Raw genomic sequence first — 40383 nt, forward strand, 5'->3', positions numbered from 1 at the left:
GGTCTGCTCGGCGTGGATGGGTCGCGGTGGAGTCGCCACGGGTGGGCTGTCGGCCCCACCAGATCGGCTTTGCAGGTTTTCTTCGCCTGCCTCCAAAAAATCCCAAGCACTAAGCCCTTCCCCACCTAAAATCCAGAGTACAGGACCTTCGGACAGGGCCAAATGCGAGATCGCGCACAAGGCGTCGCTCCCCGCGACCCGAGGACAGGACCTTCGGGCAGGTCCAAATGGGTCAGGTCCTTCGGGCAGGCGACAGCTAGCTGGCGACAGCTCAAATGCGCGGGCAGCAGTCTGGCGACAGGTCCTTCGGGCAGGTCCAAATGCGGGCAGGCGACAGCTGGCGACAGCTCAAATGCGCGGGCAGCAGTCTGGCGACAGGTCCAAATGTGCGGGCAGGTCCAAATGTGCGGGCAGGTCCAAATGCGCGGGCAGCAGTCTGGCGACAGGACCTTCGGGCAGGTCCAAATGTGGGCACGGGCAGGTCCAAATGTGGGCAGAGGACAGGACCTTCGGGCAGGTCCAAAAAGCCGCAGGGTGGGCTCAGTCGCGATTTGAAGGCCCCGCGCGATCCGCAAGCACCCCCGGCGCCATCCGCTCATGAACCCCCACCGCCACCCCGCGCCCATCCCGCACACCCCCCAACACCTCCTCATAACACGCAAGCTCCCGAGCCCCGCACGCCTCAATCTCATACCGCTCAACCCACCCCCGCCCCTTCCGCCCGAGCTCCACCATCCCGCCCCACCGCCCCAAATCAACCACCGCCTCCGCAACCCGGCCCACCTCCCCCACCGCAAACCCTCGACCGCAACCGCCCCCCCTCACCAACTCCAACACCCCGTCCCCCACCCCAACCACCGCCGCCCCACTCGCCATCGCCTCCACACACCCGCCCCACCCACCGTCTCGACCCGGCAGCACAACCGCGACATCACAAGCAGCCAACCACCGCGCCCGCAGTTCCACATCCGCGAAACCACACACCTGCACCAAAGGATGCAAACCCCCGAAGCGATCCACCGCCTCACTCCCCGCAGCATGCACAACCACCACCGGATCGCGAGCGAGCCCCCGGCAAAGCGCAGCATACAATCGCGGCAACAGCTCCACATCCGCGCGCGCGGGTGCGTCGATGCAGATCACCATTCGCCCCCCAGCCCGCAGCGCCTCGGCCGACTCCGGCGCCGCCCGATCCGGCGAGAAGCGCTCGAGATCCACCCCTCGCGGCGCAACATAGATCCGATCCACCCCCCGCCCCCACAGGTCCAGCGCCGCGCTTCGGCTTCCAACCACGACCGCGTCCAGGCTCCTCAACCCCTGCTTGGTCCACCACCCCAGCGCCCGCCCGCCAACCGCCGCGAGTCGCTCATCCACGCGCCCGAGCTCCCGCCGCACCGCCCCGCCCAGTGCATCCGCCTGCCAAGCCCCGATCAACGCCGGCCGCGGATCCAAGCGAAGCCCCGACAGCTGCACCAACGCCGGCATCGAGGCTGGCGATCCACACACGATCACCGAAGGCCGGTGCAGCTGCACGAGCGCCCGCAACCGTGCCGGCCGCACCAGCACCGGTTGATCCAAGCCCGCGATGCGCTGGCCCTCGACGTGCTCAATCAAGAACTCACGCCCACGCGCTTGCGTCCACGTCCCCGCCCCTGGCCTGACGCTCACCCAGCGGACCCGCCCTGCACCCGCGCGCTGTCGTTCGTCGTCCACGCGCGGATCGACGAAGTTGCTGACCTCGAGGATCGTGAGCACCCCCCGACCCTGCCACGCCAAGGCCGAACCATCGAGCGCTCCGCCAAACCCCACGCCGCGGGCTCGACCGGCGGCGGCAGCGGGCTCAGCCAGCGTGAGGCGTTGGCGAAACGCTCACGTCGAGCCGTTCGATCTTCGCGCGACGCCCGAACACCCACTCGTGTTCAGTTCACCGCGGAACCGTGCCCGCGAGCCGGATCAGCGCTCCCGATCGACCCAAACAAACGCTCACGGCGAAGTACCAACATCAAACACCGCCAGCGCCTGCTCCCGCTGCTCGCCGCCCGGCTCCACCTCCCACCACAAGCCCAAGACCAACCTGCCCTCCCCAGCCAAGCTCAGCTCCCCGATGCTCCAACCCCGCAGCTCGTACAATTCCTGCCTGCAATCAAACTCCCCACCCAACGAGTGACTGACAACGTGCACCCGTCGATCTCGCCTACCACCTGGCAAGTAAAGAGTTACGTCAACCACTGACACCGCGCCGACCAAGCGCCCGCCCACGGTCATGATCTCCGAAGCCTGCAGCTCCGACCAGCCCGCCCACTCGGCTGGCGTGCTCCACAGCAAGCTGTGGCCGCTCACGTAGGCGTTGATGATGCTGCGCGCCGGATCGTCGGCGTAGCTCGAGCGCCGCTCACCAACATAGACCCGCTGATCCCGATCGCTGCTCAGCGCAATCCGGTCCCAAGCCGAGACATCGCTGCCGAGCAGCGCGACCCCGGTTGGCTCACCGTCTTGTTCATTCACGGTAAACAACGAAACGGTCGCCGAGTCCAGCCAAGACTTGTGGCCCATGAACGAGAGCCCCGCCTCGCTCCACACCAAGCCAAACAACCCATTTTGGGCCGCGCCACCGGTGTCGGGGCTGACGCCCGCGTAGCCGACCTGCGTCCACGCCACCTGATCCTCATCGCGGCTCTGCAGCACCAGCTGCGAACCAAGCGGGTCGATCTCCTTACCGTCCTGATCGTAGTAGACCAAGCGCCCACCCAAGAACTGCTGCCCCGCATGCGTCGTCAATGCGTACGTCCGGATCAGCCCCCCCTCGTACTCCAGCGCCGCGCTCCATGAGAGCGTCCCGTCGAGATCCACGCGGTGAAGCCGATCGGGCTCAACGCCAAACCACCCGCTCGAGACCACCCAGATCACCGGCTCGCCTGGTTGATGCGAGACCAGCCCGCACAGCCCACCCAAGCTGGGCAGCCGGGTCAGCTCGTCGAGGCTGTCATCGTCACCCAGCCGACTCAACACCAGAGCCCCGCTGCCACGCTCTGCGAGCAACACCAAGCCCGTCGGCGTGACGTCGCACAGCTGCGCGCCCTCGAGCATGATCACCCGCGGCTCCCCAACGCAGGCAGCCGGCGGCTCGATTCTATCCTCGTTGCAAGCAACCACCAGCCCCAACGTCAGCAACAGATGCCAGGGATTCGGCCGCATCCCCACAGCATATACCAACCCGAGCGCACCCGGCCCGCAGTCTCAGCGCCCGAGCGCGTCGATCTCCCACGCGTACACGCTCTTGCCCGCGCGGGTGAGCCCCGGCAACAGGTCACCAAACGCGTTGGCCTCGATGATCCGGTGCCGCGAGAACCCCGGCTCGAGCAACAGGTCCACTCCAACGTGCAAGCAACCATGGGCCGCAAACACCTGCTCGCAGCTGCGCATCGCGGCGGCCCAGGCGGCTTCGGGCACTTGCCGCTTCAGCGCCTCGAGGTCGCCCCGCTGCCCGCCAAGGTGCAAGTTGGTGATCGGATGCCGGCTCTGTCGCACCACACAAAACGCGGGCTCGCCCGCGATCACCACGACCCGCAGGTCAAACACGCGATCATCCAGGCGGGCCTTGGCCACGGCGCGCTCGATCTGCACCCCCTCGCGCAACAACCATTGCAGCAGCCCGTCCACTTCGTCGCGCTCGCGCAGCCGCTGCAAGCGCAGCGAATTGAAGCGGCCGTGCTCAGTCGTCGCCACGGTCGTCAGCAGATCATCGCGCTGCCCATCCGGCCGCCGCGGCGCGTGGCGGTACAGCGCCAGACACGAGGCCGACGAGGCACACGAGAGCTTCACGAACACGGCCGGCCAGCGCGCACAGACCATCGCCTCACGCAGCTGCGCGGGTGTCTGAACATGAACCAGATCCGGCAGCACCTCGGGCACCGGGACCCCCAGCGCGGCGTAGCGACGCGAGGTCTCGCGCTTGTCGAACAGCACCCGCAGATCCGCGACGGGGTTGAGCACGCGCCACCGCGGCCGCGCACGAAACACCTGTTCGAGGGTCTCGAGGTACGCCATGAACCCAGCGTGATGCTGACGCGGCGCGACGATCTGGCCAAACCGCGGCGGCGTCATGGCCAACTGAGCCCGCGAGCGTCGCTCGCAAGCGGCCGCGTCGGGCAACGCGTCCGCGCCAAGCTCTAGCAGCGCGCGCTCGACCTCCGGGTCCTCGCCGCACGCGTCGATCCGCACGCTCAAGGGCTGGTCGGGCACCCTGGCCAGCACCGAGGGATCCGCGATCAGCTCGCGGTGAGACAGCAACAACGGGGCCGGGTGCCCGCCACGGGCGAGCGCCTCGACAAATCCGGTGACGCGGCGATTGTCGAGGTTGCCAATGATCAAATACTGCATCGCAAGCGGGGCATCAGAATCACTCACCGACCGAGGTGTAGTAGTACGCCTCGTCATCCCCGTAGTCATCGGCCTCGCGCTGCTCGCCGAGCATCACGATCCGACCCAGGGCCCCGCGCAGCTTGTCGCACAGCTCATCGGAGATGTAGTTCTCGCTCAGATCCAAGCTGCGAAGCTTGGAGAACTTGCTGGCGTTGTCCACAATCGCGTTCGCCCCTCGTTCGCGCATCGTGCCCATCGACAGATCCACGCTGGTCAACCGTTTGATTACCTTGGACTTGGCCAGCGCGACCGCGATGTCGTCCTGGAATTCGCTGTTCTGCAGGCCCAGGTGCTCGAGCTTGGGCACCCCAGATCCCTCGAACAACCCCGCCAGCTGCTTGCATCGGCCGTCGCCGCCGTAGTCGCTGGTTCCAAGCCAGACCTCCATGCGCTGCAGCTGCGGGAGCTTGCACTTGCCGATGCTGGCGACCGCGCTCGCCGGCAGACCGCCGGTCTCGATCGTCAGCGACTCGAGGGTGGGATGCTCGAGCGCGCCCAGCTTGATCTCGCCGCCGCGCAGTCGAAGCGAGCGCAGCTGCGGGACCACCGGCAAGACCTTGGCGACGTTGCCAACGGCGACCCAGCTGATCTCGTTCTCGTCCGGATACTCGAAGTCACCAAGAAACAGCTCGCGCAGGTTCTCGAGCTTGCCGACCTTGATGATCGCCTCGATGCCCTTGGCGAGCGACACCGGATAGTCGTGGTCGAGCATCCCGATGTTGAGCGCGCGCAGCAGCCGAGCGGCGGGCGACTTGACCAGGGCCCCGAGCACGGTGTTGGGCGCGGTGCCTTTCCAATCGTACTCTGGGCTCTTGACGGTCGCCGACATGAACAGGCCGTAGGGTGCCTCGACGCTGGCGACCTGCGCGAAGTCCTTCTTCATCATCGCAACCAAGGTCTTGCCGTAGAGCGCCTCGGCGTGCTCGCTCTCGTAGGCCGTGATGGTATCGCTCAGCTTGGCCTTGGTCGCCGCTTTGGCGGCATCGCGCTGCAGGCCAAGGCTGATCCGCTCGCCCCACGGATCGCCCTGCGCTTGCAGCCAGTCGGCGTAGACCTGCCAGGCGCCCACGTCGGCGGGCGCGTCGGCGATCGCGGCCTCGAGCTCCAGGTTGCGAGCGCCGGCCGGCGCGGACTTGGCCGCGGCGCTGGCCTTGGTCTTGGCGTCGACCACAACCTCGGCGTAGCCCTTCTTCGTCTTCGACTTGATGACCTTCTCCGCCTCGGCCTCGGCCTTGACGCTGGACGCGAAGGTCTTGGTCTGGACCTGTCCGTCGGTGCCGAGCTTGCCGTAGCGAACCGTGAAGGCGTCGCCCTCGAGCTCGATCTCCCAAAACTTGTGCGACTTGGCGTCTTTGTACTCGAACCGGCGCATGTCTCCATGAGGCCACAAGCGCGGGCGCCAAGCCAGGCAAATGCGTCAGGGCGCCGCGACCCGGCCCAGAAATTTGGCGAGGGTGGCCGCCTTGAAGTCCTCGCTCCACTGGGTCGTCGCCGACTCGAGCACCCCCTCGCCGTACTCGTCATAGTTGTCGAACTCGACCAGCGTGACGGTGACCTTCGAGGCCAGCTGTCCGTAGGCCTCGCCGTCGAGCGCGGCGATCAAGACGGCGGCGGCGATCCGCTCGAGCTCGGCCTCGCTGCGACCGAGCTTGGGGAACCCGGCCAGATCGACGAACACCTGGACATGGCCCGCGTCGTAGGTCTGCTGCAGATAGGTGGGAACGACGGCGGGCAAGGCGTCCAGCTCGAGGTCGAGCCCTTCGAACGCGTCGGCCAATCGCTTGCCGCGCTTGGTCCCGCGCTCGAGGGGTCGACGCCGGGCCGGCTCGCGGCCGGCGAGGAACCGACTGATCCGCGGGTAGCTGAGCGCCGCCAGCACCTCGGCGGTGCGGTCGATCGCGTAGGGCGCTCCGTGGTGCTCGGAGTGCCCCCACGGCTGGGTCCCCCACGGCGACTCCACCAGCAGATCACGCAGCATCCGATCCGAGGGCTCGAGCACCAAGAACCCGAGCATCCGCCCGGCTTCCAGCAGCTCGTGGGTGGTGGCTGCGCTGGCTCGCAGGCCGTCGCGGCCGTCGGCGTCGAGCGCGGTGTTGTCGAACAAGATCACCAGCGCGCCCGACTTGCTGGCCAAGCGCTCGAGCCGAGACAGCTGCGCGAGCCAGTCTTTGCGCTTGGGGGTGTCCCGCAAGAACCGTCCGCCGTGATCGTTGATCTCGACGAAGATCACGTCAAAGCCAAGCCCGGCCGATACCAGCTTGTCGACCATGCCGACCTCGCTCTTCAGCGAGGCCGAGGGCGCGGTCCGCTGAAACAGGTCGAAGCGCAGGTTGTCACGGTAGCCAAGCTCGCGCTGCAGCTCGAGCTCGAGCCGGCGACCCAGTGAGTAGTTGCCGATCCGATCGACGAGGGTCGTGAGCGACGAACCAACCATGACGCCCAAGTAGGGGCCGCCGCGGGCGAAGGACTCCGTGCGATCGTCAAAGTAGCGATCAGGTCGAAATGCGGCGAGCGCCGCGTCGGGGGCCACGTTGGCGATCGTGTCGTAGAGCTCGACCTTCGCCCACAGGCCGTTGCGATTGCCAAACTTGATGAGCCCGAGCAGCCCGTCGGACAGCCGGAACAGCCGCGAACGATCGCGCTCGACCCAGATCAGCGAGGCATTCTTCTGCGCGACGACGTAGCTGCCACGATGAAAATAAGACACGACCGCGTTGGCCCTGGCGTTCCACAGCGCGTAGGCCTCGCCGTGCGGGATCGGCTTGACCCACGGGTAGATCTGCTCGGCCTCGAGATCGAAGAAGCGCAGGTGCACGCGCTCGCTCAGCTCCCGGTGGATCCGGGGATCGGCCTTCTTGGGCGCGAGCGGATGTTCGTCGGCGATCAGCAGGCCGCCGTAGCGCTCGACCCAGCGCAGATCCGTGATCGCCGCGAGCCCCAGCTGATCAAAGTCGAAGGGAAAGGTCTCGCGATCCTCCCACGGCAACAGCGACGCGCTGGTGTTGGAGAACGCGAGCTGCGGCTCGCCAGCCAGCGCGCCGCCGTCCTCGGTCAGCTTGGCCGCCCAGATCCGCTGGTGCTGATCCGAGAAGAACAGCCGGCCGCCGGGCGCGACGTCGAAGCGATGCGCCCGCGCGAGCTGTCGTGCTGGTGCGGTCGGGCGCGTCACCTCGCTCGGCGTCGGGCCCGTCACTTCATCCGCCGTCGCCCCATTGGGCGCCACTTCGGCGGGCGCCACCTCCACGGTCCCCCCCCGCACCCACGCCGGGGCCAAGAACGGCGTCAGCAGTTCGCGAGCCTCACCGGTGATCGTCGCGTCCGCGCCCGGCTGAACATCCAGCCCAACGCTGAGCAGCCGCCCGTCGTCACACAACATGTACAGCACGCCATCGCGGGCCCGCAGCCGCCGATAGGCGGTGCAGCGCGGCCCGGCCCAGGTCAGGGTGCGCACCCGGCCGTGGTCGGCCCGCTTGGCGTGGTCGACGATCCGCACCCGCTCGCGCCGAAGCCCGTCGATGAACACCACCGCGTCCGCGAGGATCGTTGGATGCCGCGGCCGATAGAGCCGCGCCGCCCGGGTGCTCGAGCCATCCACACCGCCGCGCTTTCCGGCCTTCCCCGCGAGCGGCTCGACCACCCGCATGTGCCCACGCAGCTGCCGAAGCATATGGTTTTGGGTGTCGGCGACGACGATCCAGCTGCCGTCGTCGTTGGTGTCGATCCCATCGGGGGCGTCAAACAGCGCCTGCCAGGCGGCCCCCTCGGCGTAGCCTTGGTCCACCCGCGAGACCAGGGTCTGGTCGACGTCCTCGGCGACGACCATCGCGGCTTCGGGCGGCCGGCTGCGCATCGGGGCCGACAGCTCATGAAGCAGGTTGAGCGCCAACAAGCGGTTGCCGCTGGGCCACAGGTGGCAGTGATCGATGAACAGATCCTCGACGAACAGCGGGTGATCCAGATCGACGAAGCGCAGGCGCGGATCAGCGAAATCGTGGACCAGCGCGCCGAGCTGGCTGTGCAGCGCGCCGAGCTTGGGTCCGGGGGTCGCCTGCTCGGCGAACCCGTCGGCCAGCGGGGTCACGAAGATCAACGAGCGACGCCCACGATCGTGCAGGCGCGACAGCGTGCGGCGCAGCGCGGCGACCTGGGCGTTGGCCGGCCCGGTGCCAGCGACCGTGGCCGAGCGGTAGTGCTCGAGCACCCGGCCGGCCGCCTGGGCCTGCGCGTGGACCAGGCCGGCGTCGACCTCACCTGCGTCGGCGGGATCGGACGCGCGGGGCACCGCCAGCCCGTAGACGGTGTCGAGCCGCGGCCGCTCGCCCAGCGCGACGCGACGCCGGTGGACGGGCGCGCCGTCGAGCAGGACATCGTCGAGCCAGCCGGCCCCCTCGGCCAGACCGCGCCAGGCGTAGTCCAAGGTGCCCTGCGAGCCGGGCGCGAGCATCGGCGCGAGCTCGCACAGGACCTCGCGCGAGCACGCTTGCTGCTCCGCGTAGGCGGCGGAGAAGTAGCGCAGGTTGAGCTCGAGCACGACCTCGACCCGGCCTTCGGGGTCCACCCGGTCGAGCTCGGCGACGACGTGCTCGATGTCGATCGGCAACATCCCATCGAGGGCGATCTGGTGCAGGCCCAGCGCGGCCTCGGGGGCCAGCTCGGCGGCCATGTGGTCGATCACCCGCTGCTGCTCCCAGCCCTGCACGCGACCGGCCATGACGTCGCCCGCCATCACCGAGTCGCCGATCAGCAGGACCGAGCGACCGGGATCATCGGCGGCCCGACGCAGCACCCTTCGCAGCCCCCGGCGATCCTCGGGCGTCGGCGTGTTGTCGGCCGGGGTCATGCCGTGGCCAAGCACCAGATCAAACAGCCACACGAGCGCGAGCACGGCGAGGATCCGCGTCCACGGTGAGCTCGACCCGCCGCCGCCGTCGCTCGCGTCGATGATCTCGCCGCTTCGCCAGTGCACGGCGGCGGCGGTCTGCTTGCGCTTGCGTGGGGCTTCGCTCATGGCCAGGTGCTCGCCCTAAAACTGGAAGTAGATGAACGCAGGACCCTCGGACAGGCCCAGCAGCAAGGTCGCGACGATCAGCGCGCTGGCGAACACCGAGGCCGCGGTCGGCGAGCTCCAGACCCGCTCGATCAGCGCGTGCTTGCGATCGAAGTACGAGGCCAGCACGAACCCAAAGGTGAACAGGATGAACAGCGCCTGCTCGGCGCTGGGACCGTGGCCGAACCCGACCACGGCCAGCGCGAGGTCCTTGCCGATCCCCAGGGTGATCTCGCCAAACTGCCGCATGTCGGCGGCGCGAAACAAGATCCACCCGATCACGACCAGGTGAAAATTGACGAACCAGGCGATGAGTGTGCCCACCCACGCGGCGCGCCCGGTCGGCAGCAGCTTGGCGAAGCGGTCACCAAGCTGGGCGTTGATCAGCAGCAGCACGCCATGAAACAGCCCCCAGACCACGAAGGTCCAGGCCGCCCCGTGCCACAGCCCAGACAGGAACATCGTGACCGTCAGGTTGACGAGGGTGCGCCGCTTGCCCAGCTTGTTGCCACCCAGCGGAATGTAGACGTAGTCGCGAAACCAGTTTGACAGCGAGATGTGCCAGCGCCGCCAGAACGCGCCAATGTTGGTCGTCAGGTAGGGCTGGTCGAAGTTGACCATCAAGTCGACGCCAAAGATCCGCGCCGAGCCCCTGGCGATCTCGCTGTAGGCCGAGAAGTCGCAGTAGATCTGCAAGGTGAACGCGTAGGTGGCGATCAGCGCGCTCCAGCCGTCGTAGGCCCCGGGGTTCTGGTAGATCTGGTCACACAGCAGCCCGCAGTGATCGGCGATCACGGCCTTCTTGAACACACCCCAGACGATCATCTGGCCGCCGCTCACCAGGTTCTGGACCCGAAACGGGCGGGTCGCGGCTTGATCGAACTGAACCAGCAGGTGCCCGGCGCGCTCGATCGGCCCGGCGATCAGCTGCGGGAAGAAGCTGACGTACAAGAAGAAGCGCAGGAACGAGGTCGTTGGCCGGAGTTTCCGGCGGTAGACGTCGATCGTGTAGGACATGGTCTGGAACGTGTAGAAGCTGATCCCCGGGGGCAGCACCACGTCGAGCCAGGTCCCCTCGTCGCCAAGCCCAAACAGCTCGTGGAGGTTCTCGAGGAAGAAGTTGGCGTACTTGAAGTAGCCGAGCAGCCCAAGGTTGACCGCCAGGCTGACCGCCAAGATCAGCTTGCGGCGGCGCGACCGATCTTCGCCGTCGCCGCCGTCGTCGCGCCCGAGCAGGCGCCCAGCCGTGTAGTCGATGACCGCGGAGATCACGATCAGGCTGACCAGCGGCACGTTCCAGGCCGCATAGAAGACCAGGCTGGCGGCGATCAAGATGATCAGGCGCGCCCGGTAGCCAGCCCCAAAGAACAGCAAGCTCGCAACGAGCAGCAACAGCAGGTACTCGAGCGAGTTGAACTCCACGGCTTGCCTTGGGTCGCGTCCAGGACCAGGTGCTGCGACCCACGAAGGTCCGCGCGGCGGACCTTATCAGGCGATCGTCGGCGCTTCCAGACCGCCTGCGGGCCCGCGGCTCGGCCACGTGCGAGCCGCGGCGTCGCGGCCGGCCAGCACCAAAACGCGCGAGCGTCGCGGCCCTCGGAGCCCGGCAACGCAGCCCCAGCGACGGCTCGGTGCGACCCCAACGGCGCGCCCGAGCGTCGCGCTGGCGAAACTCGCAGCCGCGCCCGTGCCTCGCTGAGCTCCGCGCTCGGGCACGGGGGCCCATTGATCGCGAAGCGCAGCGCAGCCGGGCGCGGCAATTCTGTTCAGATCAAGCGCAAGATCAAACTACGTCGAAAGTCCAAAAGCCCCGGTCGAGGTATTGCCCAACGTCATGCCAGTCAGCCTGGAAGAGCACGGTGTTGCCCTGATAAGTGGTCTTCTCGATGCTCACGGGAACCGGCATCGAGACCTTCAAGTTCGCGGTCGCGAGCGGCGCGACCTGCTGGCCTGGAAAGCTGGGCGCGCTGGGGTTGGCGAAGCGCCGATCACGGGCGCCCACGGCCTCACCAACGCTGGTCACGAAGTTCGCAGGACCGACGAAGGCGTAGCCATACAGCCAGGTCGCCGCGGTGCTGTCGGGGTTGTGCACGCCGAAGGTGTAGCTGATCGTCCCGCCCGGCGAGATCGAGCCGGTCCATGCCTGAAAGATGAGCATGGGCGAGTTGACCCGGGCGAATTTGCGGACCAGCGCGTCTTCGTCGACCGCGGTGAAGTTCAGCTGCCTGCGCGCAGCGTCGGCGCGGACCACCTCGATCTCGGCGAGGACCTTGGCAATGTGCTTCAGTGGCGCTTTGGGTGTCGACATGATTCGGCTTTCTGTCTACAGAGCAGGAGTTAGACAGTTGGAGTTCACACACTGACCCCATTCGCACAGCCGGCAAGCGGCAAGCGGTGCGTGGGTGGGGCCTACGCGGGCTGGCGGCGGTCGCGAGATTCCCTGCAGATGGCCTGGCCCCGTCCACAGCACCCAACTGGCCGGGAGTTTGCCGGGAGTCCCCCCTGCGCGCGCACGGGTCTTCGCGTGATTTATGCGCACACTTCGGCAAATATACCCATTACCTGTTGGCAAGCCGGACGCGTCGCGGCACTCGGACGCGCGCGGGCGTGCGGACTTGGCAGTGGACTGCGAGGCTCGCATCCGCCCAGGTCAAGACCGGCGCGTTCCGACGGGTTCGGCCGTGGTACGCGACTTGCTTTCGGGGACGGATGCCAGGCGGACTGCGCGAGCCGAGGCGGTTCGCTGCCCACGGTGAACCAGTCTACGAAGGCGTCCGCAAGCGGGCGAGAAGCCTCCGCCCGAGCTGAAAGCAACTGAGATAAGATGGCACCACCGTTGTTCGAGACCACGACCCCGCGGCGTGCCCGGCCCTCTCAGCGAGTTCGCGTGGGCTTCTTGGTCGTCGGACTGACCCTCGCGGTGGTCCTGATCAGCGTGACGCTGTCCGCGTTCTTCGGGGCCCGCGCGCTGTCCGGGGCGGTGACCCGGGGACAGGCTGCCGTGATCCGCAGCGGGCTCGCCGACATCCAACACGGCTGGAAGAGTGGACCCACCCAGGCCGAGCTCGAGGCCGCCGTCGCCAAGCTCGAGCAGCTCGAGCAGCTCGAGCTGGGGATCCGCTACGTCGCGGTCCGCTACCCCGACGGCTCCGGGCCCCAGATCGGCGAACCCAGCCACGCGATCAGCGACGCGCAGCTGCGGGGCCTCGCCCACGACGAGATCGTCGAGATGCGCGAGGTCGTGGTCGTGGTCGTGCCGCTCGCGCCGGGTCGCCCGGATCACCCCGGCCCAAATGGTCGCCCGGATCGCATCGGCCCAAACGGTCCCCCACCCGGACACCCACGCCCGCCCGGTCACGCCGGTCCGCGGCCAGGTCACGCCGGCCCGCCGCCAGGCCACGGTCCCCCAATAGGTCCGCCCGGTCACCTGATCCTCGAGTTCGAGCCGATCATGCGGACCCAGCTGCTGACCCGGGCCCGGCGCGAGCTGGGCGTGGCGATCACCGGCGCCGCGTTGATGCTGCTGGCCTCGCTGGTGTTCTGGCGGCTGTCCCACCAGGCCGAACAGACCGAGCAGCGGCTCGCGGCGCAGCGGCAGCTCGCGGCGCTCGGCGAGATGTCGGCCGTGCTCGCCCACGAGCTGCGCAACCCGCTGGCCTCGCTCAAGGGTCACGCGCAGCTGCTGGTCGAGCAGCTAGAAGCCTCCTCCGGGCACGCCCGGGCCAAGCTCAAGGCCGATCGGGTGGTGACCGAGGCGCGGCGGCTCGAGGATCTGACCCACGGTCTGCTCGCGTTCGTGCGCGTGGGCGAGATCGTGCGCGAGATGACCTCCCCCGTTGCGATCGTCGAGTCCGCGGCGCTCGATCTCGACCGCGAGCGCGTCCAGATCGTGACCTCGTCGGCCCCGCGCGCCTGGTCGCTCGACGGGCCGCGCATGCAGCAGGTGCTGGCCAACTTGATCGACAACGCGCTGCAGGCCGCGCCCGATCAAACGGTCGAGGTCGAGGTCACCCAGCGCGATCGCACCCTCGAATTCCAGGTTCGGGATCGCGGCCCCGGCGTCCCGCCAGCCGAGCGCGAGCAGATCTTCGCGCCCTTCCACACCACCCGCACGCGCGGGACCGGGCTTGGGCTCGCGGTCGCCCGCCGGATCGTCGAGCTTCACGCCGGCGAGATCACGGTCACCGACAACCCCGGTGGCGGAGCAGTGTTCACCGTGTCGATCAGTCAGGAGTCAACATGAGCAGGATCTTGGTCGTCGATGACGAGGATGGGGTGCGCGAGTTCATGGCCGAGGTCCTCGAGGATCAGGGCTACGAGGTCGACCAGGCCAGCGACGGGGCGGCGGCGCTGACCATGCTCGAGGCCGCCGCCTACCAGCTGCTGCTGACAGATCTCAAGATGCCGCGGCTCGGCGGCATGGAGTTGGTTCGGCGGATCCGCGCCGAGCAGCCCGAGCTTGGCGTGATCGTGCTGTCGGCCCACGGCTCGGTCGCGGACGCGGTCGAGGCCATGAAGCTCGGGATCTTCGACTTCCTGCAAAAGCCGCTCGACAGCCCGACGCAGCTGCGGCTGCTGGTCGCCCGCGCGCTCGAGCGCCAGCAACTCGAGAGCCTGCGCGAGGCCACCCGCGAGCGGCCCAACGCCGACCCGCTCGGCTATGGGGCGCCGATCATGGAGCCGGTCGTCGCGGCCCTGCGCAAGGTCGCGGTGACCGACGCCACCGTGCTGCTCAACGGCGAGAGCGGGACCGGCAAGGAGGTCGCGGCCCGAGCCGTGCACGCGTGGAGCCGCCGCGCCGACGGGCCCTTCATCGCGGTCAACTGCGCGGCGCTGTCGGCCAACCTGCTCGAGAGCGAGCTGTTTGGCCACGAGAAGGGCGCGTTCACGGGCGCCAGCGCGCGTCGACGCGGCCGCATCGAGCTCGCGGCGGGCGGCAGCTTCTTCCTCGACGAGGTCGGCGAGCTCGATCTGGACCTCCAAGCCAAGCTGCTGCGCGTGCTGCAAGAGCGAGAGTTCGAGCGGGTCGGCGGCAACCAAACCATCCGCGCCGAGGTCCGCTGGATCGCCGCGACCAACTGCGATCTCGAGGCCATGATCGCAGCCGGTCGGTTCCGGGCCGACCTCTATCATCGGCTCGCGCTGTTTCCCGTGCACATGCCCGCGCTCCGGGACCGTCGGCAGGACATCGTGCCCCTCGCCAACCGGCTGCTGCAGCGGATCGGGGTCGAGCTGGGTCGCCCCCACCTGCGCCTGGCCGACGATGCCCGCGAGGCGCTCGAGGCCGCGAGCTGGCCGGGCAACGTGCGCGAGCTGGCCAACACGCTCGAGCGCGCGGCGATCCTGGCCGACGGTGATGCGCTTGGCGGCGACGTCCTGTTCGCGCTGCCGGGCCGGCCCAAGTCCGCCTACACCAGCGCGCCCACGCCCACGCCCACGGGTCACGCCAACGGCCACCTGCAGACCCTCGCGGAGCTCGAGCAGCAGGCGATCCTCGCCGCCCTCGAGCACCACGACGGCAACCGCCGCAAGGCCGCCGACGCCCTCGGCATCGGCCTGCGCACGCTCTACGACAAGCTCAAGCGCTACGAGTCTGGGGCTTGACCCGGCTCCGGCGCGCCCTTCAAAATACCGCCGTGCGCCGGTTCGAGTTCAAAGATAGTCGGTCCTACAAGTTCTGGGAGATCGAGGTTGACGGCGCCACCTTCACGGCCCGCTACGGAAAAGTGGGGACCGACGGTCAGACCCAGACCAAGAGCTTCGCCAGCCCCGACAAGGCCGCAGCCGCAGCCGAGAAGAAGATCCAAGAGAAGGTCCGCAAGGGCTACGCCGAGGTCGGCTCGGCGCCCGCGCCCGCGCCCAAGCAAGACGCCGCCGACGAGAGCCAAGAGTTCGCAGTGCTGGCCGACAAGCTGCTGGCCGCCGGCGATCCCTGGGGTCAGCGAATCGCCCTGGCCATCGCCCACGCCGCGACCGCGGCCAAGTCACCCGAGCGCCGCAAGCTGGCCAAAGAGATCAAGCAGCTCGAGCGCGACCACGCAGCCCACTTCTTCGGCGATCAGCTGCACGCGCTCATGCAAGAGGACGGGTTTGAAAAGATCGCCCGTCTGACCTGGGAGCACGGCTACATCAAGCGCGCCGTCGTGGGCGTGCCCGAGTACGGGTTCGACGGTCCCAACGCGGCAGAAGTGCTCGCTGCGGTGATGGCCTCCCCCGCCAGCGAGCACCTCGAACAACTCACCGTCGGGCTCACCGACTTCGACGGCGGCGGCCTCAGGGACGCGCACCAGGCGATCGCGGCCGGCATCGTTCACCCGCACCTCGACACCGTGTTCATTGGTGACTTCAGCGCGGACGAACAAGAAGTCTCATGGGTGGATCACGGCGACGTGAGCGGCCTGTATGCCAAGGCCCCCAAGCTCCGCACGCTGCGGCTGCGCGGCGCGGGGATCGAGCTTGGCAAGCTCGAGCACCCCACCCTCGCGCGGCTCGAGATCGAGTCGGGCGGGCTGCCCGAGGCGTCGGTCGTGAGCCTGGCCAACGCCAAGCTGCCCGAGCTCGTCCACATCGAGGTGTGGTTTGGCCGGACCGACTACGGCGGCACCACCAACATCGCGGCCCTGCGCCCGCTGTTCTCGACCAAGACCTTGCCCAAGCTCAAGCACCTCGGTCTGCAAAACTCCGAGATGCAAGATGAGATCGCGGTCGAGCTGGCCAAGTCAAAGCTGCTGGCGCAGGTCGACAGCGTCGACCTATCAATGGGCACCATGCGCGGCGCGGGGGCCCAGGCGATCATCGATCACGCCCAGGCGTTCAAGCACCTCAAGTCGCTCAATCTATCCAACAACTACATTCCGGGGCCACAGCGTGCCCAGCTCCACGCGGCGTTGGATGGGATCGTCAAGTTGGGTCGTCAGGACACGCCCGAGAGCTATGACGGCACCGACTACTACTACACGAGCGTCGGCGAGTGACGGCGCTCAGCCGTGGAACGACATCGCGTCCGAGCCGTTGATCAGCTGCCCGTTGCGAAAGTAGCGAGGTTGCTTGAGCAGCAGCTCGACCCGGTGCGAGAGCGGCAGCTCGCAAAACTCGCGGAACGAGAAGCGCTGCGTGGACTCGCCGTGGCCACATACAACCTCGTCGAAGGTTGGCGAGCTGAGGAACCTCGGCTTGGCTGTCTTGCGTCCGATCACCATGGCTGTCCCAAACTCGAAACAGATTGCGTCGATTCTCGCTAGCGTGCAACCCCGATCACCTGCGCCCTGATCAGACGATCGGCGCGTGCACCGAAGATCAACACGGCGGGCAAACTTGGCTTAGCATTGCGGCATGGCCCCGCCGTCCTCGCCCTCCTCGCCATGGCGAAATTGCAGCCGCTGCAAGAAGCCGATCGCCTACGGCTCGACCTACCTGGTCTGTAGCGTCTCGACCTGCAACCGCGCGCGCACGGGCATGGTGTTCTGCAGCATGGAGTGCTGGGACGCCCACTTGCCGATCGCGCGACACCGAGAGGCGAGCGCAGAAGAGCTGACCGCTCCGGCCCGCGACGGTGATCCGATCGCCAAGCCCGGCCCCCAAGTCGAGCGAAAGCAAGGCAAACGGCGGATTGCACCCGTTCAGCGGCGGGACCCAAGCTTGCCCCGTGACGCGCTGGTGATCAGCAAGGCGTTCAAGGAGTACGTTCGCGCAGCGGGCGGCTGCAACACCTCCGATGCGGTGATCGAGGTGCTCTCGGACAAGCTGCGCGACTGGGCCGATCGGGCGATCGATCGGGCCAAGGCCGACGGTCGAAAGACCATCCTCGACCGCGACTTCATGCCGAAGTAGATGTTTGCCGCTCAGGGGCGCAGCGTGACCAAGCCCTCAATCCGCTGGCTGATCAGGCCCAGGCGACTGTCTTCGTCCTCACAGCCAATCTCGAGCTGGCGGCCGCGCGCGGTCGGGCTCAGCCACGGCAAGAAGTACACGCCACACTCAACCTCATCGTGAAAGCGAGCGAGGTCGCCCTCTCCGTGGAACAACATCATGAGCGACCAGCGGCGCGGGAGCACCCGCAGGAGCTTGGCGAGGCCGCGCGCGAGGGTCGTGACCGTGAGCTCATCCATGTTTTGAAGGGGATCGTCGAGCACCAGCAGCCCGATCGGATTGTCGACACGCGGTGCACACAACAAGAACAGCGCGAGCGTGAAGGCATTGAGCTGGGCGGTGTTCAGGCGCAGATCCGCGCGTGCCCGCGCCTCGGGATCCCGGCCGCCGCGCAGCTCACCCGTCTCGAACTGCAGGCGCGAGACGTCCCCGGTCTCGGCGTAGCGGAGCGTGACGTCCTCGTAGGCCCAGCGCGCGGGCGTGAACAACGCGAGCAGCTCGTTGAGCGCGTCGATCAGGCTGAGCGCGCGCTGATCTTTGGCCGAGAGCCGCGCGACGAAGCTGTCCTGGACCTCGATGCCAACCGTGTGCGCGCGCGTGCTGATCTCGTGGACTTGGCGCAGCCGCTCGATCAGGGTCAGCAGCCCGAGCTGGACCTCTCGCGGCGCGGCGCTGGGTGACGGCCCCGCAGACGGCTGTCGCGACAGCTCTGGTGACAGCTCTGGTGACGGCTGTCGCGACAGCTCTGGTGACGGCTGTCGCAACGGCTCGGGCCGGGCGGGCTCCGGGGCCGCCTGGGACGGGGCAGCACTCGGTGGGGACGGGGCAGCACTCGGTGCAGGACCGCGCGCCACTGGCTGACGCCGGGCCGCGGGCGGACTCGCTGGGGGGATCACGGCGTTCGATTGCGCGCTCCCTCGGGTCCGGACATCGGGACGCAGCTCCTCCTCCTCATCATCATCATCGAGATCACCGAGGCCCAAGAACAGATCTTCGGCGTCGTCGACGACCCGCGCCTCGCTCTGGACCTGTTTTTGGATCGGCGCGCGATCCCAAGCTTCGTCCGCGGCCTCCTCCTCGACGCCCGATGCCACATCCTGGTCCTCGTCGGGACCGAACTCGTGCGGCTCGGCGCCGCGTCGCTGCTCGAGCTGTTGCTGACGACGCAGGGAGGACCACGCGTCCCGCAGCTCTCGCAGCGGCTCGAGCATGTTGGACGCGGCGGCTTGGATCGGCGTGACCCATGACTGCGCGCCGATCATCGCGGTCGCAAACGAGTGGGTCTCGCCGCGCTCGATCGCCCCACGGATCCGCGCCCCGAGCCCCGGTCCGCGCTCGGCCGGATCCCACCAGGCCCCGAAGCGATCGAGCTCCGCGACCTCCTCGTCGTCGAGCCGGACCCGCGCGGCGGCGAGCGGCGTCTCATTCTCGTCCGGCTTGCCCTGGTCCGCGCTGCGTCGCAGCGCCCGGCCGATCTGCTCGCGCCGCTTGGCCCAGTGTCCGCGCGCGTCGTCGAGGTCGCGCAGGACCATCGGCTCGACGTTGGCGAGCTCGCGCAGCAGCCCCGCTGCGGTCCCGGCCTCGTCGAGCCGACTCGGGCTCCAGCCCTGCGCGCGGGCCTGCTGCAGCGTGACGACGATCCGCCGCTGCTGCTCGGCGATGTCGATCAGGGCTGCGAGCTCCAGCCACTCGTCGAGCGCCTCCGCGTAGGCGGCCTCGCTGTCGAAGCCCGCGTCCTCGCCCGCCTGCCACCACCTTCCAACCCGCGCGAGCGTCCGCAGCACCGACTCGACCCCGCGGACGCGCTGGGGCAGCTCGGCTGCGAGCTGCGCGAACGCCAGCTCGAGCGCGTCCCACAGCGGCGCGTTGGCGGCGACGTAGCCCTGGTCCGCGAGCGCGGCGTCGAGCTGCCCAAGCGCGTCGAGCTGGCCGAGCAGCGGCCGCAGCTGCGCGCGCGGGATCGGCAACACAGCGTCGACCAGCTCCGCGTCGAGGCGGTCCTCGGCCAGCGCCCCAAGCCGCTCGACGACGACCTCGTGCAGGTCCTGCCGCTCACGACGGTGACGCTCGAGCCAGGTCCGCACCCGCGTGGGCAAGCGGGCGAGCGCCGCCTCGGCCTCGTCCATCGCGTGCCGCCAACGCTCGCGCACCGCGACCTCGTCGGCGAAGAACGCAGCGAGCAGCTCGGCGGCTCGATCGACGTCGCTGGCCCGCGCGAGCCGGTCCATGACGGTCTGATCGAGTCGAAACGAGGCCGCCCGGCTCCCGGGCGCGAGCGGGTGCGCCGGCCGACCGCGGCCGCGCAGCTCGAGGGTCAGCGGCGCGGCTTCGCTGCCGTGCAGCACGATCCGTGCGGGCGTGGCCGCCCAGCGGTTGCGGACCACCTGATCGTAATTTTCAACCCCCGACAGCCGCTCGATCGAGCCGGTGATCATCAGCTCGAGCGCCTCGACCAGCGACGACTTGCCCGAGCCGTTGTGCCCGTGCAGAAGGTGCAGGCGCGCGCCTTGGTTGAGCGCCAGGGTCCTGCGTCCCGGCAGCCGATATTCGTCGAGCTCGATCGAGCGCAGCCGCCCAAACCCAGCGACGTCGGAGCTGGGCGTGGACGCGCCCTCGTCCTCGCGCTGCTGCTCGAGCCCGGTGAACCAGTTCCTGGAGTCGCGCAGCAGCCAAGAGAACGCGCGGCGCAGCTGCTGCGGTGAAAACTGGGCCTCGTGAGCCGCGAGCACGTTGATGCCGATCGCGTGCAGGCAGTCGGTCTGCAGGGCCAGGTCACGCAGGATCTCGCTGATCTCGAACAACAGGTCGACCTGCCCGTCGCCGTCCCAATCGACCTCCGCATAGACCAACACCAGCTCGACGCTGATGATGTGCTGATCCCGATCGGGGTGCTGCTCGCGGGCGGTCAGCAACAGGTGGCGCAGGTAGGTCGCGCGGTCGACGTGACGGCTGACCTGGGCCCGGATCGCGGCCGGCTCGGCGGCGTCGACCAGCTGCACCATCGCCAGGGTGCACAAGCTGGCGTCGTAGATCAGTAGATCGACCTCGGGCTCGAAGTGACCACAAAAGCGCAGCTTGGGGTGGCGCAGGTAGGTCACCGGGTCGGCGGTCGAGCCCAGGCCAAGCGACGCCCACCAGCCTGGGTGACCCGCGAGCTCGAGCGAGTCGGCGCCCACGAACACGTCGGCGGCCAGCCGGGCCAGCGCGCGCTCGGGGTCGCGCTCGCGCTTGTGCCAGGCGTCGATCATCGCGGCGATCTGCACGGTCTCGCGCTCGCGCTCGCGGGCCTGCTCGAGCGCGTCGAGCAGCGTCCCGTGATCGGCGTCCCGGACCACGCTGCGGGCGTTCGCGGCGGCGAGGACCTCGGCGCGGGCGGCCTCGAGGGTCGCGGGATCCAACAGCACCCGGGCCCGCTCGAGCGCCGAACACAGCCCAAATTGCTCGACCAGGACCTGCTCGAGGCCGTCGAGGAGCTCGGAGCCGGGTCGCCGTTCGGGTGGTCGCAGGTTCGTCGTGGTCATGATCGAGCTTCTCAGGCCACCCGCAGCGGACGTGACTGGCCCGACTCCACCGGGCTGTCGATCCCCAACAGCCCCGGAAGTTGGTCGAGCATGGCTGGGCTGGGTTCGTCGGCCACAGCCCACCGCCACAACAACACGGCCCCCGGGGTACCCGCGAGCGGGCGTTGGTCGCTGGCCCACCACGGGATCGTTTGGGCGCGCAGCCGCCAGTGGTGAACCCGCCCCGCGAACGCCCCGCGCACCCGCGGCCGGGTCGAGCGGCGGTCAAACCCAGTCAGCACGATCGCCAGCGCGCGCGGGGTCGAGGGCAACGCCTCGGTGCCGCTCGAGAAGCTCACGGCCGGACGCTTGGACTGCCCCGGGGTCACGCACGGGCTCGACTTGGCCCAGTCGCCCAGCTCGCCGCGCCAGCTCGCGATCATGCGCCGCAGCGCGATCTCGACGACGACCCCCCACCCGGTCCACTGCGGGTGCTCGGACGGCGGAAAGAACCACTGGCGGCGGTTGACCACGCGGACCGAGTTGCCGGGCCCGTCGCGCCGCAGCACCGCCTCACCGATCGCCAGCTCGCGCAGCAACGCGGGATGAAAGCGATCCGTCCACCCGACCACCCGATCAAACTGGCTGTCGCTCGGGCCTTCGCGCTCCCAGGTCCGCGCGCGCTCGAACTCTTCGTTGGTGAGCTCGTGCAGCCGGTCCAGCACGCGCGAGCGCTCGCGCTCGGGGCAGCCCTGGCCCAGCAAGTTGGTGGCGACCCGGCGCAGATCCACCTCCACGCACTGCTCTTGGCGGATCCGCACGGTCCGGTGCCAAAGCCAGCGCATGGTCTGATCGAGCCGGGGAAACCCCGACATGCCCTCGAAGTAGGACTGCAGGTAGTTGGGGTGGTGGGTCTGCGACGGGTGGCCAATACCTTCGGCGCGGCTGGCCGCGCGCAGGACCTCGAGCGCGTCAAACTCGAACCCACCCGGTCCGCCCAAGAAGAACGCCCGCGCGCGCTGGGCCCTGCTGTCGGTCGTCTCGGCCTCGATCTGCGCCAGCGCTGCCTCGGCGGCCGCGCCCGCGCCCGCAGCGGTGTCGTCGGGCCCCCGCCCCCGCTCGGGCCCTTGGCTGGTGGCCGTCCGCCGACTTCGTTGGGGCAGGCCATGGACCGCGTGCAATTGCTGCTCGTCCTGCTCGGTCGAGCCAAACCCACCGACGCGGGCGTTGACCGTGGCGATCTCCTCGAACGCGGTCCGAAACGCGTCGTGGAGCACCCGGTCGCGGATGCTGTAGCCACAAAACACGATCGATCGGGTCCGCAGCAGGTTGGCCAACAGATCGCGGGACCACGCGTCCTCGCGCCAGTTTTGGATCTCGCGGAACGTGAACACGATCGAGGGCAGATAGCTCGCGAAGGCCTGGCGGGCCGCGGCCAGCTCGACGTCGTCCCCGGCCTCGATCGCCTCGACGACCCGGGTCCGCGCCCACCGGTAGCACTCGGCGCAGCCGTGGATCTTGGCGACCAGGGCCGAGCGGTGGGTGTGCCCAAACCGAAAGAAGTCCGCGGCCTGCCCGATCCGAGCGAAGTGCGACAGCTCCGTCAGCAGCGGCGGCGGCTCGGGATCTTCGCCCGGCACGTCGCACAGCCGACACGCAAACCCCGACAGGCGATAGGCGCCCTCGAGCAGCATGTCGTAGTTGGTGGTCAGCAGCGTGCGGCACAGGCCCTCCCGGGCCCAGCGAGCGATGATGTGATGCCGCGGGCGCAGGCGATCGGCGTAGCTTTGCTCGACCGCCTCGATCTCGCGCGCGTGGGGGCGGCCCGCCATGACCTGGGGATCCGCGAACCCCAGCGTGTCCAGGAACAGCGCCTTGCCGCGCTCGCTCGGGCCCCACGCCGCGCCAACGAGCAGGCCGGGCTCGATCGGCGAGACCCGCTCGACCCGGCCCCAGATCGGGTTGCACTCGAGCAGCTCGGTCTCGCGCTCGTGGACCGCGACCCAGAACTCTTGGCCCAAGCCAACGTCGGAGCAGGCGTCGACCAAGGTCCCGAACGCCTCGCACATCCACTCGTTGGGCCGGTAGTAGTCCTGCTCGAGGATCTTCGCGTGGGCGACCGTGGTCAGCGGGTCCCTGCCCTCTTGGCCCAGCCAGAAGGTCTCGCGCAGGACCTCGCGCAGGCGCTTGGCCTTGGCGACCACGGCCGGGGCCAGCTGCTCGCGGCGCTCGATCATCGAGGAGCTGATCGCGTCGAAGCGCGCGAGCAGGCGCAGCAGCAAGCGCTGGCCGCTGAGCCCTTCGCTGTCGAGCGAGAACCCGGCGCCCACGAAGAACACGACCTGGCCGTGGTAGATGCGCTCGGCCAGGTTCTCGAGCTTGGAGAGATCGAAGCTGGTCGGGCGGGTCATTTGCGGCGTCCGTGCTTCTTTTGGGGCACGACCTCCTGGACCGACTGGGATGGCGCATCCACAGGCGCAGGCTGGGGCAGCGCCCGCCAGACCTTGCTGTTGGCGCGGGCCAGCCACCGCTCGTGCGCGTCGACCCGCGCCCCGAGCCGATCGATCGCCGCGGCGTCGCGCTGGGCCGACCACTGGGCCCACAGCGGGTTGGGTCGGCGGCCCCCGTCGCCGTCATGGGCGAGCACCAGGCGCTCGGGCGCGAGCGTGTCAGCGCTGGTCCAGTCACCCAGCAGCGGCGGCACCGAGTCGATGTTGCGACGCTCGACGGCGGTGCGGACCAAGCTAGCGAGCACGTCGAGCTTGGGCCGCCGATCGACCAACAGCTCCACGAGCTCGGCGAGGTCGTCGAGCGCCCCCTCGCTGACGGCCCGATACGGCAGGGCCTCGAGCAGCCGCGCGGGCACCTCGTCGAGCGTGGCGAGGGCGTCAACGACCACCAGGGTCCGCTCGCTGAGCCAACGCATGCCGCGATCGAGGTCCCAGACCAGAGTTGACGCCGCCGTCGCATCGGCCGCGCCGACGACAAGCGCCCCCAGGCGATCCCCGAGCCGATCGCGGTAGTGCTCGACGGTCTCGCGCAGCTCGGCCACCGACTCGACCGCGACGCTCACGGTCTCGAACGACCCTCGCAGCCGCGCCGCGACGCTGGCCGCGACCGCGTCGCTCGGCTTGCCCACCACCAGCACCAGCGCGGATCCGCTGTCGTCCTTCGCGTGCACGTTGCGGCCATCCTACCGAATCGCGGCGCCGCCCGGGCGTTCGATGTTTCGGGGCGTGAACATGAGAGTCTGGATCGAGCGTGAGGGCAGACAGATCGGCCTGTTCGATCTTCGGGTTGGCCACACCGTCCGAGCTGCCGTCGTCGCCTCCCCAACTGTCAGGCTGTGCCCACTGGACCCGCTGGACCCGCTGGACCCTCTGGATTCTGGCGCGGCCGTGAAAGCGCTGCACGGCGCGTCCATTCACGGTACACCGAGGCGATGCATCGTTGCTCCAGACCTCCCGCGGCCCTCGTAGCGCTCGCTGGCCTCAGCGCGAGCGCCTGTGGTTTGCTGGAGATCGATCCGGCCTACACCATCACCCGAACCGAGCCGATCGCCGTGCTCGTCGAGGTCGTCGAGCTCGGGCCGCTCGATCCCGCGCGCGTGTACCTCCCAAGCCCGGGCCGGATCGTGGAGGCGCTGCCCGGCGATCGCGTGCGCATGGAGATCGTCGTCGTCGACGTCGACGGCGTGCCGCTGCCCGAAGACACGCTCGACAGCCTCTGGATCCAGTGCGGCGACTCGCCGTGCACCGGGGCCGCGTTCGCGTCCGACGAGCCCGGCTTCGACCTCGACTGCGCCGAGCTCGAAGCGTGGACGACCGACTCGGTCTGCCGCCTCGGCGAGGGCCAGGGCAGCTTCGAATTCACGGTCCCGGAGCTCGGCGAGAGCATGTTCGCCCACCGCCATATCAAGGAGGTGTCCGCCGTCGTGGCCTGGGACGGTGAGCGAGCCGAGCGGTGCTGGACGGGGCGGCGCGAGGGCGGCGCGGTCTCACCAAACTGCGGCTTTGTTCGGTTCGCTATCGACCTCGGTCCAGTCTGGTTTCTGACGCTCTACGCCGAGTCGCTCGGGTTCGCGACTGCGATCCCGCCCTCACTGTTTCCCGCGCCGGTGTTCGAGCAGCAGGCCAACCGCGAGCCAATGCTCACGCAGCTCGAGATCCAGCTGAACGACGAGCCCCAGGCGCCCCTTCCGATCTCCGCCAGCGGGCAGCTCGGGCCGATCGAGGTCCAGCCTGGCGACAGCATCGAGCTGCAGATCATCCCCGATGAGATCGCGCAGTTCGGGCAGGCCAGCTTCTTGCCGTTCGACTACGTGGGCAACGCGTTCGCGCTCCGCCCGGAAAAGCTGCGGGTGCGGATCTCGACCACCGGCGTGCTCGAGTACCCTGGCGGCGAGGACGAGAGCAGGCCGCGACCGCTCGAGGCCCCGTTCCTGCTGCGGATCCCATCGGCGGCCGAGCCCGGGACCGTGCGGGCGATCCTCGTCGTCGTCGACGATCGCGGCGCGGAGCGGCTCGTGTCGGTGGAGTTCGAGATCCAATGACCGCTCGCGCGCGCCGCTTGTTTGGCCTGGGCCTCGCCGGTCTGACTTGGGTGACGGCGCCGCTCCCCCTGGCCCAGGCGGCCCCTCCGCCCCACGCAACGCCCGAGCCCGAGCCCGAGCCCGAGCTGCTGGTCCTGCGCGGTCGCGTGCGCGAGGCCGGGGGCAGCCGCGCGGGGGTCAGCGCCGCCGTGGTCCTCGTCGTCGACGCGAGCGAGGACCAAGAATTTCGCCCAGACAAGCCGCCGCGTGGGGAGCTCGATCCAGACAGCGTGACCTGGATGCGTCGGGCCGAGACCGACGAAGCCGGCAACTTCGTGATCACCGAGATCCCCGCGACGAAGATCCGCATCGTCATCATCGCCGGGGGCTACACGCGGCTCGAGCTGTGGGCCGAGCTCGACCCCGAACAGGACCCGCGCGAGCGCGCGCTGTACCTGCGGCCTGAACAGGGCGGCGCCTATCGAACCGAGGTCAGAACCGATCGCCAGGCGCGCTACGCCGTCGCGCCCGAGCACGTGCTCGACGCCCAGCAGGCCCGGAGCTACGCCGGCAGCGGCGACGACCCGCTGCTCGCGGCCCAGAACCTTCCGGGCATCGTGCGCAGCCCTGGCGGGCTTGGCATGCTTGGCTTTCGCGGCGGCGACCCCAACCAGGCCGGTGTCTACCTCGACGGTCACCCGGTCCCGCGGGCGTTTCACGTGCTCCCGCTCGCAAGCGTGATCCCGGCGCCGATGGCCGCGCGGGTCAAGCTCAGCCCCGGCAATTACGCGGCCGCCTACGGCAGCTTTGGCGGCGGCCTCGTCGAGATCGAGAGCCGTCCGGGCGGGCGCGAAGGGATCCACGGTCAGGCCCACCTCGATCTGTTCGACTTTGGCACCACGCTCGAGGGTCCGGTCGGGCCGGGCTCGGTTCACCTCGGGGTTCGCCGCAGTCACGTCGGCGACATCCTGCGCCTCGCCAGCGTCGATCCCGACGTCGTCGGCAGCCCGAACTACTGGGACTACCTCGGGCGCTTCGACTACCCGCTCGCGCCAGGTCACGAGATCACCGTGCGGGCGCTTGGGGCCGGCGACACGCTCCAGGGCGGCGAGTACTTCAAATTCAGCGCTGGGTTTCACCGCTTCGACCTCGAGTACCGCCGGACCAGCGAGCTGTGGGCGATCTCGATCAGTCCCTCGCTGCGACTCGACAAGTCCAGGATCGAGCAGGGCTTCGGCCCGCTCGAGCGCATCGCCCAGGTCTACTCGCTGCGCGCCACGGCCACGCGAAAGACCCGGTTTGACTGGCTCTCGCTCGAGTTTGGCGCGGACCTGGTCGCCGAGCGCTGGCAGCGACGCTCCATCAGCGCGCCGTTCTACATCATCGTAGACGGGACCCCCATGTCGTTAGGCGAGCCAGTCGAGCGCCTGCACGACGGCAGCCAGCTCCGCTTCGGCGCGTGGGTGGGTCTGCCGTTTCGCTTTGATCGCTTCAGCTTGGTGCCCGCGGTCCGGGCCAACCTGTTCGCGTACTCCGGCTACCCGAACGTGCGCCTCGATCCGCGCTTGGATCTGAGCGTGCGCGCGCACGACCGGGTTCAGCTTCACGCCGCGCTCGGGATGTACTCGACCCCGGTGGTGCTCGGCAGCAGCAGGGACACCGACCTGATCCAACAAGGCGGCAGCCTTGGCGAAGGCAACGCCGACGTGCCCACGTACTTGATCGCCTACTTCGAGCCCAACATCGAGACCGACACCGAGGGGCGCTCCTCGACCGCGACCTACGTGATCCACGCCGCGTCTGGCGTCCACCTGCTCTTGCCCTGGGAGCTCGAGGCCCGGGCCACGCTGTTTTGGCGCGAGGGCCTGCCGGTGACCCTCGAGCGATTGGTCGCCGAGCCCTACGAGTACGCCCGCCGTCGCGCGTACGGGCTCGAGCTGCTCGTGCGCCGGAGCCTCGCCAACGACATCGTCGACGGCTGGCTTGGCTACACCCTGATGTCGTCCCGGATCGATCAGCCCGAGCGCGGCTGGGAGCCAGCGGTGTTCGATCAGCGCCACAACTTCGTCGCGTTGCTCGGGGTCAATCTCCCGCGGGGGTTTCGGTTTGGCGCGCGCTTTCGCCTGGTCTCGGGCAACCCAGAGACCCCGGTTGTTGGGCGCCAGATCTTCGCTAGCGGCACCGGCGACTGGGACTATTTCCCGCTGCGAGCGCCGCGGGGGACCAGCTACCAGCCGCTGTTTCATCAGCTGGATCTGCGCCTCGACAAGCGCTGGGTCAAGGATCGCGTGAGCGTGACGGCCTACCTCGATGTCCAGAACGTCTACAATCGAATCTACCCGGAGGTCTGGATCTATACCCGCGACTGGGCGGAGCGGCGCTCGTTGATAGGTCTGCCGGTCTACCCCAGCCTCGGGGTCCAGGTTGACTTCTAGGCCCGAGTCGAGCGCGCAGCGCTTGATTCGGGCCTAGAGAGGCGACGAGTTCAGCCCGTTCGGATCTGTCCGCCGAGCAGCGAGAACACCTCCCCGGTGACATAGCTCGAGTCGGCGTTGCACGCGAAATACACATAGACGGGCGCGATCTCCTCGGGCTGCGCGGGGCGGCCGATCGGCTGGGATGCGCCAAAATTAACGATGTCGTCGGGCTCGCGCTCGGCCGGGTTGAGGGGGGTCCACACCGGGCCCGGCGCCACGCAATTCACCCGAATCTTCCGCCCGAGCAGGCCCTGCGCCAACGACTTGGTGAACGCATGAATGGCGCCCTTTGTCGCCGCATAGTCGACGAGCTCGCCGCTGCCCTCGAGCCCGGTGACCGAGCCAGTGTTGATGATCGCGGCGCCTTCGCCGAGGTGCGGGAGCGCGGCCTTGGTCATGTGGAAGTAGCCGTATATGTTGGTCTCGAAGGTCTCGCGCCATTGCTCGAGCTCGAGCGCTTCGAATTTGCGGTGCCTTTGAAATGCCGCGTTGTTGACCAAGATGTCGAGGCCGCGAAAGCAATTGATGACCTCCGCGACGGCCCGCTCGCAAGCCGCGTACTCGCGCTGATCCAAGACGATCGTCAGCGCCGACTGACCACAGCTCTCGATCGCCTGGCGCACGCGCGCGGCGTCAGAGGCCTCGGACGCGAGATGGGTGATCGCCACGTCGGCGCCCTCGCGCGCGAACAGATACGCGACAGCGCGGCCAATGCCGGAGTCGCCGCCGGTGATCAGCGCGCGCTTGCCCGAGAGCTTGCCGGCAGCGCAATAGTCTGGCGCCCGCCAGCGCGGCGCCGGGTCGAGGTCGCTGTCGAGGCCCGGCGGATCCAGCTGTTGGCGGGGAAAGGGTGGTTTGGGGTGTTCGGAGCTTGTCATGCCCGCTGACCAAGCACGCGGCATGCCAACCAGTCAGCGAGTGTTTCAGCTCGGGCGAGGGCTTCTCGCCCGCTCCGGTCACCGGTCGTGCTTGCGTTGATCAGAGACGGGCCGCGCGGAAGATTTGCATGATCGACTGATCCGGGCCGGCGTAATTCTCGCTGGCCGGGCGCGGATGCGATGGGAGGTTTGGAGACGTGGGCATGAACGACAAATCCAACCCCACGAAACTCGAGCAGGCGCCGCGGGTGTCCGGCGCGGGCTTTCGGCTTGGCCACGCGTTCGGCGTGGAGATTCGCATTGATTGGAGCCTGCTCATCATCTTTGCGCTGATCGCCGGCGAGCTTGGCCTGGCGGTGTTCCCGAGCTGGCACGCCGACTGGCACCCTGCGCTGATCTGGGCCACCGCGCTCGCGGCCGCGCTGTGCTTCTTCGCCTCGATCTTGGCGCACGAGCTGTCACACGCGATCGTCGCCAACGCGCGCGGGATCCCGGTCCGCACGATCACCTTGTTCTTGTTTGGCGGCATCGCCCAGCTCGAGGGCGAGCCCGACTCGCCAAAGTCCGAGTTCTTGATCGCTATCGTTGGGCCGCTCACCAGCTTAGTGATCGGCGTGAGCGCGACCGCTGCGGCGGTCTGGCTCGCGGGCGATCCGCTGCGTGCCGCCGCCGCCAGCGGTGATCTCGTGGCGACGCACGCCGCCCTGACCCTGCTCGGCCCCGGCGCCACGTTGCTGCTGTGGCTGGGCCCGATCAACGTGATGCTCGCGATCTTCAACGTGATCCCCGGCTTCCCGCTCGACGGCGGTCGGGTGCTGCGCTCGGTCCTGTGGGCGGCGACTGGCAACCTACGCACCGCCACCCGCTGGGCCGCACGCGTGGGCCAGCTGTTCGCGTGGACGCTGATGGCCCTCGGCGTCGTCGAGGTGTTCGCGGGTGGGTTGCTCTCGGGCCTGTGGTTGCTGCTGATCGGGTGGTTCCTCAACAACGCCGCGCGCGCCAGCTATCAATATCTGCTGGTCCGCGAGGGGCTCGAGCACGTGCCGATCATCGGCGTCATGCGCTCGACCCTCGCCCGCGTCGATCCAGGGCTGAGCGTCGAGCGCTTCATCCGAGACTACGCGCTGCCGAGCGAGCAACGAAATTTCCCCGTCGAGGGCCCGGACGGGCGCCTGCTCGGACTCGTCAGCCTGGACCAGATCGACACCCTCGACCACGCCGGATGGGAGACGACGCCGGTCGCACGGATCATGGTCCCGGCCGAGCGTCTGACCCGGTTGCCAGCCAACGCCGAGGCCGGGCACGCGCTGCAGGAGCTGATGCGGGGCAAGGTCGATCCGCTCGTCGTCAGCGACGGCGAGCGCCTGCTCGGGCTGGTCAGTCGCAACGACCTGCTGCGCTGGCTGAACGTGCACGAGCGCGCCGAATTGGCTGCGCGCACGGCTTGACGCTCAGTCTCACTCATGCATGTCGCCCGCGGCTCTCGATGTCCTCTCGCCATTGCAGCTTGATGCCGTAGCCGTGGCCCCCCCCACGCACAACTTTCGACTTGTGGTCGCGGCATCGATGACCACAGAGCCGTGTGCTCCCCCAACCCCCACCAGCATGAGGAGGCAATCGTGAAGATGTTCTTTGGAGTATTCCCCGACGCCGACCAGGCCCAGACCGCCCATGAAGATCTGCAAAAGCAGCCAAACGACCTGCGCCCAAGTCCAGACAGCGTCCACGTCGTCGTTCACGAGCACGAAGCTCGCCAACAAGCGCTGCGGCGGACCGGCGGCATCGTGTGGCCGCTGGCGATGTTCACGGCGCTGCTGTTTGGCGGCGCCGCGGCGCTGGCCCTGGCGCTGGTCGTGCGCGGAGCGGTCGCCGGAGCCCCCGCAGAACCGGCGATGAGTCAGCTGGACTCGCTCGACGTCGTGCTGCTGAGCCTTGGGATCGCGGTGCTCGGCGGGTCGCTCGCGGCGATCTTGGCTCACATGTGGATCCGCGCTCGCGTCCGCCGGCTCGAGAACGAATTGGCCGAGGGCCGCGCGCTGCTGCTGGTCGTCGGGCCCAAGCACCGCAGGCGGGCCGTGCTGCAGGGAATGTCCAATGTCGGCGCGGTCCGAACCGGCACATTCTAATGCTCATATTGGATGCTTTGGTCAGTCTCCGATCGATCCGCGTCACGGCATTCCTTGCACATGCACTCCGCAAATATCGAGACCTGGTCGATCTGCAGTTGCCAACTAAGCCGCCGCGCATAGAGTGATCGCGCGCGCCCCCAAGCTGGTCTGACGTATCGATCACGGCAGTTGCGGCGCGAAACGGAGATAATCATGCAACGCGAACACGAACGAACCCAAGAATCACAGATGGGCCGCGGCGGCGGCCGCCAGCACGACGACGATCGCTGGTCTCGCCGCCATCAACCCTACGACCCCGACGAGCCCCGCGGCGCTCGCGGGCACCAAGAGTGGGGCCGCGAGCCGCGAGGCGGGTCCGACCGATGGGGTCAGGGCCAATGGTCCGACGACAGGTACGACCGTTACGGTGATCGCCAGAGCGAGCGCGAATCGAGGTGGTCCAGGCCACGCGGCGACTCTGGCGATCGCGAGCGTGGCGGCAACAGCGAGTATGGCAACTACGGTGGGGAGTACGCCGGGCGTGGGTTTGGCATCCGCAGCCACGACCAAGAGCGCGAGTTCAGGCCCGGCGCACGGTTCGAGGAGCGGATCCAAGGCATGGACTACGACGGTGGCGACCGCAGCGGGTCCCGCTCGCAAGGGTGGCGTGGCGCCTCGGGCATGGGCGGCGCTGGTATGCAGGGCGGCTCGGACACCGGGCTTGGCAGCGGCTACCGCGACCTCGGCGGCTCATTCGAGTCCCCGGAACAACGCAGGTGGGACCACACCCACAGCAGCCGCAGCTTTCGGGGCAAGGGCCCCAAGGGCTACAAGCGCTCTGACGACACGATCTGCGACGAGGTGTGCCAGCGCCTCGAGGAGGGTGAGGTCGATCCCAGCGAGGTCACGGTCAAGGTCGAGGACGGCAACGTGACGCTGACCGGAACCACCGAGACCCGGTGGGACAAGCGCACGATCGAGGACATTGCGTTCTCGGTCCGCGGGGTCAAAGACGTCCACAACCAGATCCGCGTCGAGTCTGGCCAGTCCATGCAGCAATCCGGCGGCGGGTCCGACAAGCAAGCTAGCGACCGCGACGAGACGTCCAACTGGCGAACCTCCAGCGCCGCCGGCAAGTCTAGCTGAGCGCAGGATCACCTCGAGAACCGGGCTCGCGCCGAGCCTGTCCGACCTCGGGCTCACACAGAGCTCGGGGTCGACTCGCTCAAACAGACAGGGGCGCCCCTTAGTGCTGCGCAAAAATGGCCCGGCTCGAGCGCTTGCTCCGAGAGGAAACCAATTCAAAACGACCCCTCATGTCACCCACAAGCAATCCCAAGAAGCCAAGCGACACCGCCAGCATGCTCGAGGAGCTCGTCAAGCTCGACTACGCCGCCATCGAGGCCTACGACGCGGCGGTCAAGCGCCTCAAAGACGCAGAGTCCAAGCGGCAGCTGTCCGACTTCAGGAATGACCATCAACGCCACACGCAAAATCTGGGCAAGTTCATCAAACAAGCCGGCAAGGACGTACCGACCGGGCCGGGACTCAAGCAGATCCTCACCAAGGGCAAGGTGGTGCTCGCCGACATCTCTGGCGACACCGCGATCCTCAAAGCGATGAAGAGCAACGAGGACGACACCAACGCGGCCTATGAGCGCGCGCTCGGCCACGAGGGCATCTCGGCCGAATTGCGCGACACGCTGCGCGAGAACCTCGAGGACGAGCGTCGGCACCGCAGCTGGATCGAGCGCCGAATCACGCAGCTTTGACCGATTACTTTGACCGATCAATAGTCGAGCAACCCGCGGAGCGTGTCGGCCCACCCGTGCGGAGCACGGTCCATCGTTGAAGCTCGAGTTGGCCGACGTGCTCGAACAACCTGAAGAACCATGTAATCAGCGCTACTTCGCTACGACTCAGAAGTACCCCCGGAAGGTGAACATTCCGAGCAGCGCGCCCCGTTCGTCCTCCAAGTTTGCGGCGACTGAGACCCCAAGCACCTGCGTCAGTGCGTTGAAATAGACGCCGCCACCAACGTTGTGAGCCATGTCGAGCTGACCACGCTGATCGCCGGTGCCGATCCCGAGCTTGAAGTTGTACTCGGCCATGATCGCCAGCGGGACCGGGTGGGTATCCACGCTCAGCGCGAGGCCGCTCTGAAACAAGCCGCGGGTGCTCTGTGCGTCGATGTCTTCACCGTCATAGCTGCGCTGGCGTTGGCGCTGGCCACCACCGGCCACGCCGATCTGGAGGCCGACAAAGCGCGTGATGCTCTGGGCCAACGCGACGTGCAGCATGCCCCCAAGCGCGGTGTCCATCGTTGTCGTATAGCGCGCGGCTTCGATGAGGTCGAGGTTGCCACCGGCCGCGAGCTGGTTGCTGAGCGCCGTGAAGCCGGGATTCAGCGCCAGCCCGCGGACCCCGAGACCTTGGACCTGCGGGCGAAACGACAGCGCCGTGGTCTCGCGCTGAAGCGCCCGCACGATCACGCTCGCGTCCCACGCGTAGCCCGCGGACGCGCCGAAGTTGACGAGCTTCTCGGGCTCGCGGCTCACGCCCGCGATACCGGTGATCTGGGCGTCGATCCCAACCCATTCGTTGAAGCGGATCCCGCCGTCGGCTCCGGCCGCGCCCGCGAGATAGTTCGCCCGCCTGCTCGACCCCATCTGCTCGCGCCGCTGATCGAGGATCCCGCCGCCGCCGAAGACCAGGCCAAAGCGGGAGGTTGGGAGCGCGCTGCTGATGAATTGCGGGCGCACGAATGGGTGTTGTCCAAGGGTTCGTTGACGATAGCTGCGCTCGAGCTGCGCGATGCGCCTGGCGTCGATGCGCTCGCGCCATGCGTTGTCTGATATCGGCGGAGGGCCGTCGTGGATCTCGACGACAATGACCTCTGGCTCGGGTGAAGTCGACAATGACACAGTGGCCGGGGCTGGGGCCGGGGCGCCCAGCAGACCTGTGGCGAAGAGTGAGGTTTGGAGCAATTGCGAGAACATGACGCGCAAACCCTACTCGCGAGAATCACGTCAGCAATGCACATGCCCTCGCAGTGATTTCGGTCGAGGTCCCGATTTGGCGATAGAAGTCGGGTATTTTTCGCGGCGCATGATCTGCCCAATACACGGTGTTGGCGAACATCGAGGTTGGCGTTTCCACGCGCGACGACCACCCGTCTGGCGTCGCCGTGGGCACGCGCGGCGCCGCGGCGCTCGGGACGGTGGCAGGGTTCGCGCTGCTGCGCCCGGGTCAGCCCCGCGCCTCGCCGATGTGATCGGCCACGTAGGCGCCGCGCTGACCGAGCGGGCGGGCCGGGCCGATCGTGGAGTCGCAGCTGGTCTGGTGTTCGAGCTCGGCGTTGAGCTCGGCGCCCAGCAGGATCGCCCAGGCCGAGACGTACAGCCACACCAACAGCGCGATCACGTTGTCGAGCGCCTCGAGGCCGGTGCGGACGTCGCCGGTGTGCCGCGAGTAGAGCGAGAACGCGGCGGAGAACAGCAACCAACACAGGGTGGCTACCACCGCGCCAACCGAGACCCAGCGCCAGCGTGGCGGCCGGCGGTTGGGGGCCCAGTGGTAGAGGGCGGCGAGGCCAAGCACGACCACGGCGAACAACACCGGCCAGCGCAACACCGTCAGTAGCCACCCCAGGCTGTCGCCGACCCGCGCGCCCGCGAGCAGGTGCGGCAGCGCAATGACGGCGATCGAGGTCAGCGCCAGGACCAGCGTGACCACCACCGCGAACCCCAGACTCAGCAGGTTCGCCGCGATGACACCGCGTCGCGGCGGCTCGTTGTAGGCCAGGCTGACCGCGGTGATCAGCGCCTTCATCCCTCGGTTGGCGCTCCACAGGCTCAGCACGATCGCGCCGACGGCCCGCAGCGTCAGCGAGGCCGGCGCGATCGCCATGGCCCGCTGCAGCAACGCCTGGATCACGCCCCGTCCGCCCCCGGCGGGCACCAACGCGAACACCGGCTCGAGCAGGGTCTCGACGTCGGAGGGTGACGCGAACAAGCCGTAGAACGAGACCAACGCGACAAAGGCGGGGCCAAGCGCGAGCGCGGCGTAGAAAGTGACACCCGCCGCGACGATGTCGAGGTTGTCGCTACGCACCTCCTGTCGAACGCGGGCGAGGACGTCGATCCAACCTCGCCAGGGGATCTGAGACACACGCGCGGCTTGGCGCCCGCGCGGCGGCGGCTCGTCGTGCCGCGCTTGGTCGTCCTCGTTAATGTCGGTCATCCGGGTCCTCGCTCGGGCGAGTTTGTTTGTCTCGACGTCGAGCGGCCGTCGCAACCGCAGGCTTTGCGAACCAGTTGTCGGTGGCCACCGGGCAGGCGTGCGCCACTGTCGATCAGCGATGCCGGAGATCGACGCGAGCCGAGCCCCGCCCATCGACGCGGCGCGGCGGCGTCAGCGATCGACTGGGCGGCGCGGCGCGGGGCGGCTGGGCTGCGCGGGCGTGCTCGCCGGCTGCAGCCTGTGGCTCGCGGCCTGCAAGCACGGCCCAAGCGCCGGCGAATTGCGGGGCGCCCAGTACCAGATCCGCAAGGTCGAGTTCGAGGGCGTCGAGCGCTTCGAGCCCGCGCAGCTGCACCCCTACCTCGAGCTACGACCCCGGCAATGGCTGCCGCCGCGACGCTACTGGTTCTACGAGGGTCTGATCCCAAGTGACGTCGAGCGCTTGGAGTCGGTCTATCACGCCCACGGCTACTACGAGGCCCAGGTCGTCGACGTTCGCGTAGACCCGGTCGCCCGTCGGCGGCGCGACCAGGTCGATCTGGTGTTCGTGATCGACGAGGGGCCGCTGACCCGCGTCGACGAGGTCGTGATCCGCTGGCCCGAGGGTCCCCCGCCCGGGCCGCCTCGCTCGCAGCGGGGCGCCCCGCTCCGGCGCGCGCCGCCGGTCGATCCCCAGCGGGTGTCGGATCAGGTCGTGCTCTCGGCCGGCGATCCATTCGAGATCGAGCAGATGAATGCGTCGAGCGCCGCGCTGCGCGACCACCTGCGCCGGATCGGTCACCCCTTCGCCGAGGTCGACGAGCACGCCTTGGTGGATCGAGCGGCGCGGTCCGCCGCGCTCGAGTTCGAGGTCCGACCTGGGCCGTTCATGCGGATCGGCGCGGTCTCGATCACCGGGCTCTCGACCGTGCCCGAGCGGCCGGTGCGGAACCTGCTCGAGGACGCGATCGGCAAGCCCTACTCTCCGGCCCTGATCGAGGGCCTCGAGCAGCGAGTCTACGGACTCGACGTGTTCTCGACAGTCTCGATCGCCACCCGGCCGGCCACGGTCGAAGCTGGGATCGGCACGCTCGCTCTCGAGCTCGCCGTCCGCGAGAGCGATCCGCAGCGCGTGCGCCTGGGCCTCGCGCTGGGCTTCGAGCCCAACCGCTGGACCCAGCGCTTCAGCGCCCGCTACGTCCACCAGAACCTGTTTCGCCAGCTCTACCAGGTCAGGCTGACCGGCCGGGCAGGCTACGCCGAGCTGCCCAACGCGTTCAACCCGATCGCGCATGGACCAACCGCGGAGCTGGACTTCCACGTCGAGAAGCAGGGCCTGCTCGAGAAGTACTTGGTCTGGACCCTGGATCCGCGGATCGAGCTTGGCATCGAACAGGGCTACCAATTTTGGACGGGCGAGCACCGGTTTGGGGTGTCGCGCTTCTTCACGCGTTGGTTTCAGCTCCGGCTCAGCCACACGCTGCGGTACGTCGACTTCTTCTCGGTCTCGTCGAGCTTGCGGGGCCAGGATCAGCAGACCTTCCTTGGCTTCGACTTTCGCGACCCGTACATCATCAGCTACCTCGGCGTCACCGCGACGCTGTTCGCGGTCGACATGATCGCGGCGCCAACCAACGGCGCGGTGCTGCAGCTCGAGTATCGCGTCGCGGGCGGGCCGCTTGGCGGGCAGTACGACTTTCACGAGCTCAGGCCCGTCGTGCGTGGCTACTGGCGACCGATCGAGCGGCTCGCGTTGGCGGCTCGCGCCCAGATCGGGCTGATCTTTCCGTTTGGCGATCAGCCTGGCGCGCCGATCGACATGCGTCGGTACCTCGGCGGCGGCGACACCGTGCGTGGCTGGGGTCTGCGCCGACTCGCGCCGCGCATCGATGACTGCGAGCCTGGCCAGGATCCCCAGACCGGCGCGTGCGACTCGATCCCGATCGGCGGCAACAGCTCGGTGCTTGCCAACTTCGAGGTCCGGGTGCGGACCTGGAGGCAGCTCTGGATCGCCGGCTTCGTCGACGCTGGCGACGTGCAGTCCGAGCCCGCCACCTTCGTCCCCGCCCAGTGGAACTACAGCGCGGGCGGCGGGCTGCGCTACGACAGCCCGATCGGGAAATTTCGCCTCGATCTCGGGGTCCGGCTCAACGCCACGCCGCTGTCGGCGGGCGAGCCGGTCTGGGCGCTCCACCTTGGCCTGGGGGAGAGCTTTTGAGCGATCACGACAGCGCCCGCGAGCCCGCGCGGCGTCGGTGGAGGCTGCCCCGCCCGCCGCAATGGTTGCGGTGGTCGGTCGGCATCCTGCTTGGACTCGTCGCCCTCGTCGTCGCCGTGCTGCTCGCCGTCGCGTGGATCCCCGCGGTCTCGCAGCAAGTCAGCCGCGTCGCGCTGTCGCGGTGGGACGACTCGATACCCGGGCAGGTGCTCCACGGCGACATGGCAGGGAGCATCGGCGGCGGCCTGGTCATCGACGACTTCGAGCTGCGCGACGGCGACGGCCGCCCGCTGGTCCGCGCCGCCCGTGTCGTGCTCGATCTCGACATGCTGCGGCTGGCGACCGGCCGGGTCTCACTCGAGCGCGCGCTCCTGCGTGACGTCACCGTCTGGGCCGATCACGACTGGTCGGCGCTGGCCCCAACGCGATCGCGTCCGCGCCCACCACAGCCCGGTTGGGGGCCCGACCTGCCGGTCGAGCTCGACGCCACGATCGAGCTCGAGACCGGCCAGGTGCTGGTTGACGATCAGCCACGGGTCCGCGTCGAGCAGCTCGTGCTGCGCGCCTCGGGCGTCGGTCGGCGCGCGCAGGCCCAGCTCGAGCTCGCCGCCGTCGAGCTGCCGCAGCAGCAGCTGCGGATCGACACCCTCGCGCTCGCCGGCCGCTGGGCGGCCCCCGTCGCCACGCTCGAGGCCCTCCGACTCCACGCGCCGCTGGGTTCGATCCGCTTGCTCGAGCCGTCGAGCTTTGACGTGTCCACGCGCCGCGGATCGGTGGCGCTCGAGCTCGACGGCGACGTCGAGGCGATCGCGGAGCGCCTGGAGATCGACACCCCACCCGGCCTCGACCAGGCCCGGGTGCGCGTGCGTGGCCACGGCGGACCCGCGCGGATCGAGCTGCGCAGCGAGGCTGAGCTTGGCCCCGGGACCACGCTGTCATGGCGCGCCATGCTGACGCCCGCGCCGGCCGCCGCGTGTCGCCGCGAGCTCGAGATCGAGCTCGAGGGTCGCGTCGCCGCGGGGCTGTTGGATCCCCGCCAAGGACCGCTGGCGGTGTCGCTCGCGGCGACGCTCGACCACGCGCCCGCGACGATGCCCCGCGATCCGAGCCTCACGGAGCCGCGGCGCGCGTGTCCTGGGCTGTCCACGGTGATCTCCGATCCCGGTCAGCTCGAGCTCGGCGCGGTGCTGCGAGTGACCGACACCCACACCCACGAGCGGCTGTCGCTCGACCTCGGCGGGATCGCAACCAGCTTGTCGCCGCCGCGCGGTCAGCTTGGGCTCGAGCTTCGCGGTCCAGCGCTCGCAGGTCGGATCGAGCTCGCGGCCTCGCGCGCGCGCGCGCTGACCGGGCGCGGAGCCGTGGTGGTCGACGAGCTGCACAGCTCACTCCCGATCGTGGCCCGCCTGATCGACGCGCCGCGACTGCACACGCTGCGGGGCCGGCTCGCGCTCGCTGGCAGCTGCGGCGTGGAGCCCCACGCGCCCCTCGAGACCCTGCGCTGTCCCATCGTTGTCGAGCTAGACGAGATCGACGGGTTCGAGACCCAGCTGGGGCACGCCTCGCTCGACCTCGAGCTCGCCCCGCTGCGTGAACCAGTCCGGTTCCGCGCGGACCTGCGGCTCGAGGATCTGCGCAGGGACCGGCTCGTGCTCGACGCAGCCTCGCTCGGCGTGGTCGGCACGCCGACGAGCTTCTCGGTCCGGGGTCGCGGTCGCGGGGCGCGTGAGCGGGTGGCGCTCGCTGCCGACATCCGCCGCCGTGCACAGACGACGACGATCGAGCTCGAGCAGCTCGCGATGGAAAGTCGCCGCGGCCCGGATCCGCTGCACGTCGCGTTGATCGAGCCGACCCGGATCGTGGTCGAGCCCGCGCGCGTCGGGTTCGAGGCGCTCGCGCTGCGGGCCGCGGGCGGACGGCTGCAGCTCGACGGTCAGCTGGGTCGGCGCGGCCAGCCGAGCGACCTGTGGCTCGACCTCGCCGGCATCGAGCTCGCGCGGATCGACCCGCTGATCCCGGGGCCACAGCTGCGGGGCCGCGTCGACGCGCAGGCGCGACTGACCGGCAGCTTCGCGCACCCGCAGGGCTGGGCAGAACTGAACGCCCGCGCGCTCTCGATCGGCGAGTGGGCGCTTGGGGATCTCGAGCTGGCGGCCCGCTTTTGTGAGCCCACGGATTCGCCGCGGCGGCCGGGAGCTCGCGCGCACGGGCTGCGGCGCGTCGAGCCAACGGGCCTGGAAGTCGATCCCTGCCCACCGAGTCCCCGCGCGGATCTGCAGGTGTGGGCGCGGCTGCGGGGCCCCGCGGCCAAGCGGATCGAGCTGGCCGCGCGCGTCCCCCTGAGCCTGGGCGCGGGCGTGGCTGTGGCCCGAGATCGACCCCTCGCGGCCCACCTGCAGCTCGACGAGCTGCGTCTCGTCGAGCTCGGCGGCGTGATGCCGCGGACCCCAAGCTGGTGGCGCCAGATCCCGGTTGACGCGGCCGCGCCCCCGGGCGACCCGCGCTTGATCCCCGAGGGCCGCGTGGATCTGGACGTGACCCTGGGTGGGCCGATCGACCGCCCGCGGATCGAGCTGTCCGCGATCGCCCGCGAGCTGGTCGTCGATCACACCGCGCTGGGCTCGCTCTGGCTCCGGGCGGCGCTCGACGACGCGGGCCTCGGCATCGAGCTCGACGCCAAGCTGGGGCTCGCAACGCTCGAGCTCGACGCCAAGCTGCCGCTCGCGCTCGACCTCGCTCGCGGGGCGTGGGCGTGGGACCGCGGCGCCGAGCATGCGGTCTCGCTGGAGCTGCGCGCCCTCGACCTCGACGCGCTCGAGCGTGGCTTGGGCCCCAAGCTGCCCGCCCTCGCCCACGCCCTCGACGCGGCGGATCTAGGCGGCCTCGTGTCCGCTTCGGTCCGTGCCCAGGGCCACGCGGGCGCGCCTCACCTCGCGGCCGAGCTGCGCGCCCACGGTCTGACACACCGCGGCGAGGCGGTGGGCAACGCATGGGTTGGCGTCGAGCACGAGGGCACCACCACCGACGCGATCGTCGAGCTCCGCGGCCCGCTCGCCCGGCGACTCGACGCGCGCGTCGTGCTGCCGCTGCGGCTGGCCCTCGCCAGCGCGCC

At 69.0% G+C, this 40383-nt stretch carries 26 protein-coding genes; 12 read left to right on the top strand and 14 right to left on the bottom strand.

All coding sequences use genetic code 11. The features are described from left to right. Positions 1-540: 540 nt before the first annotated feature. The 7 genes from DB30_RS43440 to DB30_RS28405 form a co-directional block, all read right to left on the bottom strand. The gene (locus tag DB30_RS43440) at positions 541-1485 is read right to left on the bottom strand and encodes a glycosyltransferase (RefSeq protein ID WP_477181447.1); all 945 of its coding nucleotides are present in this window, start codon (positions 1483-1485) and stop codon (positions 541-543) included. Between the two features lie 498 nt (positions 1486-1983). Continuing rightward, positions 1984-3195, bottom strand: coding sequence for a hypothetical protein (locus tag DB30_RS28380; RefSeq protein ID WP_146660981.1), 1212 nt, complete (start codon positions 3193-3195; stop codon positions 1984-1986). A gap of 42 nt (positions 3196-3237) precedes the next feature. Next, positions 3238-4407 carry an STM4014 family protein gene (locus DB30_RS28385; protein ID WP_240480350.1) on the bottom strand — a complete coding sequence of 390 codons (1170 nt, stop codon included), beginning with the start codon at positions 4405-4407 and terminating at the stop codon, positions 3238-3240. After that, positions 4400-5794, bottom strand: coding sequence for a WGR domain-containing protein (locus DB30_RS28390; RefSeq protein ID WP_052554780.1), 1395 nt, complete (start codon positions 5792-5794; stop codon positions 4400-4402). Before DB30_RS28390 ends, DB30_RS28385 begins: the two co-directional genes overlap by 8 nt. Before the next feature lie 45 nt (positions 5795-5839). Next, positions 5840-9430, bottom strand: coding sequence for an NHL repeat-containing protein (locus DB30_RS28395; protein ID WP_052554782.1), 3591 nt, complete (start codon positions 9428-9430; stop codon positions 5840-5842). Positions 9431-9445: 15 nt separating this feature from the next. Further along, positions 9446-10891 carry an MBOAT family O-acyltransferase gene (locus DB30_RS28400; protein WP_052554784.1) on the bottom strand — a complete coding sequence of 482 codons (1446 nt, stop codon included), beginning with the start codon at positions 10889-10891 and terminating at the stop codon, positions 9446-9448. A 361-nt stretch (positions 10892-11252) separates the two neighbouring features. After that, a complete protein-coding gene (locus DB30_RS28405; protein ID WP_052554787.1) occupies positions 11253-11777 on the bottom strand; it encodes a hypothetical protein in 525 nt (174 codons plus the stop codon). 516 nt (positions 11778-12293) lie between these two features. Between DB30_RS28405 and DB30_RS28410 the strand changes: the two genes are divergently transcribed. Genes DB30_RS28410 through DB30_RS28420 form a run of 3 tightly spaced genes read left to right on the top strand, consistent with a single transcriptional unit; the run spans position 12294 to position 16443 of the window. After that, entirely contained in the window at positions 12294-13712 is a 1419-nt protein-coding gene (locus DB30_RS28410) for a sensor histidine kinase (protein ID WP_146660983.1), read from the top strand. Next, entirely contained in the window at positions 13709-15073 is a 1365-nt protein-coding gene (locus DB30_RS28415) for a sigma-54-dependent transcriptional regulator (protein WP_052554791.1), read from the top strand. The genes DB30_RS28410 and DB30_RS28415 overlap by 4 nt, the downstream gene beginning before the upstream one ends. A gap of 32 nt (positions 15074-15105) precedes the next feature. Further along, the gene (locus tag DB30_RS28420) at positions 15106-16443 is read left to right on the top strand and encodes a WGR domain-containing protein (protein ID WP_052554794.1); all 1338 of its coding nucleotides are present in this window, start codon (positions 15106-15108) and stop codon (positions 16441-16443) included. Positions 16444-16449: 6 nt separating this feature from the next. Here the strand turns inward: DB30_RS28420 and DB30_RS28425 are convergent, their stop codons facing one another. Next, the gene (locus DB30_RS28425) at positions 16450-16668 is read right to left on the bottom strand and encodes a hypothetical protein (protein WP_052554796.1); all 219 of its coding nucleotides are present in this window, start codon (positions 16666-16668) and stop codon (positions 16450-16452) included. A gap of 133 nt (positions 16669-16801) precedes the next feature. On the opposite strand from DB30_RS28425, the gene DB30_RS28430 reads away from it, so the two are divergent. After that, on the top strand, positions 16802-17299 hold the full coding sequence (locus DB30_RS28430) for a hypothetical protein (RefSeq protein WP_052554799.1): 498 nt from the start codon (positions 16802-16804) through the stop codon (positions 17297-17299). 11 nt (positions 17300-17310) lie between these two features. On the opposite strand, the gene DB30_RS28435 is transcribed toward DB30_RS28430, so the two are convergent. From DB30_RS28435 to DB30_RS28445, 3 genes are read right to left on the bottom strand one after another with little or no spacing between them, the layout of a single operon-like run. Beyond that, positions 17311-20859: an ATP-binding protein gene (locus DB30_RS28435; RefSeq protein WP_052554801.1), complete on the bottom strand. Its 3549-nt coding sequence runs from the start codon at positions 20857-20859 to the stop codon at positions 17311-17313. Between the two features lie 11 nt (positions 20860-20870). After that, positions 20871-23249 carry an SIR2 family protein gene (locus tag DB30_RS28440; protein ID WP_052554803.1) on the bottom strand — a complete coding sequence of 793 codons (2379 nt, stop codon included), beginning with the start codon at positions 23247-23249 and terminating at the stop codon, positions 20871-20873. Further along, complete coding sequence (locus tag DB30_RS28445; protein WP_052554805.1) at positions 23246-24019, bottom strand: hypothetical protein; 774 nt, start codon at positions 24017-24019, stop codon at positions 23246-23248. The genes DB30_RS28440 and DB30_RS28445 overlap by 4 nt, the downstream gene beginning before the upstream one ends. Positions 24020-24280: 261 nt before the next feature. On the opposite strand from DB30_RS28445, the gene DB30_RS28450 reads away from it, so the two are divergent. Then, positions 24281-25390, top strand: a complete 1110-nt coding sequence (locus DB30_RS28450) for a peptidase associated/transthyretin-like domain-containing protein (protein ID WP_146660987.1) — start codon at positions 24281-24283, stop codon at positions 25388-25390. Then, on the top strand, positions 25387-27804 hold the full coding sequence (locus tag DB30_RS28455) for a TonB-dependent receptor (RefSeq protein WP_052554809.1): 2418 nt from the start codon (positions 25387-25389) through the stop codon (positions 27802-27804). The genes DB30_RS28450 and DB30_RS28455 overlap by 4 nt, the downstream gene beginning before the upstream one ends. Before the next feature lie 50 nt (positions 27805-27854). On the opposite strand, the gene DB30_RS28460 is transcribed toward DB30_RS28455, so the two are convergent. Continuing rightward, positions 27855-28724, bottom strand: a complete 870-nt coding sequence (locus DB30_RS28460; protein WP_052554811.1) for an SDR family oxidoreductase — start codon at positions 28722-28724, stop codon at positions 27855-27857. Positions 28725-28927: 203 nt separating this feature from the next. Between DB30_RS28460 and DB30_RS28465 the strand changes: the two genes are divergently transcribed. The 4 genes from DB30_RS28465 (at position 28928) to DB30_RS28480 (ending at position 32604) form a co-directional block, all read left to right on the top strand. Next, the gene (locus tag DB30_RS28465; RefSeq protein WP_052554813.1) at positions 28928-30172 is read left to right on the top strand and encodes a site-2 protease family protein; all 1245 of its coding nucleotides are present in this window, start codon (positions 28928-28930) and stop codon (positions 30170-30172) included. 171 nt (positions 30173-30343) lie between these two features. After that, positions 30344-30850, top strand: coding sequence for a hypothetical protein (locus DB30_RS28470; protein ID WP_146660989.1), 507 nt, complete (start codon positions 30344-30346; stop codon positions 30848-30850). A gap of 195 nt (positions 30851-31045) precedes the next feature. Beyond that, on the top strand, positions 31046-31978 hold the full coding sequence (locus DB30_RS28475; RefSeq protein ID WP_052554817.1) for a BON domain-containing protein: 933 nt from the start codon (positions 31046-31048) through the stop codon (positions 31976-31978). A 170-nt stretch (positions 31979-32148) separates the two neighbouring features. Further along, positions 32149-32604: a ferritin-like domain-containing protein gene (locus DB30_RS28480; protein ID WP_205633086.1), complete on the top strand. Its 456-nt coding sequence runs from the start codon at positions 32149-32151 to the stop codon at positions 32602-32604. 147 nt (positions 32605-32751) lie between these two features. On the opposite strand, the gene DB30_RS28485 is transcribed toward DB30_RS28480, so the two are convergent. Next, positions 32752-33750: a hypothetical protein gene (locus DB30_RS28485; protein ID WP_146660991.1), complete on the bottom strand. Its 999-nt coding sequence runs from the start codon at positions 33748-33750 to the stop codon at positions 32752-32754. Between the two features lie 331 nt (positions 33751-34081). Beyond that, positions 34082-35074, bottom strand: coding sequence for a YihY/virulence factor BrkB family protein (locus DB30_RS28490; RefSeq protein WP_052554821.1), 993 nt, complete (start codon positions 35072-35074; stop codon positions 34082-34084). A gap of 118 nt (positions 35075-35192) precedes the next feature. Between DB30_RS28490 and DB30_RS28495 the strand changes: the two genes are divergently transcribed. Then, positions 35193-37271: a BamA/OMP85 family outer membrane protein gene (locus tag DB30_RS28495; RefSeq protein WP_052554823.1), complete on the top strand. Its 2079-nt coding sequence runs from the start codon at positions 35193-35195 to the stop codon at positions 37269-37271. Then, on the top strand, positions 37268-40383 hold a 3116-nt coding region (locus DB30_RS28500; protein ID WP_146660997.1), incomplete at its 3' end, for a hypothetical protein. The genes DB30_RS28495 and DB30_RS28500, both read left to right, overlap by 4 nt.

The sequence above is a fragment of the Enhygromyxa salina genome (genome assembly GCF_000737335.2).
GTDB lineage: Bacteria > Myxococcota_A > Polyangia > Nannocystales > Nannocystaceae > Plesiocystis > Plesiocystis salina_C.

What these genes read in the sequence shown, in the direction of transcription:
- DB30_RS28430 (WP_052554799.1), top strand. Translation starts at nt 16,802, where the DNA reads ATGGCCCCGCCGTCCTCGCCCTCCTCGCCATGGCGAAATTGCAGCCGC.
- DB30_RS28440 (WP_052554803.1), bottom strand. Translation starts at nt 23,249, where the DNA reads ATGACCCGCCCGACCAGCTTCGATCTCTCCAAGCTCGAGAACCTGGCC.
- DB30_RS28480 (WP_205633086.1), top strand. Translation starts at nt 32,149, where the DNA reads ATGTCACCCACAAGCAATCCCAAGAAGCCAAGCGACACCGCCAGCATG.
- DB30_RS43440 (WP_477181447.1), bottom strand. Translation starts at nt 1,485, where the DNA reads ATGCCGGCGTTGGTGCAGCTGTCGGGGCTTCGCTTGGATCCGCGGCCG.
- DB30_RS28475 (WP_052554817.1), top strand. Translation starts at nt 31,046, where the DNA reads ATGCAACGCGAACACGAACGAACCCAAGAATCACAGATGGGCCGCGGC.
- DB30_RS28490 (WP_052554821.1), bottom strand. Translation starts at nt 35,074, where the DNA reads ATGACCGACATTAACGAGGACGACCAAGCGCGGCACGACGAGCCGCCG.
- DB30_RS28450 (WP_146660987.1), top strand. Translation starts at nt 24,281, where the DNA reads ATGCATCGTTGCTCCAGACCTCCCGCGGCCCTCGTAGCGCTCGCTGGC.
- DB30_RS28460 (WP_052554811.1), bottom strand. Translation starts at nt 28,724, where the DNA reads ATGACAAGCTCCGAACACCCCAAACCACCCTTTCCCCGCCAACAGCTG.
- DB30_RS28465 (WP_052554813.1), top strand. Translation starts at nt 28,928, where the DNA reads ATGAACGACAAATCCAACCCCACGAAACTCGAGCAGGCGCCGCGGGTG.
- DB30_RS28425 (WP_052554796.1), bottom strand. Translation starts at nt 16,668, where the DNA reads ATGGTGATCGGACGCAAGACAGCCAAGCCGAGGTTCCTCAGCTCGCCA.
- DB30_RS28435 (WP_052554801.1), bottom strand. Translation starts at nt 20,859, where the DNA reads ATGACCACGACGAACCTGCGACCACCCGAACGGCGACCCGGCTCCGAG.
- DB30_RS28455 (WP_052554809.1), top strand. Translation starts at nt 25,387, where the DNA reads ATGACCGCTCGCGCGCGCCGCTTGTTTGGCCTGGGCCTCGCCGGTCTG.
- DB30_RS28380 (WP_146660981.1), bottom strand. Translation starts at nt 3,195, where the DNA reads ATGCGGCCGAATCCCTGGCATCTGTTGCTGACGTTGGGGCTGGTGGTT.
- DB30_RS28390 (WP_052554780.1), bottom strand. Translation starts at nt 5,794, where the DNA reads ATGCGCCGGTTCGAGTACAAAGACGCCAAGTCGCACAAGTTTTGGGAG.
- DB30_RS28415 (WP_052554791.1), top strand. Translation starts at nt 13,709, where the DNA reads ATGAGCAGGATCTTGGTCGTCGATGACGAGGATGGGGTGCGCGAGTTC.
- DB30_RS28495 (WP_052554823.1), top strand. Translation starts at nt 35,193, where the DNA reads ATGCCGGAGATCGACGCGAGCCGAGCCCCGCCCATCGACGCGGCGCGG.
- DB30_RS28410 (WP_146660983.1), top strand. Translation starts at nt 12,294, where the DNA reads ATGGCACCACCGTTGTTCGAGACCACGACCCCGCGGCGTGCCCGGCCC.
- DB30_RS28405 (WP_052554787.1), bottom strand. Translation starts at nt 11,777, where the DNA reads ATGTCGACACCCAAAGCGCCACTGAAGCACATTGCCAAGGTCCTCGCC.
- DB30_RS28395 (WP_052554782.1), bottom strand. Translation starts at nt 9,430, where the DNA reads ATGAGCGAAGCCCCACGCAAGCGCAAGCAGACCGCCGCCGCCGTGCAC.